This window comes from Bacillus sp. 7894-2 (assembly GCF_002272225.1).
Lineage (GTDB): Bacteria > Bacillota > Bacilli > Bacillales > Cytobacillaceae > Cytobacillus.
This window is the reverse complement of record NZ_NPDG01000033.1, coordinates 1-57671: the sequence shown is the minus strand read 5'-3', so window position 1 is coordinate 57671 and position 57671 is coordinate 1. Positions and strand designations below refer to the sequence as shown.

Genomic DNA, 57671 nt, shown 5'->3' with positions numbered 1-57671 from the left:
TTTGGACACACAAAGCAAAAAACATCTGATAACCAAGAAGTAAAGCTGAACTTTATTGCATTTGTGTTATCTAACTCAAGATACAAATATAAAGAATGGTTGGATCGCCCATTTACAACGCAAGATGTTATTCAGGCTCATGAAAATGCCTTTCAATGGTTCGGTGGGATTCCAGGAGAGCTTGTGTATGATCAGGATAGCTTGATTGTGGTGAGCGAGAATGGCGGAGATCTCATTTTGACGAAAGAGTTCCAACAATATAAAGAAACCAGGAAATTAACCCTTAGGGTTTGTCGAAAAGCCGACCCAGAAAGTAAAGGTAAGATTGAAAATGTAGTGGGATTTATTAAGTACAATTTCGCTAAGTATAGAGTCTTCCATAACATCGACTCATGGAATGAACAAGGTTGGGAATGGTTACATCGGACAGGTAATAATAAAGTCCATAACACAACAAAAAAAAGACCGGTCGAAGTGTTCTCCTTGGAAAAGCAACACTTAAGACCAGTCACAGGAAATATCAATTTCCTAAACAATCATGAAAACAGTATAACAAGAAGCGTTCATAAGGACAATACCATACGGTATTTATCCAATAGGTACTCCCTTCCACTTGGGACTTTTCATAAGCATGAAACTGTCTCGATTAAAGAAACAAAGGATAAACACCTATTAATCTATCATTCCGAGACAGGAGAACTTCTGGCCAAACATAAGATACCAAATGGTATAGGGCTATTAATTAAAGACAGAAAGCATACAAGAGATCGTACAAAAGGAATCGATGCATTTATTGATACAGTAGCGAATCGATTTGAAGAAACAGAAAAGGCGTATGACTACCTTGATAAACTTCGTGAGAAGTACCCAAGGTATATTCGCGACCAGCTACAAATGATACTACGGGAAACAAAACAAAATAATGAACAGATTCTAACAACAGCCCTTCAAGAATGTAAAGAGAGAAACTTATACAGAGTGCAACAGATTTTAGCGATATCATTCTATACCTCAAGCGACAACGACAGGTTCATGATACAGCGAACGACAGCGCTGAGATTGTTTCACCATTAAATAGCATATCCGGCTGGGTTATTGAAACAGAAGCACAAAAAAGAAATGTAGATACCTATACTGTCTTTTTGGAGGAAGGTGATCAAAGTTGAATCAGCTTCAGGAGGTTCAAGATATATTGAGGTCCCTTCGGTTAGCTGAGACAGCTGATCGATTGCCTGAATTAATAAGAGAAGCTGAGAAAAAGGACTTGTCCTTTACTCAGTTTCTACTGGATGTAGCAGCCTATGAACAAAAACGCAGAGATGAAAAGCAACTGGAAAAGCGATTTAAGTGGGCAACATTTCCCTTCCATAGTACCGTGGATGAATATGACGTGAACGAGCAAAAGTCCTTAAGCAGTAAAAAGTTAAACCAGTTAAAAGACTTAACATGGATTGAACAGCTATACAATATCATTTTTCTGGGACCGCCAGGTGTAGGTAAGACTCATCTTTCGATAGGTCTGGGTATCGAGGCTCTAAACCAGGGATATAAAGTGATTTTTACAGCTATGGGGGATCTAATTCAGGCATTAAAAACAGAAGAAATAACGAGGAAATCCAAAACAAGAATGAAGCGAATCAGAGAAGCAGACTTGGTTATCATAGATGATTTAATGTTTATGGCAATGGACAAACAGGAAGCCAATATGTTCTTCCATCTCATTAATAACCTGTATAATCAATCCTCGATTATACTTACGTCGAATAAAGGACCTAAAGAATGGGGTGAGTTATTGGGTGAACAAGCCATTACTACAGCGATATTGGATCGGATCTTACATCGAGTAGAGATAATTCATTTAAATGAAGACAGTTGGAGAATGAAACATCGAAAAACGATATTTGGTGAACAAAGTGTTTCAAATTAATCAGCAGAAATTGTGTCATTCTACTTGACGGTCACACCTGGGTTGCCTTAGCCATCTTTCAATAGGGGTTGGCTTTTCTTACTTTTGTTTTAAGGTTATATTTTGCCATCAAAAGCCTAATCTTTTTGTGGTTCATTACAGCTGAATAATCATTCTCCAGAATCATTTTAATTTGGAGGGCGCCTACTTTTTCTTTTTTGCTTAGGAATATTTCTTAAATTAGCTTTATATCCATTTCATCCTGCTCGTCACGCTGTTCCCGTATAAGATGTAGCCTTCACCCAGTCATAGTAGCCGCTTCTGCTAGCACCCGCCAATTCACATAAGCAGGAAACAGTTTTCTTTAACTGATAAATTCTTATCGTTTTTTCGATAAGGAAAACTTATCAGCTGCCGTTAAAAATGTTTCTTCGTCAATGTCTGTCTTTCTAGCTCTTCCAGCTTTTTTAGGAAGTCATTCTCCACCTCAAGGAATTTAATTCGTGCCTCAGCTTTTCTAAATTCTCTTCCACAGAAAGCTGTTTTGAAGAAGGTCGCCCTGTACTCCCTTTACCTCTTCTTCCGTAAGGAGACTTTCCTCTCCAAACCTTTCATACGAATCCCTCCAACGTTTAAGTCAACGCTTTGGTTGATTCTTACCGATCATATCCAGGTCAAAGCCCTGATCAATAAAGATTTGCGATGGTATTTTTCCACTTTTGAAATCCTTCATAGCTTTTAGCTTAAATTCCGGACTATAGGAGATTGATCTTTTAGAAGCGCTTAAGACATTGGGATTCTTCTCAAGTTCCTTAATTTGAAATTCATTATAAATATTCTTACTCATGATAACCCTCCGCCCATATTATTAGTTCTATTGAAACACAAAAAACCCCAGATAAGGGGCACTTTTTTATCAGTGTACGCTATCCGGGGTATAGGTATATTTCATTTATGGCTGGCAAGTCTTTTTTAATAAATAAAATGCAATACTCTTGCAGTTTTTCTTTGCAAAATTCTGCACTATTATTATGTTTAGTCTCTAGTAATAACCTTTTTAATTAAATACTTCATTGAAACTGGTGTCCGGTTTTCTATATCTATTAAAAGGTATCAACCACTTACATCTTACTTAAATTCTAACTTAGAAACTCCAGACTAGCAAATAATTTTATAACTTAAATGGAATTACGTTCACATATTTTTTAAGCTCTTAAACCATTGTCCAAAAGTTAGAATCTGAAATAGAATTCTTTCATTGTTTTTCTTTCCTTCTAAATGGTCATTAAAAAGGGTTAAGATATATTTTCTATCGAATATTTCATCACTAATTATTTCTTTATTTTTAATAACGCTAAGGATTTCAGACTGAATTTTTTTATTTTCAATAATTAATTTTGCATAATTAGGCCAAGAACTATTTTTAGCCTTATAACTATTAGTTTTTAGGATCTTATAGAATGAATTAGTTAGGTTTGTAAAGAACCAATGAACATATGAACTTCTTTTCATTTTCACTCTAGATCCTGATAATGGTATATCACCTAATTTTTTATCTAATTTTAAAATGGATTTTTTTAGTAAATATCCATTACTACGATACTTTATTGGTACTTTTAACAATAAATCAATTATTCTATTGTCAAAAATAGTCCTATAATTTATTTTATCATTAATACAAAGCTGATTTAAATGTGAACAGTATCTACCATATGAATCACAGGCTATATAATCTACAGCTTCTTGTGGATCTATAGATTCAGAACCAAAATTGCTGATTAACATTTCCTTTATGCTTTTGGATAACTCATTATTAATAGTTTCTCTATTTTGCTTATTAAATATTTTATCAACACCTTTTACTTTACGAGGAAAGTTATTTAATAATAAATTTGTAGTGTTAACATTATAAAAATTCTTAATAAGGATTGGTGAGGAAACCTTATATCTCCCTATTTTTATTTTATGTTTAAAAAATTTACTACCTTGCCAAAATTGTTCTATAAGAGAGCCATTAAATATAATATCTACTTTTTTAGAAATACTCTCTGTATACCCTATGAAATGGCCATTTAAAAAATTATACATACCATCACCAATTTCAACAGATTCACCAAGAATATTATAGTAATGATCAATCTCCCTTTGAATATAATTAAAATTAGCTTCCCGATGATTGGCAACTTTTTCTGAAATTCGGCATTCTATATTATATGAATCTCCAAGAGTAAAAACTTCAGTAATTCTTTTATTGGAATCAGCAGCTAGGATAGCTCTAGAATCAAGACCTCCACTTAAAAGTATTCCATACCTTTTTGAATCATTAGTTTTAAAATTTATAATCTCTCTCATTAATTTACTTAATTTAGATACATAATTTTTTTCTTCAAAACTCTTATCTATATTTTGTTTGAATTTCCAGTATTTAAATTTGCGAACTTCTCCGGTGAAAAATTCATTTAGTGTGGCACTTTCAAATGCATTTATATTTTGGATGAAAGTTTTATTACCAAAAACCATTTGAAGGGAAAAAAACTCCATAATTGCTTTTTTATTAAGACTTATTTCACCTGGTAAACACTTTGAAATTTCTGTCATTCTGTTTGAAAATACCACTCTATCCTTACTTAAATAATAAAATATAGGTCTTGTAAAAAACCTGTCAGTAAGAACATCTAATTTATTTTTATTGTGATCATAAATAATTAAATTAAATGAACCATTTAGCTCTTTTAATATTTCCCTATTCCCCTTTTTTATTTCACTAATTATCCCTTTTAAAAATTTAGAATCATTGATATGAGTATTAAAATCATTACTATATATCTCTCCATCTACTAGAAGAGTTACTTCCAAATCTCGAAATTCCATAATATCAAAGTCATTAGTCTCTACCCTGTAATCTAAATAAAAGCTATCACTGATACTTAATTTAGAATCGATATTTTTAATCTCAACATTATCATTGTTAAATATATATTCCCCTAAATATTTTCGCATAGAAACCCTCTTTTTATATTGTTAAATAATAAGATTATTATTAACTCAATACATCATATTGTATTAAATTTATCAACAGTTTTATCAAATTGGTTTGCTTTTTTAAGTGTTTTTATAATTAAGTAAATATTTAATATTGAGCCAACAATGCCGTAAATCGCTATTGCAACATAGTCACTCATAAATATAAAGTAACCAATAGAAAGAGCAATTAGTCTTATAATTAGTCCAAAGGTAGTAAATTTCAAATGAAAAGCTTGAGCAGATAAAACAGGCAATGCCTTTATACTAGGTCCATTCATAAAGACAAAGAGGACCCACAATGCTATCCATCTTGCATATCCACCAGCTTCTTTCCACTCAGGTCCAAAAATAAAACTGAAAAGTGCGGGTCCAAAGGCAATAATTAAGCCAAACGGAATTATACCAATTATTCCTAATATTAAAGTAGCCTTTTTTATTAATTTAAAAAGATTTTCTCCATTGTTTGCTGCTTCTGATATACGTGGGTAAAAAACATCGCCAACTGACTTTCCAATTAACTGTGAGGGTATTGCTAATACTGTTCTTCCCAGAGAATAAAACCCTGCCGAAGCAGGCCCAAAGAAACTAGTCAACATCAGTACAGGTAAACCCTGGGAAACAGCATTTATAAAAACTTCCGGCGCCCTAAATACAGGAAAGTCACTGTATTTTTTTGCAAGCTGAATTATTTGTGGGTAACTAATAGAATTCTTTATATCCCTAAAACTAGCTCTGGTAGCTCCTTTAAACATCATAAAGGCCTTTAGCCCATCACCAAGAGCGGTTGTTATAATTAGAACCGTCGCTATAGGATTAAATAAGCCAAATCCTACTTGACCACCTTGTATAAAAAGCACATGAATAATTGTAACCTTAGCGGTGATTCCAAACTTTTTGGCACGTATTAACCACTGTTCGGCAACCTGTCGAAAACCTGCAAATACTATGACTATTGGAATCAGAAAAAGGTAAGATGCTATTACTTCTATTTTAAAGAGCTGAACTAGAGATTCCTGAAAAAAAAGCAAACTTATCCCGACAACACCTGCAACAGTTAATGTAATTATCAATGAGAGAAACACTAAACCTTTTGCATCTTTTTTGTTTTTTGGGAGAACTATTGCAATTGGATATGTTAAAGCTGCTATTGGAGTTACAATTCCAATTATAGAGCGAAATACACCTAGCAGCCCATATGCTTCTGGTCCATATAACCGAGTTATAATTGGTGTTAATGCTAAGGCTATTAATTGTGCTAACGCAGTTCCACTAGCCACAATCATTACATTTCGTATAAAAGGCCTTTTTCTTAATTTATTATATAATTTATTCCTCATTGTTTACTCCTAACTACATTACAAAACAAACAGTATAGAGTTATAGTGTGATTAATGATAAATTACAATGTAACTAACTATTTTTATCGGTTTTCTTTTTAAAGTAAAAGTACTGATTCATACCTATCCCAATAATAAACCATTGGATAGATATTGAATTCCAAACAAATCATAGGTTAAACACCTGTACCAAATCTAAAGAAAGGATTTTTATTTACAAGTGAAATGATAGCACTCCAAATTTTTTCTACCAGACAATAACCTCTTCCCCGTATACTGTAGTGTCAGGAAATCCAATTCAGGATGATAACTCTATCTATCAAGCCTTGGATATATAAAAAGAAAAAAAAGGAGTAGAGAATAAAAGATAATAAAGAATGATAATAAAGAAAGATATAAATCGGTGTTTTTTTCCTGTAATATATCTCCTTACCATGACTGTTAATATCCTAAATATCCCTGCAACTATTACAGATCTTGCACCACTGCTGTATATTAAAAATATACCAATAATAATATAAATATTATAAATAAAAAGTAAAATTGAGGGATTTTCTCATCAAAAATTTATTTTCTAAACGTACTATAGACAAAAGTAAAGTATATCCTGTTATTAGAATAAATTGAGCAAGTGTAATTAATCCCCTATAAGTTTGATTATAAAAATACCCTATAATCAACATTATGATAAATGCAAGGTATAAAAATAAGTATATAAAATTCAGATTAGAAATAACTTTTTTAAGATATAGTCATAAATAAAATGTTTGATAGTCCTAAAATGGAAACAAGAGCTATTAAACCTACAAAACAGAAAGTAGAATCTACATAATTTGTGAGCCCAATAAGCGGAACAAAAACAAAGACACTATCATTACATCAGATAATTCCACTCTTAAACTTAGAGAACTTTTATAATTGATATTTTCAGTCAATGGTTTCACCTTCAATAAAATTTGTAATAAAAAACCTAAATAGTAGAGTAACACTCTCAAATAGAGAGTGTTACTTTGATCCTTTCATTAATCTCTCTTAATTGAAATTAAGATAAATGCTATTATAAATCTTTATGACTATATAATTCATAGTATTTATCTGCAGTTTTCACCCAAGAAAACGGCAGTGATTCTTTTATACAATTTTGAGAGAGTTCATCGTATCTTAAAATGATATTTTGAATAGACTCTACTATACTAAGTTTTTCGTAAGGATTTACAGGAAACCCTACCTCCATACCGCTATTAAAAAGTCCATCTATCCCCTGTCCCTTTGAATATATAACCGGTAACCCTCTTGTCATTGCTTCTATATAGACTAATCCAAAAGTCTCTCTAAAGGAAGGTAAAACCAATACATCACTTTTATCCATGATTGAGGAAATTAACTCTTTATCATTAACATATCCATAAAATGTAACATTGTTTGAAACGCCTAATGTATTACATAGTTCTTTGCATTTCTCTTCCATAGGCCCATCACCTAAAACATGTAAAGAGACCTGATACCCTTTATCAACCAACAGCTTACTTGCATGTATAACATTTATTAAATTTTTATTTTTATCAATTTTCCCCATAAAAAGCAGTTTGATCTTAGAGGGGTTCCTTTTTTTACTTTCTTTAATTCGGTTACTATACCAAAATTCATCTATACCATTCGGAACTACAATACATTTATTCTCAATTTTTTTCACAAGAGCACTTGGTAATAATGATAATAATCGCTCTTTATACGCAACAGAGATAAAAACTATTGATTGAGCATTTAACAATATTTTATACATAAAAGGCCTTAAATGAATTCCAAACTTGTAGAAAAAGTTAATGTCAGAATTTCTAACGTTTACAATATAGTTTATTCCATATCTCTTGTATAGTTTATATGCTGTTCCTCCGTCACTAAAAACGGTATGCGCATGTATGAAATCAATATTTCCTATAGGATTAATTTTTTTCTCAATATCCTTCATCTGTTTAGTTATTTTTCTAAAATATAAATACCGATCAAATTTATTTAAGATATTACTATAGAAATATTCTACTGAAAAAAACTTGTCTGGCAATTGATTTAATTTAAAATGTTTGTTATCTCGTATTGGTATATATATTTTTTGATTCAAACCATTTCTAAATGATAATTGTTTAACTAAATTGCTATATAACTTATTTCCAATGTAATAAGAACAAATGTGTAATACCTGCATTTATTTCATCCTTAATAAAGTTTTTCTATAAACTCCAATAGACATAACCTCTTGATTCTACTTCTTTTCTATTCATAACTCCCTTAATATCAACTAAAACATTCTTATTTTTTTTGAATACCTTTTCTAAGAAATTAAAATCATAATCTTCCTTAAACCTGTTGTGGCTAACAGCAAATACAACACAATCAATATTTTTTAATTCTTCTTTACTCACTAAATTAATTCTATATGTTTCCCAAACATCTTCTTTATCCGCAATCGGATCATGTACTAGGACATCTACTCCGAATTCCTCCAATTCTCTTATAATATCTATTACTTTAGTATTTCTTACATCAGAACAATTTTCCTTAAATGTAATTCCTAATATAGCTACTCTAGCTCCCTTTATTGGTTGTTCTGCTTTAATTAAGCTTTTTATTATATTTTGTGCTACGTAAACACCCATATCGTCATTAATTTTTCTACCAGAAAGAATAATCTGGGAATGATATCCTAATTGTTCTGCTTTATAAGTAAAATAATATGGATCAACACCAATACAATGTCCACCAACTAAACCTGGTGTAAACTTAAGAAAGTTCCACTTAGTCCCTGCTGCTTCTAAGACTGCTTTTGTGTCAATCCCCATCTTGTTAAAAACCATCGATAATTCATTCATAAATGCAATATTTATATCTCTTTGGGAATTTTCGATAACCTTGGATGCCTCAGCCACCTTTATAGATTCCGCCCTATGCACACCTGCTTCAATAATTGACTCATAAACTTTTGCAATAATTTCTAGGGATTCTTCATCAGACCCAGACACTACCTTAACTATTTTAGTTAAGGTGTTAACATTATCACCAGGATTTATTCGTTCTGGAGAATATCCGACTTTAAAATCAATTCCAAACTTTAACCCAGATTCTTCTTCAAGAATTGGTATGCATATCTCTTCAGTTGTTCCAGGATAGACTGTAGATTCATATACAATTATTGATCCCTTTGTGAGGTTTTTCCCTACTATTCTACTAGCCCCTATTACCGGGTTTAAATTTGGAGTCTTATCACTATTAATTGGCGTAGGTACTGCCACTACATGAAATTTACAATCTCTTAATTTACCTTCATCGTTTGTAAAAATCATATTAGTATTTTTTAATGCCTCGTCGCCAACTTCTTCAGTAACATCTATTCCTGATAAGTATTTATCTAGTTTTCTAGAATTTGTATCAAACCCTATTACATCTAGTTCTTTTGCAAACTCTATGGCTAGAGGAAGGCCAACATAACCCAATCCTACTACTGCAATTTTTTCTCTTTTTTCAAGTAAACCTTCATATAAATTATAGCTCATATTACTTAACCCCTTTTTTGTTTTCAAAAGACATTTTTATATTTCTTATGTGATCCGCTAACTCTAGATAAACTTTATCAGAATTGAATTTTTCATTAAATAACCTCTTCGCATTTGCAGACATAGAATGTAATAGCTTTCTATCTAAATATAATTTTTTAATATTTAATTCCAATTCATCCGAATTTTTATAAGTCATGCCACATTGGTTTTCATGTACTAAATCTGCCATAATTCCTTCTAACCCTAGGAATACCGGCAGAGAAGCTGATAGATATTCACCAAATTTATTCGGTGTATTTTTTGTGAAATTTATACTATTTCTATAAGGCGCTATTCCAATTGAGGAAGCAGCTAATAATGAAAGGATTTGTTCTTCTTCAATCCAGCCAGGTAATACTAAATTTTCCATGCCCTCTGACAAAATCTTTATTTTATCAAGTGATTCGCCAGTTCCACAAAGTACAAATTTTATATTTTTATTATCTTTAAGCTTATTAGCAGCTTCCACTATTGGCTCTAATATAAACTGCCGACCAAAATTGCCCAAAAATACAACAATAAAATCTTCCTTTTTTAATCCGTGTTCTGACCAATGTTTTTCAAAGTTATCTAACTCACTATAAAAATTACGAGGTTTATATGATGTATAAAAGACCTTATCAAATCTTCTTTGTTTTATCCCAGCAACTTCCAAACCATATTCTAAGAAGTTAGGAGTTACACCAATAATAGAAGTAGATTCTTTTAAAATGCATTCTAATTGCTTTTTACTAAACCAAATATATGGCCTAATAAGAGGATTTCCCCATTTTGGGACAACCTCTTTATATATTTCTGGCCACAAATCTCTAATATCAACTATAGTTGGAATGTTGTTCTTTTTCCCAAAATTCACCACTGCTTTAGATAGTTGTAAAGGAGCCATTGTTGCAATAATAATATCAGGTTTCTTATAATTTTTTGTGTTTTTTATGAATTTATTTGCTAAATTTCTTTGAAGTAAGATTCTCTGTAAAGATATGTTTTTCTTATACCCATTTGTTTTAATTAAATGAATAGTTAAATTTTCCTTATATGCTATATTAGTATCACAATCATATCTATGTTTCTTCTTATAATGGTGAAAGGTAGAACTAAACCAATGAACTTCATGTCCTTGCTCTGATAAGATTGTGGAAAGCATCCCCATCCTTCTAAGTCTGGGATTCCCTTCATCTACTGGCAAAGGTTCTCCTGTTGAAACAATCCATATATTCATATTTTTAATTCCTCTTCTCAATCACAGACCTATGTCAATGTTTTAGTAAATCTAACTAATTAATTAAGTTGACTTTTATTTAGGGTTATTCTAAAAATTCTTACAAAGGTATTCTCTCTAAGAAACTGAAATCCTATTTTATTTATTCCATTAATTGAAGGATAATTAGTATTCTCTACTGCAATAAAGAATCTGGTTATTCCATATTCATAATTAATGGAATAGATTAATTGTTTTATTATACAAGGATAGATTCCTTGCCCTCTATATTGAGGTGAAACGTAAAAACGGCATAGATAGCAATCTTGTATTTTATAAAAATAATCTTTAGAATTCCCCATCTTTGCCCAACCGTATCCAACTAGATTTTCACCCACAAATGCGAATACACCAGAGTCATTCATATCTAACATCTTTTTGAAGTCCTTAACGTAACTTGATTCTCTTAGTTTTTTGACAAGAATGTAATTCTCATAGGTTATTTGTTTAAATGTTATACCTACTTTTGGTGTTACATTTTTTTCATTCCCTAATGTTAAGGTATATAATTTTTCTCTGTAAATTTTAAAAAGATTTCTAAACCGCTCAAGAAACAATGGCTTCATCCTTATTCACCCTAACTTAATTGGGAATTGTAAACCTTGTTAGTATCATATCTTTCCCATTTTTGGAAATAACACGTATAGATTGATTAATTTTTCTAATAACATTTGATAAGTCTTCAAAGCTGCTTGAAACGATATTAATTCGAATAAACATTTGAAAATATGACCCAGTTATTTCAACTTCATCTCCTATCTCATGTGTTCTTACATATGAAACAACTTGAGGCATATCTTCAATTACATCCAAACCAGTAATTTTATCTATAGTACCTTCTTTTAATAAGAATGATAAATTGCAAGAAGGGAAAGGTGTATAGGCATGATCGTAGTTTGTAATATCATAGCCGAAAGTACTTCCATTAATCGCTAAAGATATCATCATCTCCAATAAATTTACACCTGTTTGTTTTTCAACAATTTGATAATGCTTCTCTCCACTTAACCTGTAAGCCATCTCATATATATAGAAAGAATCCTTATTTATAAGAGATTGAATTAGGACAACACCATTTTCTATTCCAAGACCTTTGATCATTTCCCTAACTCGATTGTCTAAATTGTCGCAGAAATAATTCAAATGCTTTGAAGGAAAAATTGTTGCAATCGGTAATGGAGGAGATTCTTTAGTTTGACTATAAACATATCTATCAGTCATAGCAGAAAGAGTGATTTGGCCATTTTGTATTGTGTAATACATTTCTACACCATAATCATTGTCAATGAAGCGTTCAATAATTACCTTTTTCTGTTTTGAAAAACTAATTGCTTTTTCATAGCCCTTTAAAAGTTCATCTATGCTGTAACATACAGTAATGCCTTTGCTTCCATAACTATCAATAGGCTTTATAATTACAGGAAACTTTATTTCTTCTATATCCCACTCTTTAAAATCATTCTCAAAAAAATATTCTTCCACTACTGGTATTTCATATTGTTTACAATACTCTTTGAAACGTTTTTTATTTGTTGTGATTTCTAACTGTTCCTTCGTGGCATAAAATGAAAGATTTAGTTTCTCACATAGTTCCTGAGCACTCCATAGATTTAAATCTTCAAAACCAGTAAACACGCCATCTATTTCTTCTTCTATAGCTATTTTAAGTAGAGAATCTATATCAGTTGTACTTACATCATATGATTTGTCAGCAATTTCTTTTGCAGGAGATGTGGGAGAAAAATCTGTTACAATAGTATATAATCCCATATTTTTAGCTGTTTCTACAACATCTATCATGTGCGTAATTCCACCAAGGATAAGTAACTTCTTTCCTTTAAAATCCATCAACCTAACACCTACCTAACCTTATCAACCTTTATATTAATTCTATTAATTGCTTCCTTACATATATTGATTGCTTTCTCTGCATTATCACTCTGCGCAATAACAAACCCAACTCTGTCACTACTACTTTTTATACCTTCTACTGTATCGCCTATAGTTTTCAATATAGTTACTTGTCTAATACCGTTAATCTCTCTTGCAGCTTCAATACCGTCAATTGATTTTATGGTTCCATTCGGTATATCTAAGTAAAGAATTGCACTTCCATTATTAAATTTTGGTTTAATTTTGGGGTTCTCGCCTATACATGTTCTTATAGTAGCTTCTACCATATCGATTCCTGTTGATAGAGGTACAAGGTGGGTTGTTATAAAGTCTCCACCCATTCGAGCACCCAATTCAACCATCTTAGGCCCTTCGGGTGTTAATATAATTTCAACATGTGCTGGACCATTTTTTATCCCTACCGCTCCAACAGCTTTAATTGATAGATTTTTAATTTGTTCTATTTGCTCTCGATTTAACTGAGACTGTTGAGAATGTCCCATCTCTACAAAATATGGTGCACCAGTTGTCAATTTATCTGTAACAGCCAAGATATTAGGCTGACCGTCTATAATCATAATTTCAACACTAACTTCTTTACCAATCATAAATTCTTCAATTATAACGGCGCCGTTTCTTGAGTGTTTTTTACTATATAGATATGATTCAATTAGTTCTTCTTTTTTATTTACTAAAATAACTCCCCTGCTGCCTGAATTATCAGTCGGCTTAATAATACAAGGATATTTCAGCTTTTTGGAAATATCATCCAATTCTTTTTTTTCATTAATTATATGAAACCAAGGTGTTTCAACATTATGCTTTTCAAAGGTTTTAATCATCTCACCTTTATCAGTAGATTTTATTGCTGCATCAAGAGATATACCGGGCAACCCTAATTCAGAGGTAGCGACGGCTAATGAGCGTACTGGCATATCAGTACCAAGTGTCATTATTCCGTCAGGCTTTATCTGTTTTGCTACTTTTAAAACACCTTCGATATCAATAGTGCTTACATTAAAATAGCTGTCTGCATATTTAATTCCAATTGCATTTGGATTGTAGTCAATTGTTGTTACACTATAGCCCAATTCTTTGGCTCGTATAATTGCTGGAAGCTGTAACGTTGATGAACCTATAATTAATATTTTTTTCATTTTAAGCTGCTGCCCTTCGACCTATAGATTTTCATTTTTTTTTAAGGAACTAATATCCATGTCTCCGCTAGGTACTTTTTCTGTATAAATATGTTTTCTTTTCAAGACAGACATTAGTGTTTCAAATAAAATTTTAATATCTAATTTAAACGATATATTTTCAACATAGTAGACATCATTTTTAAATTTCTGCTCTTGAGGAATGGAGTTACGATAAAAAGCTTGACTATATCCTGTTATACCAGGTCTAACGGAAAGTTTTTTCTTATCATTTTCATCATAATCTAGTAATGCACCTGGCAAATCTGGCCTTGGTCCTATTAAACTCATATCACCTTTTAAAACATTTAAAATTTGAGGAGTCTCATCAAGACTAGTCCTTCGAAGAAAACTTCCCACTCTGGTTAATCTTGGATCATCTTTTGAGTTAAACGTAGACCCATCATTATTTCTAAGATCAGGTGCATTTATTTTCATTGACCGAAACTTGTACATTGTATATATTTTCCCATTCTTACCTAGTCGTTTGGCATTATAAAAAATTGAACCTCTGTCCTCTAGATAAATGATTGGACCAATTAAAAAAATAAGAATTACCATAAACGGCATAGCCATCAAAGTAAAGATCAAATCAATTAACCGTTTAACTAACTTCCTATACATCTTTTCACCCCATAGAACTGGTTATAAAACTATTGTTAATCCCATACAAAGCACTTTTAAACTTTTCACATACATATCTTACATCCTCATCACATAATAAAGTATGAAGAGGAAGAGTAATCTCATTTGCATATTGGAAATAGGCATTTGGGTAGTCCTTAATATCAAATCCTAAATTTTTATAAGCAGTAAACATTGGTAGTGGCTTGTAATGAACATTACATGCCACCCCCATTTCTGCCATATTAACAATTATCTTATTTCTTTGAACTTCATCAATACCAGGTATTCTCATTAAATAAAGGTGACCGGAAGAGGCAAAATGTTCCCCAAAATGTTGCATGGTATCGATACCTAGCGGTAATAACTCTTTATCATATTGCTCAATTATTTCCTTACGTCTCTTAATTAATGCTTGATATCTGTTTAACTGTACCAAACCAATACTAGCCATAATATCTGTCATGTTGTACTTATAGGCTGGGTAAACTATATCATATTCCCATGCCCCAACTTGTGTTTTTGCTAAGGCATCTTTTGATTGACCGTGCAAACTATACAGCATATATTGCTTATAAAGCCATTCATCGTCTAACCCAATCCCATTACGCCAAACAACAGCGCCACCCTCTGCTGTTGTCAAGTTCTTTACTGCGTGAAAAGAAAAACAACTAAAGTCTGCAACTTCCCCACATTTCATTCCATTTTTCTCAGCTCCAAAGGCATGTGCTGCATCAGTCATTACAATTATTCTATTAAATAATGATTGAATTTGATTGTCTGCTTTAAAGATCTCTTTTTTATTTTCTACGATTTCGTAAATGCTTTCATAATCACACATTTTCCCTGCGATATCTACTGGAATTATTGCTTTCGTTTTTTCTGTAATTGCATTAGCGAGTTTAGAATAATCCATCTCATAAGAATTCGGAGCTGTATCTACTAACACAATCTTTGCACCTGTGTGATTTATAACAGAAGCAGAAGCTGTATAAGTATAAGCAGATGTGATAACTTCATCTCCGGGTCCAATACCTAAAATTCGAAGGGTAAGTTCCATTGCTGCTGTTGCAGAATTTAAACAAACTGCTTTCTTAACACCAACAAAATCTGCTATTTTCTTTTCCAGCTCCTTTGTTCTGGGACCAGTAGTTATCCATCCAGACTTCATTGTACTAATAACTTCATCTATCTCCGCACTTGTAATATCTGGAGGTGAAAAGGGTATATTTCTAGATTTTATATTTGTCATTTAAAATTTTCCTCGCTTGATAATTTATGTTTATTTTTTTAACTTCTTATTTCTTCTAACAAATTGCCCATTCTAAAGTTTTGTAATTGTTTTAGAAAAAAGATTTAATTAATTTGTTCATAAAAACTTGGTTCCACTAAGATCATCCTTAGATTATTTTTTATTTCATAACATATTGAATTTTATTGTTTCTCCGATTAGCCAAATTCAAAACAAACTGACTAATTTCATTTGAAGACATCCCATCAAATTCATCAATCAAATAATGAACCTCATCTTCTTGATCTAAAACTGCCTTCCCAATAAAAATCTTCGGGAACACCGCTTCCTTATGAACTTCATTCTCTCCAAGCAATTCCTCATACATCTTCTCTCCAGGCCTTATTCCTGAAAATTGGATTCCGATTTCTTCCTCTTTATATCCTGATAGAGTGATTAGATTTCTAGCCAAATCAACAATCTTAACCGGCTCTCCCATATCTAAAACAAAAATTTCGCCACCGCGAGCTAACGCACCCGCTTGCATAACTAATCTTGAAGCTTCCGGAATCGTCATAAAATACCTGGTCATATCAGGATGTGTAACCGTAACAGGCCCGCCAGCCTGAATCTGCTTTTTAAATAATGGAATAACACTTCCCCGGCTGCCTAGCACATTCCCAAACCTTACAGCCACAAACTTTGTTGTACTATGCTTATCAAGCTCTTGAATCACCATTTCTGCAATCCTCTTTGTTGAACCCATCACATTTGTTGGATTAACAGCCTTATCAGAAGAGACTAAAACAAATGTCCCTACACCAAAAGTGTCAGCAGCCTCTGCAACATTCTTCGTCCCAAGCACATTATTCTTTACAGCCTCTTTCGGATTATATTCCATTAAAGGCACATGCTTATGTGCAGCCGCATGATATACAACATCCGGTCTATGTGCTTCCATTACTTCAAAAATCCGATCTCTGTCCTGAATATCTGCAATAACAGGCACGATTTCCAATTCACCTTTATGCTTATTCCTTAATTCCATATCTATCAGGTAAATGGAGTTCTCTCCATGCCCCAGCAGAACAAGCTTCTCTGGCTGGAACTTGCATACCTGGCGGCAGATTTCCGATCCAATTGAACCGCCTGCACCTGTTACTAAAACGGTCTTTCCAGTAAGCTTTTCTGAAATGGTGTCAATATCTAGTTTGACTGGTTCACGACCTAATAAATCCTCTACTTGAACATCGCGAAATTGGTTAACAGACACTTTGCCAATCATCACATCCTCAATCATTGGCATGATGACTGTTTTGGCTTTAGTACCCGAACACTCTTCAAAAATCCGCTGCATTTCTTTCTTATTGAGAGAAGGAATAGCTATGATAATTTTATCAATATTCAACGTTTCAACAGTCTTTGAAATATGTTTAGACCCCCCTACAACGGGTAAACCAAGTATATGTAATTTATACTTTTTCGGGTCATCATCGATAAATGCAACAGGTTTAATTTCTGTGTCTTGATTTTTGAAGAGCTGTCTTGCTAGCATTGTACCCGCAGCACCGGCCCCTACTATTAAGGCTCGCTTTTGTTCTTTCTTTGATTTAATATATCGATCCCGGTATACACGCCATGAAAATCGCGAACCTCCGATTAATAGTACATGCATCATCCACGCCAGCATTAATGCCCTGAAGTATACATCCCCTATTAAAAGCTGCTGCATGATACCTGTTGTCATAATCGAAAGACTTACAGCCTTTACAATAGCAACAAGCTCACTTACACTTGCATACTCCCAAGCTTTATTATATAAGTGATACATAGAAGCAAATAAATGATGGCTAAGCAGAAGTGTGATCGCACTAACTAACAGGAATTTTGATCCAAGCCATGTCAATGTCGGATGGAGGGTCATTACACTTACATAAATAGCCGATAAAACAATTAGCGAATCTAGGATCACTAACAAAGTCATCCTTTTTTGGTACGTCAAATTAATAGCCTCCTTTTCATTCTATAGGTCTTTTAAACTATTGAATTTCCGCAAATGTCCATAACTGAGCAAAAATAAATATCTAATGGTAAAACAGGACAAATCCTGTACTAGCATTAGATATCTATTGTTTTTGAAAATACTCCAATAAAAAAACCGATGTAAGCGAATACTTTACCGAAGAATATCTCCATACATAAATTTAATTTTGTGGGCATTTAACCCATCCTCACACCATGCTATTGACGACATTGCGTCTAAGGTGAATGATTCACCCACAGCACAGTCGAGTGCCCCCATCGATAATGGCCAGGAGGCATCGCCGGTATACTTACTTTTGTTACCCTTTAAAAAATACCCAAAAACTTTCTCTTCTTTATTCTTTCCGGTATTTCCCTCATAATATTACTATTTTCAACTAGCAGTTCAGCATTCTCCGAAAAGAGATACACCATATCTGGTCCGTATTTTGAATCAATTAAATTGAATGCTTCCGTTATTTTGAATGTTCGATTATTTACATTATGAGCATCAGAGGCAATAAAATGAGTTAAGTTTGCTTCAATTAATTGCAGAGAAAACTTTTTAATATTATTACCAAAGTATCCGCAAAGACTCGATGCTGTCACCTGTGTTAACGCACCTTTTTCTACAAATTGATATAAAAGGTCTGGCTGCTCCATTATTTGTTTGTTTCTCTCTGGGTGAACAATAATCGGAACTAACCCTTGTAGCTGAATATCGAATAAAAGTCTTTCTGCATACCTTGGAACATGGTTGGATGGAAATTCTATGAAAAGATATTGAGTTTCAGAGAGTGAAAGGATTTCTCCAGATTTTATTCCTTCAATAATCTCCCCGTAAATCCGCACTTCTTGTCCTGGCAGAACCTTCAGTGGTACTGCTTCCTCATTCAATCGATTATTCAGTTCCTGAACAGCCGTAATAATTTCTGATTTTATATTTTGATAGGAGTGGTTATGGTGAGGCGTAGCAATGATGGAAGAGATTCCTTCCTTAACTGCCTCCTTCGCCATATCCAAGCTGTCTTCGATGGTCTGTGCACCATCATCTACTCCCGGCAAGATATGACAATGTATATCGATCATCCATACCACCCCTTTCCATATTTGTCAGGTTTACACTTCTTTTGTCATGTTATCACTTCGCTTCAATACGGTAAAGGGTGTATTTTGTCGAAGTTTGTCAGTTTGCACCATAATAATAATAATGCTGTGATTCCTTCATCTTTTTATTATTTAGAACAACACCTAGTAATTTTCCTTTGGCAGCTTCTAATAGCTCTTTTGTTTTCAGGAGCTGATCTTTTTCTGCTTTTCCGCTTCCAGCTACCAATATAGTTCCCTGGCATTTATTTGATAAAATCTGCGCATCTGTAACGGCTAATACCGGCGGGGTATCAAACAGGATAATATCAAATTCATCCATGACTGTTTTGATAAAGTAATCCATCGCCTTTGAGCCAAGGAGTTCAGATGGATTCGGCGGAATTGGGCCGCTTGGCAGGATAAATAAATTTTTCATATCAATCGCTTTAACAGCTTCCTTAAGAGGCATCTGGTTTGTTAAAACACTCGTTAAACCGCTTGTATTCATCACGTTAAATGTGTAATGAACGGTCGGCTTACGCAGATCAGCATCTACCAGCAAGACCTTTTTTCCTTGCTGCGCAAAAACAACGGCAAGGTTTGCTGTTGTGGTTGACTTTCCTTCTCCAGGACCCGATGATGTGATCATAATCGTACGGATTTCCTCATCCACAGATGAAAACTGGATATTTGTTCTAATTGTTCTGTACTGTTCTGAGATAGGAGACTTCGGATCGTTTTTCGAAATGAGCTTTCGTTTATGCTCCATCAATTTCTTTTTTTCATTCTTCTTAAGAACCAATCGTCTCACCTCTTAACCTTGTTTTACGGTCGGAACGGCTTGCATTTTCAACAGTATCTTCCATTGTAGCGATGACTCCAAGTACTGGAAGGCCAAGTGTTTTTTCGATGTCTTGCTCGTCTTTAATCGTGTTATCAAGATACTCCAGTAAAAATGCAATTCCCACACCTGCCATAAGACCAACCACTAAAGCAATGGCAATATTTAATAGAGGCTGCGGCTTGATCGGAGCCTGATTTTCTCCTACTTCAGCCTTTGCCAGAATGGTTACGTTATTGATATTCATGATATCTACGATTTCTTTTTGGAACACTTCTGCTGTTGTATTGGCTATGTCAGCTGCTCTTTTTGGATTTTCATCTTGTACAGAAATATTAACTACCTGGGAATTCTGTTCACTTTGCACAGTAATCTTCTGATTAAGTGCACCTGTTGTCATATCCAATTTAAGCTCTTCTTTTACTAATTCCAGAATGGCAGCACTTTTAATAATTACGTTATACGTGTTAATCAGCTGTAGATTAGTCTGAACCTCTCCTGCACTATATGTGCTCTGTTCATCTTTAGCCTGATTCACTAGAATTTGAGTAGACGATTGATATATCGGTGTTAAGAAGAAATAACTGACAATTCCGCTGATCATAACGGCAGCAATTGTTACGGCAAAAATAAGCGTCATTCTTTTCTTCAATGTCTGTAATAGTTCTTTTAGACTAATTGTTTCTTCCATTGATATCCTCCTAGTAAAATGTAAAAACAAAAAGTATTATAACATAGTGAGTTGCTAAATTTGTGATTATTTGTCATAATTTTAATGAAAATGTAAAGTATTTGTTATCACTCTTCCTATTTAACTATATACTGTAAGATTTTGATAGATAGATGCGTTAATTGGAAATTATTACATAGAGGACTTTAGATCCTTATACTGGAGGTTATTATGAATAAATTATTGATTATACTTCTTGCCATTTCCTGCGGGGTTGTCCTTTATATAGGAAATGCTCATTGGAAGGAAAAAACAGTTCATTCGACAGAGACAGAAAAGCAGACTAAAACAGCTGCTAAAGCCGAGAGTTCATCTGAAAAGGATAAGTCCGCTGAAAAGATCAGTATTGATGAATTTACCAAACTATCTCAGAATTGGCCTGAGGAAGCGAAGAGAAGATTTCAACAAACATTTTTAGAAGAAATCCCTTATAAGATTGTGATTGTAGGTTCGTCTGCTATAGGAACAGAAACTGAAGGATGGGCTTACTTAACAAAACAAAAGCTGGAAGAGACGTACGGCGATTTTATAGAAGTAGACATCCAAACCTTTGACGGCACTTCCATGCAATTCAGCAGTGAGAATGACGTTTCCAAAATCATTGAGGAGAAAGCTGATCTTATCCTTTTAGAGCCATTTACATTAAAGGATAATGGAGAGGTAATAATCGAAGACTCCCATGCCAATATTTCCAACTGGATGGAATCCGTTCAAGCTGACAACCCAGATACTGTGTTTATTCTGCAACCGCCAAATCCAATCCATGATGCCAGTTATTATCCGCTCCAGGTTGAGGAATTAAAGAAATATGCGGAAGCAAACAATATCCCTTACCTGGATCATTGGACAGCCTGGCCAGATCCACAATCTGGTGAGATTATTCCTTATTTGTCTGAGGATAATGAAATTCCCAGCGAACAGGGACATCAGCTGTGGAGTGATTTCATTACAGATTACTTCATTAATAAATAGAAAAAATGCAAACCAGCCCGGTTTGCATTTTTTCTTTTATATTATTTCTCAGCCTTGTAGCTTACCTTGACACGACTGCTTTCCTTCATGCCATCGCTCTGTGCTGTAATATACACACTTCCAGCCTTTTTCCCAAGCTGTGAAATATTGACGGTTGCCGAAGTTTTGCTCACCTTGCTTGATTTAGCCAGCAGCTTTCCGCCTTTGGATGCAGTATAAACTTTGACCACATCCCCTTTCTTCAGCTTGCTTACGGTAATGACATCTTTTTTATTCTTATTGTTTGTGATTTTTACTTGGCTCGTTTTAACAGCATTCGTCTGCTCTCCAGTGAATGACACCCCTGTTCTTTTGCTCTCGGACATACTTGGCGAGGTGCGGGTGACATAGATTTCCCCTGCCTTTTCACCAATTTGGTTCACCGTAAGGGTATCAGCAGTACCTGTGCTTGTTTTCTGCGCAATTAGCTTTCCTTTTGATGAAGCATTGTAAATCTTAACTACATCCCCTTTTTGAATGCCGGAGACGCGGATGGAATCATTCTTTCCTTTATTATTGGTTACCTTCACTTTACTTGAAGCCAATGCTGGTGTTTGCATGTATAGCTTGAAGGAATAAGGAATATCAATGTAGCCATAATTATTCTTGATCTGCAGATAGTACGTTCCTTTTTTTAGCGAAACCTGCAGTGCGGCATTCCCCTTTACAGCTTCACTTCCATTTGTAACTATGTCTTTATATACTGTACCTGAGCTGCTTTGGATTCTAGCATATAGCTCCAATCCTGTTTTCTGAGGGATTTGCAGGTTTACCAGTCCATCCTTTGGAACGGAGAACTTATAGAAATCAAGATCGTCATAAGATTGGAGATTGCCATTGTATGATTGGTTTAGCTTAATCGAGTTCGCTGTTGTTAAGTTATTATTAAATTCCTGCTCATAATAATTGCTTGCTTTGTATTTAACCTGAAACTCGTAAGGCTTATCTATTCCTGACGAATAATTATTTATTAATACATAGTAGGTTCCCTTAGGCAGTCCCACTTCTTTTACGGCATAACCTTCGATCATTTCACTGTCATCTGTATAGAGATGTGCATACGTGTTGCCTTTCGTGTCCTGAATATGAGCATACCATTCGGTCCCCGGCTTTTGCTTGATTGATAGAGTTACATTTCCAGGTTTTGATAAGGTAACTTTATAGAAGTCTTTATCATCAGAATGTTGGATGCTACCCTTATAAGTTTTATTAACTGTTAATCCATTTGCAGCTGTAATTGAGTTATTAAACTCTTTCTCATAATAATCTGTAGCTGTATATTGAACCTTCATTTGATAAGGTGTTTCATACCCATTGGAATAATTCTCAATTTTAAGGTAGTAGGTGCCTGCCGGGAGGCCTGCTTCTGCCGATGCATACCCTGTAACCATTTCACTATCATCCGTGTACATATAATCATAGACATTTCCTTTTGTATCTTGTAAATGGGCGTACCATTCGACGCCTGGCTGATTCTCAATCATAAGCTTAATATTCCCTGGCTTGGTTAGAGTAAATTTGTAAAAATCCTTATCATCATACCTTTTAAGCATTCCAGTATAAAACTTATTGAGCTCTATGGCATTGGCAGTAGTCAAAGAATCATTTAACTCTTTTTCATAGTAATTGGATTGTGTATACTGTACCTTAAATTCATAATTCACTCCTATTGTTCCGGAGTAGTTCTCTATTTTTATGTAATAAGTGCCTGCTGGCAGGCCTACTGGTCTGGCTGCATCTCCGCTCACCATTTCACTGTCATCCGTAAGGAAAGATTCAAAAACCTGTCCTGAACTGTTTAAAACCTCTCCCTGCCAAGTAGAATTATGCTTTTGTTTTATTGCTAGTGTAATATTGCCTGGTGCCGAAATGGTAAACTTATAGAAATCCTCCTGATCATAATCCTTAAGGACTCCTTTGTATGTCTGATTCACATTGATCGCTTTCGCATCCGAAATAGACGCAGCTGCCTTCTCCGTTCCCCACATTAAAAATGCACAGCATGCCAGAAGTGCAATGAGAAAGCTTTTTGTTTGTTTGGTCACCTTCAAGTGTATCTCCCCTTTTATAAAAGTAAGAATATTTTATCTTAAATTACTTATTTTGGATATATATTATTTCTATTTACCTGATACTTTTTAACCATATTTACACCACCCAAAAAGAAGAAGAGGCTTTCACCTCTCCAACTCCTTATTATTAGCGTTTCTTTACAGTTATTTTTGCTGATTTCCCTGTATTGCCGGCCTTATCTTTTGCATAGACATAAAGGGTTTTTCCAGCTTTCTGTTTGCTTATTTTCACCGAAAAGCTGCCCGATTTTGATGCTTTTGCGGAACCGATCACCTTGGATTCGGCTTTTACATAGACGGTGGAGTATGCCTCGGCCTTTCCGGTTACCATGGTTGAGGAAGCTGTTACTTTGTTTACAGATGGTGTTTTAGGCGCTGTTTTGTCCTTTATCGTGACTTTAGTGGTTTTGCTTGTGTTTCCTGCTTTATCCTTTGCTGTTATGGATAGAACAGTGCCTGCCTTCTGGGCTGATTTCATTGTTACTGTGAATTTTCCATCCTTGGCTGCCGTAGCCGTGCCAAGTGTAGTGCTGCCTTTTTTCACGGTAACCTTTGAGCCTGCTTCTGCTTTTCCGGTTACCTTTTTATCCGAGTCTTTTACAGCACTAACGGCAGGAGCTGCCGGCGGTGTTTTGTCCACTACTGTAACCTTAGCTGTTTTGCTCACATTTCCCGCTTTATCTGCTGCTGTTAGACTCAGTACTGTGCCTGCTTTTTGTGCAGATTTTATGCTTACTGAGAACTTCCCATATTTATCTGCTGTTGCTGCTCCGAGTGTACTGCTGCCTTTCTTGACAGTCACTTTGGAGCCCGCTTCCGCCTTACCTGTTACTTTTTTGTCATAGTCTTTAACAGCGTCCACCTTAGGGGCTGATGGAGCGGTTTTATCCACTACTTTCACTTGAGTTGCTTTACTCACATTGCCCGCTTTATCCGTGGCCGTAACCGTTAAGTTCGTACCTGCTTTCTCAGCTGCTTTTAAAGAAACTGTGAACTTTCCGTCAGATGCAGCTGAAGCAGTGCCAAGAACGGTTGATCCTTTTTTGACAGTTACTTTTGAACCTGCTTCTGCCTTGCCGGTTACTTTTTTGTCATAGTCCCTTACAGGATCTACAGCAGGTGCAGCTGGAGCTGTTTTGTCTTTTACAGTAACCTTCGTCTCCGGACTTTTATTTCCGGCGCTGTCTTCTGCAAATACAGTCAAAACCGTTCCTGCTTTTTGCTTTGCCATCCCGGCACTGAAATTTCCACTGCTGTTGGAAGTTGCTGTACCCATTACTGTATTCCCAGCTTTTACTGTTATCTTGCTTCCTGCTTCAGCCTTACCGTTTACAGCGCTATCCTGGTCGCTGACCGGATTGACCGTTGGAGCAGCTGGCGGTGTCGTGTCTTTTTCGTCTTCGCCCACAAAGGTATAGGTGATGTCATCCCCTTTGTTCGCAGGAATGGACATATCAGCTGAAGCCTGAGTGACAATGGCGCCGCCGCCCCTCAAATAAGTGGAAGCGCCTGTATATAATCGGGGCTGCAGAGAATCGAAAGCCTGCTCACCTTTAAACCCATGCAAGCCGCCACTTTCCTTTAACAAGAGTGCTGCACGGAAATTTGTCATCGTTTGTCCAAACGTCAGAGAAGGATCCACATACTTTTTCATGACATTTTCTATTGCTCTATAGTCATTATTGGAATCCTTCAATATCTCTTTGAAAATAGCATTTCCTTTATTCGCCTGAAGCTTTACATATTGTCCGAATAAATAAGATAACGAATAGTTGGCCAATGTATCCCCATAATAGTCCCAATAAAGGAGTGAGTGCCCACTGATAATTGAATTGGAGTAATTGTAATAATCAATCCGATCAGTCAGAGCCTGGCCTGTGTATACTTGTTCCGCTGCCATGGCCAATGCTTCATCAAGCCAGATATCCATGCCATCCTCATCGCCTTCAATGAAAACATTCTGATTGAAGTTGACCATATGCTGAAATTCGTGGGCAAGTGTTTCATAGGATGCTGCAGGATCCTTTTCCGTGCCTGTTCCCATTAACGGATAGGTGTCCACATAAAAAATTTCCGACTTGTTGGAGTAAGAGACATTATACAAGTCACCCGGATAGAAATACCCGGCTATATAGCCTCCGCTTCCATAGAATCCATCCTGGATATCATAAGCAAGAATATTGATCTTGCCGTCCCCATCGACATCCGACTCTCCTGCGAAGTGGTTTGTAATGACAGGATGGATGCCTGTATCAAACTCACTGCCAAGCGTTTCTGCCTGCTTCGTTGTCAGCTGGTTATTATGTACCCACACATTTGCTTTTGATCCAGTGTAGAGCAATGTTGCATTAATTTGATAATCCTGATCGGAGTTAAAGTTATATACCGAGAAATATCTCGTTTGCCCCGTTTGATAGGCTGCTCTTTTGCTTTTATAGCTGTTTAGCTGTTTCCCTTTATTTTTCTTTACATCAAAAGGTTTTTTCACATCAAGTCTGTACGCATTCTGCTTCAGCCTTTTGTTGGAGGCATATTTATCATTGTTCAGGGAGAACTGGCCCGTGCTTTGGAAGTCATCTCCTAACACTGACTCATTGCTGATAATGGCATATTTATCAGCAGGCCCTGCAGGTTGATCTTGATAGAATGGGTTTTCCACTTTAAAAAGGAAAACATCTGAATAAGATTCATCATAAACACTGGCTGATACACCCAAGCGCATATAAATATATGGCTGATTCATAAAAGGTGCTTTATCAATGTAGGAATCTAAATAAGAGTATTGTGTCCCATATAAATTAAATTCTGTGTATCCAACAAAATCAAAGCTATCATTTTCCTCACTATAAAACTCAAGGGAAATAATGGAGTCTTTATAATAAGCCGATGATGATCGATAATACAATTCAACGATCATACTTGAATCAGAATAATCGAAGACATCTTCAAACCAAATATGATGATAGGTGTTCTGGCTATCCAGTAAAGAGCCTGCAAGGTCACCTGGTTCCATTAAGGGAATATCATCTTTTGCTGCAAACTTATAATCTTTTGATTCATCCTTAGACTTTTTTGGAGCTCTCTCAGTTTGGATGCTTTCCTTCATACGGCTTGCCTTTGCCGTTTCCGCTTTTTCTGCTCCAAAAACGGTGATCGGCTGTACTATGAGAATTAACACCAGAAACAAGCATAAAAATCTTTTAAACTGACTCATCCCTTTTCCTCCGTTAATCAAATTCAATCGTTCTACTTATTGGTTTTTTTAGTAGAATATGTATATTATATAGGGAATTTATTCTAACAGATGTCGAAAAATAGGAAGTTGATAAATATTTTTTCATAGAAAAAAGCCCCCTTTGAAAGGAGACTCCTGGAATAGGTTATTTTTTTGATAAGAGATTCGCAACGAGAATGTATCTTTGCGGGGCATCTCCTATAAAATCAAAAGGATAGCAAGTCGTTACGGTCAGCATGGCACGCGGCTTTGGTACGATTACTGTCCGATCGTCAGCATCCACAATCCGCACTTTGTTTACACGATATACAAAGGTGCCCGCCTTTGTGGTTACCTCCAGAATATCGCCCTTTCCCACCTCACCAAGCTTTCTAAAGACTGTATCTCTGTGCCCGGAAAGAACAGAATTATCCTTTTCTCCCGGCATCACACTTCCTGCATAATGTCCTACACCTTTTTCAAGTTCATCTTCATCTGTGCCGTGAATAATAGGCAAAACGGACTTGATTTTCGGAATATAAAGCTCACCGATATTTTCACCAATCTCCGGCTCTTCTGAATATAAAACTTTCTTCTCAGCTTTCGCCTCCTCGGTGCCAGCAGCAGAAACCTCTTTCTTCAGCTCCATTTCCCGTACAGGCGCATTCATCTTATACGAGATATAGCCTTTGCCTACTTTATAGACACTTGTCGTTGTAACCAATAGCCCAAGCAGAATCAAACTCATACTAATGAAAAGAAGAAACAGCCACTTCTTGCGGCGGCCCGCTCCGCTTGTCTTTTTGCTTTTACCCTGAGTCATCTTACCTTTCCCTTACCCTGCGGAATAATGTAACCCCTATCATTAAACTGAAGACACCCATAACTCCATATAACATATTGTTTGAAGCCGTATTCGGCAGCTTGCCGCCTTTTTCTGTTTTATTTTCAGATGGTTTTTTCACTTTTTCAGTTGCCTTTGTAAGATCCTTGCCTGTTTCTTTAATAAGGTCTGAGTCAAACATTTCACCTGTTATGATGATATCTGCAAGAAATTCCCCCGCCAGATTATAGATGCTGATCTTCAGTTTCGCATTAATTAATTCCGTCATATTAAAAAGTTCAAGTAATGTAAGTTCTTTTTCAGAATTATTTGTAATCAGTGTATATTCCACTTTAACCTGATAGATGGAAAGCAGCTCATCAAAAATAGCTAGCATTTCTTCCACCTGTTCTGATGTTAATTCTCCAGCCACATCGAAATCCCCAATCTCCATCATCCGATAAGCAAGTTCCTCAAGCCGCTGAATAGTCTCTGGGCTTGAAAGGTCATCCTCAATGGAAAGGAGGTGATTTTTCAATCTCTCAATCTCCTCATCTGTCAGATCAAATTCAGTCTTGAAGACTTCCAAAAGCTCCTTAATCATATCCTCATCAACAAATTCATCTGCCGTATAGAAAAATACTGCCTCTTCCAAATCCCCAACGAAAATATAATCGTCCAGTTCTTCTCCATACTCTTCAAGTAAACTAATTAATGAGTCTTCATCCAGGTCATATTCTTCATAGATAAACAGAAGATTGCTTAGATCGCCCTTAATTACTTCTCCCAAGAAATCGCTCAACTCTTCAATAGATGAAAAATTTTCTATGGATTCATCATACCAGGAGAGGGAAGCCTCTATATCTTCTCTAGTAACTTCCAAACCCCTAGTCGCGCTAATGTCACTTAGATACTGCTGAAATTCTTCATCAAATTCCGGAGTCTGAGCTGAAGCAGCAGGGCTGAACAAACTGAAAATTAAGACTACAACTGATAGAACAACGCCTAATTTCCTCATAATCTTCCTCATTTCACCATTTTTTCAATACTTCTATATTATATTTCCTGTTCCTATTTTTTACAATAAACAATTTAAGAGAGTTAAATTATCATTGAACTTCTGATGAAAACAAATTATATTTATTACATAATCAGGAAAATCGGAGGGGTAATTTTGAAAAAATTGTTATCAGCCATCATTACACTATGTCTTTTAGCCTCACTGTCTTTTAGCCCGGCAGCTTCCGCGAAAACTGCCAAAATCAAGACATATAAAAATTGCACAGAGCTAAATAAGGACTATAAAGGCGGAGTAGCCCGGACTGCTGGCATTAAGAATAAAGGCGGAAAAACCAAATATAAACCGTATGTATCAGCAAAACTCTACGATGCCAACAAGTCAAAAGACAGGGACAAGGACAAGATTGCCTGTGAAAGATAACAAAAAGGGAAGCAGCCAGCTGCCTCCCTTTTCTATTTAAAACCGATCTTTATTTTTTTCAAAGACCTTCTTAACCTTTTCCACGACAACCTTTGAACCGCCTTTATCTTCAACGCCTTCCATCATCATCGCAATCAGCAGGTTAGGATCCCCTGGATTATAGGCAACAAACAAGCCATTTTCCTGTCCTTTTTCCTCTGCACTTCTTTTCAGCTCGGCAGTTCCTGTTTTACCGGCAAGCGGATAATCCTTCATATTCGCTGAGTGAGCTGTTCCGGAAGGTTCCTGAACCACTTTGGTGATAGCTGCTTCAACAGTATTGGCTGTTTCCTCACTGATAATATTTTCTTTCCACACCTGATTCTTTTCTTCTTCTCCCATTAATACTGGCTTTATAAGAGAGCCTTTATTTACAATCGGCGTATAGGCTGCTGCCAGATGAAGAATGCTCATCTCTACTTCTCCCTGTCCATATCCTGAATCTGCCAGTTTGATTTCACTGTCCAGACCGCCAATCTGCGATGTCTCAATTGGGAAAGGGAATGGAATCTCCTCATCAAAGCCAAACTTCTTTAAGCCCGCAGAGAATTTCTCTTTCCCTAGATCAAGTGCCTCTTTAGCAAAATAGATATTATCTGAATACATCATTGCTTTTTCAAAATCAACAGGTCCGTTCGGATCCTTAACACGAGTTACCTGATAGCTTCCCCAGGATTTGCTCTTCTGCCATTTTAGGCCTTTCACCTGAATAGTTTCATCAAGTGTCAGTGTCCCTTCGGATAGACCAACCGCTCCTGTGATTGGCTTCAGCACTGATCCGGGAGCATAGGTTTGCTTGAATCGGTTCATGAGCGGCATATCTTTGTTCTCTTCAAGCTGCTTCCACTCATTTGCGGTAAAGCCCAGCGAAGCCTCATTTGGATCGAAGCTTGGACTGCTGACTAAAGCAAGCGTATCCCCTGTAACCGGATCAATTGCTGCAGAAGTCCCCGGACTTCCCTTCAGTTCTTCATATAGATCCTTCTGAAGAGTGATGTCGATTGTCAGCTCAATCGTTTCGCCATTTTTCACAGGTTTTTCTGCCAGTACAACTTCAGATCCATCTTTCTTTGTGATGCCAATTTTGACACCGTTTGTTCCCTTCAGCCGTTCTTCAAGGACTTGTTCCAGTCCTCTTTTTCCAATGATATCAGTGGAGGAATATCCTTTTCCTTCGTTCTTCTTTAGTTCATCAGCTGTAATGGGGCCTACATAGCCGACCAAATGAGCTGATGCCTCGCCGAACGGATAAATTCTTCCTTTAACATCCTGTTTCAAAACGCCTTTAAGGGCAAACACTTTGTCCAATGTCGCCCTGTCATCCGGAGAAACTTTTTTGATTGGCACAAAGTACCCGGGCTGTACCCAGTCTGCATTCAGGCTTTTGCTGATTTGCTCTTCTGAGATGCCCAAGGCGGATGAGAGACCTTTAACTGTCTGCTCTTTTTGGCCTTCCATCTGCTCAGGAACAACACCAATTTCATATAACGTTCCGTTTAAAGCCAGCGGGTCACCTGTACGGTCCACTATATCCCCCCGCTGCGCCGGTACGGTGCTGTAGCTGATTTTATCCTCAGGTCCAAGCTCCGGGAAAATATACGTTGTATCCCATGCAACAAACCAGCTTTCCTCATCCTCTTTTTCTTCTTTTACCAGGCTGGCTTCATGAGAGAATTCAATTTTCCCTGCCGCGCTCTCCATCGATGCTGAAAATGGAAGTGCAGCCTTTTCTTCCTTCTTATACTCTTTTTCCATATCCGGTTTATATGTAACTTTTAACTTGCTAATCTCTAAATCTTTATATACCTTCTCATAGCGCTCTACAAAGTCCTTCTTGCTGATAGACTTCTTGGCGCTTTCTGATAAAAACCCATACATTTTATCGAACTCTTGCTTATTCCAATGCTCAACGTACTGGGCAAAACGGTCTTGAGGCTTAACTTCTTTATTGCATCCGCTCAGCACGGCCAAGAATAGAATAGAAATAAGTAAAATCAACCATCTCTTCATGGATATCCCTCCTTCCTACATTTTACCATTTGTGAGGGGAGGGTTTCCAATACAATCCTTCAAAATTTGCTATTTCATAACATGATATTGGATGGAGATTTGAGGGTAGCCACGGAAGGGTTCTAATTGGTTCCAGAACCGCCGCTGCAGCAACATTTCTTTATCAGATCCTATGAAGCCTATTGGGCGGCGGAACAGAACAGGGAGTTTGGCTATGTGGTTTTAAGGAAGTTCCCATAATTACAAGCTTTAAACAGAATATATTCAATGGATAGCTGAAGCTTTTTTGCAAACTTTAAAGAGGTTATCGAGGCATTCTTTCTTGACCCTTTCGTGGCACGTGAAATCGTAACGGATTTCATTTTCCAACTCTGAAGCGATTTCTGATATGCGCTCTTTCTTATTTTTTCTTAATTGTTTATTCGAAAGGCAGTTTGCAATTTTTTGTTCAAAGTATTCGACTGTACCGAATAACGGTCTCAATTTGAACACCTCCTTTTTCAATATTTCCCGCTTATTCAACAATTTCCCCACTATATCGCTATTAAACTTGAAAATTCCGAAAATTAGAATCTCTTTATTGCTTAAGGTCGACGATAATTTATTATATTTATGAAATTATTTCTCTATACCGATTCTTTCAGACTATAGAGTTCAACAATTAACTTGAAGACAAAATAAAAAGGAGCCTTATATGCTCCATAGTTTAAAAGATATTAGAGGTATTGAATCAATTTTGTATGGTGATACTTTGATTTCTTATAGATGTTAATAAAAAGGGTTGTAGATGAAGTCGCGCCCAAGATTGTGTTATAAGTAAGGAACCAGAACTTATGCCATCTAATCCTTAAATTCTTGACCATTTCATCACTCCTTATTATCTTTTTTCCAGCTTACCATATGTTTATTAACCCTTTATTAAGGTAGTGTAAATAACATGTAATAAATATTTATTTAGTTTTTTGGCAATAATAAGAATGGCGCATAGAGATCTTTAACCTTTTTATCCAACGATTCCACATCTCTATGTGCCACATAAAAATAAAAAGAGCCCCTTTTTTGGACTCTTAATAAAAGTAATGCCTATCCTCAATTTCATCTTCATAATCATATTCTTCCTGTTCATCAGCCTGGTCCTCGGTCATATTTGGTGATTCCGACATTTCATCAAGAAATTCAAGAATTTTTCTTATCATTTATCTCACCTCATCCATATGATTACCCATGGAACCACTTTACAAAACTCTTGTTAAGCAAATATAAAAAGTGTGTTAAAGTTCTATGAAGACAAAAGGGAGACGGACTGCAGCAGCCCATCTCCTTCTTAAATAAGAATTATCTTTTCGCCAAAACTTCTTCCTCATATTTCTTTATTTCACCCAGCCATGTTTCTTTAACAGGCACGCCCATAGTTTGACAGTAGTAATCCCATACAGCCCCAAACGGGTAGGTTTTAAACTCCTCCATGAGTGCAAGGCGGTCAGTAAATTGACCCCTTTCTTGAAGCTCTATCAGGTAATCATTTGGTGTCAGCAGCGCATAGAGCAGTGCTTTAATCATATTGCGAGTCCCAATTACCCAAGCCGCTACCCGGTTAATGCTTGCATCAAAGAAATCCATGCCAAGCTTTACTTTATCCAAAGCTCCGCAGCGCACAAGCTCCAGTGCAATTTCCCGCAGCTCATCATCCAATGTTACGACATGATCACTATCCCAGCGTACTGGCCGCGAAACATGTAATGCAAGCTGATCCGCATACAGGAGCATGGAGGAAATCTTATTGGATACTGTTTCCGTTGGATGAAAATGCCCTGTGTCCAGCAGGCAGAGTTTATCGTTCTTTAATGCATATCCCATATAAAACTCATGGGAGCCAACAACATACGACTCTGAACCAATGCCAAACAGTTTGCTTTCAATGGCATCGATATTATATGTACTATCAATTCCTTCTGCAAAAATTCTATCCAATGACTCTTTCAATCTCACTCTAGGTGTCAGCCGGTCGCTCGGAATATCCTTATATCCGTCCGGTATCCAAATATTTGTCAGGCACGGTGTACCAAGTTCTCTGCCAAAGTACTCCCCTATCTTCCGGCTGGCAATGCAGTGATTAATCCAGAACCCTCTGATTTTCTCGTTTGGATGAGATAAAGTTAGCCCATCTGCAGCTTTCTCATGGGAAAATAAAGTAGGGTTAAAATCCAGGCCTAAACCAAGTTCTTTTGCCCAATCCACCCAGTTCTGAAAATACTTCGGCTCCAATTGGTCACGTTCAACTGCTTTCCCATCTGTTTCTGCATAGATCGCATGCAGGTTGACACGATGTTTTCCTGGAATAAGGGAAAGTGCTTTCTCCAGGTCACTTCTTAATTCCTCTGGTGTTTCAGCCTTTCCAGGATAATTCCCTGTAACATCAATGCCTCCGGAAAGCTCATTTTGTTTCGCTTCAAACCCCTGGACATCATCTCCCTGCCAGCAGTGGATGGAAATCGGAATGGCTTTTAACACCTCCAGGACTTCATCCGTGTTGATTCCCCACTTTTCATAAGCACGTTTGGCATTTTCATAATTTTCCTGTATTCTCATAAGGTACACTCCTCATTGACTCCTGACTTGCTGGGGGGAATTTCTTCAGCTCAAATGACCTTTTAATAATGGTTCTTGCCTCTTTTAGTTCCCCAATGTCCCCCAGCGACATTAGCTGTGCTGCAAGATTTCCGATGGCTGTTGCTTCAGATGGACCAGCCACCACCTCTTTACCGGTCCTGTCCGCTATCAGCTGGTTCAGGTACTCATTTTGACAGCCGCCGCCAATTACGTTAATGGTCTTAAACTTTTGTTCAAAAATCTCTTCTATTTCAAGAACTGCATTTTGATAGCTTTCTGCTAAACTAATAAAAATGCACTTGGCAATCTCACCCGGTGTTTCAGGCAGAGGCAGATTTTTTTCCGTACAATATTCCTGAATCTCAGTTATCATATTTTCCGGCTTTAAAAACCTTCCGTCATCAACATTGATTATAGTATTGAAAGCTGTTGCTTCACGGGCTAATTCAACCAGTTCACTGAAGGAATATTGACCACTGTAATTTCTTTTTACTTCCTGGATCATCCAAAGACCCATAATATTCTTTAGAAAGCGATAGCGGTAATCCACTCCGCCCTCATTTGTATAATTATATTGGCGCGCTTTTGGCACACATATCGGAAAGCGGTTTTCAACACCAATTAATGACCAGGTTCCCGAGCTGATATAAATGGTATTTTCCACTTCAGGTACAGCCATTACAGCTGATCCCGTATCATGGGTGGCAGGCAAAATAACGTCAAGATCAAATCCGAATTCAGAAACAAGCTCATCCTTCAAATTCCCAAGTACTGTTCGGGGTGGCATTATTTCCTGAAACATCTCCTTATTGATTCCAAGTTTCCCGAGAATTTCACCATCCCACTTTTTTGTAAACGCATTGACCAGCTGCGTAGTGGTGGCATTGGTATATTCATTTGATTTATTTCCAGTTAATAAATAATTGAAATAATCAGGAATCATCAGGAAGGTTTTTGCTCGATCCAAGACTTCTGGCTGGTTTCTTTTTAAGGCTTCCAGCTGAAAAATGGTATTGAAGGTAAGAAATTGAATACCCGTTTCCAAATACAGCTCTTCTTTCCCGATCTTTTTAAAAACTTCCTCCATCATGCCTGCCGTTCGGGGATCACGGTAGGAAACAGCATCGGTCAGAGTCTGGTCCTTTTCATCCAGCAGCACAAAATCAATGGCCCATGTATCAATGCCTATGCTGTCTGGCTTTAATCCTAACTTTCCGCAGTGATGAATCCCCTTTTTAATTTCCGTAAATAAGGTGTCAACATCCCAGCAATAGTGGTTATTTCTTTGGATAATCTTGTTTTCAAATCGATATACTTCCTGTAATTTCAGTACACCTTCCTCAAGATATCCTGCAATTAATCTTCCGCTGGATGCACCAATATCGACAGCTAAGCTAAGCTTGCCCAATTATAACAACCCCCATTTGGAAACGCTTACTTCAAAGCGAAAATAAAGAGCTTTTTTAAATGCTGGCCGAACGTTTGTCCAGCCAGCATGAATTTATTTTATTTTGTTATTTGAAGGATTCCCGGCTTTGGTGATACCCCGAAGGCTTCAGCTAATACGGCAAGCTGGTCATCTGTAATGACCTGTTTTACTCCGCCACGGTGGGAATTAATCAGCATATAAATCTGTGCAGCTTTCTCAGCTGTCTCAATTAAGCCAAAAGCATCATCAATAGAGCTGCCCGTACCGAAAATACCATGATGCGGCCATACAACTAACCGATACTCATTCATCTTCTTTGCTGTTTCCTTCCCAATCTCTTTCGTGCCTGGTATCATCCAAGGCAGAAGCCCCACACCATCCGGAAATACAATGATGCATTCAGATTCCATCTGCCATAGTGATTTTGTAAATGCCACTTCATCCAGTTCGTGAGTATACGTCATGGCAACAACATTCGTAGCGTGGTTATGCATAATCACTCTATGATTTTCATCATGCTTCAGCCTGACAATATGGCTCATGAAGTGAGATGGGAGTTCGCTCGTTGGCTTTCCGCCATTTGCAAAGCCCCATAATATATCCAGTTCTCTTCCTTCATCGGTCACCTGAATAATGCCCAGCAGTTCCTCAGGATTATCAATTATGTTTTTAAAATAGCTGCCTGATGCTGTTACCATAAAGTATTTGCCAGAAAGCTCCGGAACCGGGAAATCAAGGCCGATGGTACGGATCGCCTTACCTTTTTCGATATAAGGTTCAAGTTCTTCTTCATCCAGGATTATGCTGACGTTCCCTCCATTGCGCTCATCCCAGCCTAATTTCCACATATTATGGGTTGCCTGCATCATCTGCTGTAAAAATGGCGATTCCAGTATATTTCTTTTGGCATTTACAGTATTCATATATCCATGCTCCTTCTGTTTAAATTCCAATAATTAAAGACCTGCGTTTCCAGCATCAAGCCTTCCCAAAAGAAAACGCTGTCAAAACGAAGATCTATTAAACTCTTACTTTCATTATAAGGAGTTTCCTAAGATAAAACAACATAAACAAATATTAAATTGTTGTTTTATTTTTGTTTATGTTTAGATTTTTGCGATGTGGATCTTTAGCTGAAGCCCTTCAAGTTTTTCCTTTATTCCGGAGTCTATTTTTGAATCTGTCATGATGTGATGTGCATTGTTGATAGGCATAATTTGAGAGAATCCTTTTACTCCAAATTTGCTGGAATCAGCCATTACAATGACTTTATCCGATCGCTCAGCCATCCGCTTCTTCAGGATAGCCTGTTCTTCATTTGAATCACTTAGTCCATTTTCAAGATGCAGTCCTTTGCAGGATATAAATGTCTTGTTAACATGGTACATATCCAGTGAACGTTCTGCTAACGGTCCCACGTGAGACATGGATTTTGGATTCAATTTTCCACCTGTTGAAATCACTTCTATCTTGTCTTTTTTGCTAAGTTCCATGGAAACTTTAATGGAATTCGTTATAACGGTAAGAGGGATATTTGGCAGGGCTTTCGCCATGTACCACGCTGTAGAGCTGGCATCCAAAATAATGCGGTCCCCACTCTCCACAAGCTTTGCTGCCTCATTTGCAATGGCTTTTTTCTCCGTAACATTTGTTATTTCACGTTCTGCCACATCGGGGTCTTCCTCTTGAATCCTGACCGCTCCGCCATGGCTCCTTTTCAGCTTATTTTCTCTTTCGAGTTTTTCCAGGTCCCGGCGAATCGTTTCTTCTGTTACAGAAAAATACTCGCTTAATTCACTTACGCGAATACTGGATTTAATATTTACAAGTTCAACAATTTTCTGTTGCCTTTCTGCTACTAGCATTCTATACCCTTCCTCTTATGTAAATAATTTTTGTTTATTTTTGTTTGTTTTTGTTTCATTCTCACTATATCATATTTCCACTACATTATATATCCTTCGCTGATTGGGCGAAGGACATGTATTTTCAGGAAAGGAAGGGTCAAATATAAAGTGTTTAAAAAAGGGGCATCCCCAAAAGCTAGGACACCCCTTGTTTTTATCCGTTATTAGAAATCAAAATCTCCTGCATTTTCAGCTGTAAAGTCTGTTGGAGGTCCCATGATAATTGTTTTGTTATCATCCCAAACTTCAATTTTTCCAACACCAGGTACATCTTGGCCATTTTCAGGATTCTTGCCTTCTGCCAGATCTTTAGCAAGAGCAACTGTTAAGTAACCTAATTTGTCTGGCTCCCAAAGAATCGCTACATCTAATGATCCATCTTCAAGGAATGGCTTAGAATCATTTGGAAGAGCCGTTCCAACTACTGAAATCTTATCTTGAAGCCCTTTTTCCTGAACAGCTTGCGCTGCACCAATTGGAGCAATAGTAGAGAAAGCCATAATACCCTTTAAATCAGGATATGCTTTAATTAAATCAAGCGTCTTTTGGTATGCAACAGGCTGTTTTTCATCAGTAGGAATAATATCTGTAACTAGTTTGATATTTGGATAGTTCTCTTCAAGCTCTTTCTTGGCACCATCGATCCAAGAGTTTAGGTTAGCTGCAGAAAGACCGCCGGTCAAGATGGCAATTTCGCCTTCCTCTGTTCCCATTTGCTCAACTAGAGACTTCGCGATATGACGTCCGTAACCCTCATCGTCGATTTGGTGGACTGATAATTCTACTACTGATTGATCCGCTGGAGTATCCCAGTCCATTACCGTGATACCTTGTTCTTTTGCTTTCTTTAAGACAGGTGTTAAAGATGCCGGGTCATTTGGAGCTACTGCGATAACATCAACATTTTGGCTGATTAAGTCTTCAATGACTTTAACCTGCTGCGCAGCATCTGCTTCAGTCGGCCCAGTATAAATGACTTTAACGCCTAACTCTTCGCCTGCTTTAATTACTCCCTTTTCAGATGCATTGAAATAAGGGATCCCTACAAGTTTAGGAACCACTGCAATGGTAAGCTCATCGTCACCGCCGCTTTTTTTGCCTGATCCTTCACTTTTGGATCCCGCACTCTCTTGTGACACACAGCCAGCCAGAAGGCCGATTGCTAAAATCATCGTTAGCATCGATACAAAAAACTTTTTCATCGTTTCTTCCCCCTTTTGATCTTTTCCATATATGGTTATCTGACTATGTCAGATGGCACCCAATTCCTTTATGCTGCTGCAGCCTCTTGCTGCTTCTTTTGTTTCTTTTCATCTGCTTTTGCTTTAATAAAGTTAACCACAAGCACGAGAATGAGAATCGCACCCGTAATCACTCCAACAATGGCCCTTGGAACACCCATTAAATTCAAGCCATTGGATAGTACTTGAAATATGATCACTGCATAAACGGTTCCAATAACTTTTCCATAGCCGCCCTGGATGTCTGTTCCTCCAAGAACCGCAGCAGCCACACTTTGCAGAAGATAGGAAGATCCCAAGTCAACTTTTGCTGTATTATATCTGGAAGTCATGATGATGGAAGAGAGCGTTGCCAGTAATGCTGCAAAAAGATAGACTTTCATCAGCACTCTGCTGTTATTGATTCCTGAGAATAAAGTGGCAACCGGGTTGCTTCCAACCATATATACACTTCTTCCCCATCCTGTCTTAGTCAAGAGAACACCAGTTAAAATAGCTACAATAATAAAGATCAGCATCGACAAAGGAATGATCCCCATATAATAACCATTTCCAATCAGACTGTAAGACTCACTGAAGCCTGAGATAGACCTGCCTTTTGTCACGCTTAATATAATCCCTTCGAACAAAACCATCGTTCCTAATGTTACTAGAATAGGTGAAACTCCGATTTTTGAAACGATGAAGCCATTTAATGATCCGCATGCCAGTCCGACCGCAATCCCAGCAATGATCGCTACAAGCATGGAATAACCGTTCATTTGCATCATGGCAATTGTTACACCTGATAATGCTGCTACATAGGTAATGGAAAGATCTATTCCTCCCGTAATAATAACAACCATCATCCCTAGTGCAATTAGCCCAAATTCAGGCAGCTGGAACATCATATTACTAATGTTGTTGGATGATAGAAATCCCGGTGCCAATAAACTCATCAAGACTATAAGTCCCACTGCAATAATTCCCAGTACTTGTTCCTTTGATAGCGATTTCATTTCATTCCCTCCTCTCTATGCTTCCACTTCGATCCGGGCCATCTTATTTTTAGCCCTCTTATATTGGATATGATCAAATGAAACTGCCAATAGGATAACTATGCCAATTACCACCTGTTGCCAAAACGTGTCGATTCTTGCCAGAATTAAACCGTTTTCCATGATTGCCAGCAATAACACTCCGAGGAAAGTGCCAACAATAGAACCTCTTCCCCCCATAATATTGGCTCCGCCGAGTACAACGGCTGCGATTACAGTCAATTCAAATCCGAGCATTCCATTCGGGTCTACTGCTTTTGTATAAGATAGCTGGGCAATGGCAGCAATACCTGCCAAAAAGCCCATATAAGAGAAAACAAAAATTTGCACTTTATCAAAATTGATTCCAACCCGGATAGCTGATTCTTTATTTCCGCCAATCGCCAGAACTTCACGCCCGATGACGGTATATTTGAGAACAAACCAGGTGAAAACTGCAATAACAATAAATAGAATAGTTAAAATCGATACCCCAAATATATTGAAGTTAGCAAACTTCAAAAATATGCTTGGGAAACTTGTGCTATTCAGATACTGTCCATTCGTGATATACAAGACGATCCCGTTAATCATACTCATCGTTCCAAGTGTCACGACAATTGCCGGTATCTGAATCCGGGAAACTAGAAAGCCATTAATAGCTCCAAAGAAAACACCGATTAATGGTGCAATAATAAATAATAGTAAAATAGCAACCGGACTATCTGGCATTAATACCAGCAGTTTTCCAATTATGACCCAAACTGCACTTGTCACAGCTGCAACAGAAACATCAATACCACCTGTAATAATAATGAGCGTCATACCTACAGCCAAGATTCCCAATACAGCATTTCCTTTTAAAATATCCAGTAGATTCCCTGGGCTTAAAAATGCCGGGCTCATGATCGTTAAGATAATGCAAAGTAAAAGCACGATCCCTGCAATGCTCATTTCCTTTGATTTCAGTATCGAGTTAATCACATTTGCACCTCCTGGTTTGGAACAAATGATGCTTGCTCTTTATTCCTGTTCGTATTTCCTGACCCAAGAAGTGCCAGGTTCATGATAGATTCCTGTGTAGCCTCTTCAATGCTAAGTTCTCCCGCAACCCGGCCGTGTCTCATGACTAACACACGGTCACTGACTGCCAATACCTCAGGAAGCTCTGAAGATATGACAATAACACCCATTCCTTCTGCAGCCAGTTTGCGAAGAAGCTTGTGAATTTCTGTTTTTGCACCAATATCAATACCATTTGTCGGCTCATCAATGATTAAAATGTCAGGATTCGTTGAAAGCCACTTTGAGATAACGACTTTTTGCTGGTTACCTCCGGATAGATCACCTGCAGCCCTTTCAGGAAGAGCCGGGCGTACATCAAGGGTCTTTACATAATCATTGGCAAGTTCAATTTCCTTCTTGCGATTAATTAGTCCCAATTTATTTCTAAGTGTTTTTAAGATTGGTAAAGTAATATTTTTAATGATGGACTGCCCCAGAATTAACCCCTGAGTTTTTCGGCTTTCCGGAATATAAGCAATGCCTTTCTTCATAGCATCTTCACTGGATTTAATGGAAACTGGTTTCCCATTAATTTTGATGGTCCCTTGATAAGGTTTATTCACTCCAAAAATAGCCTGTGCCAATTCGGTTCTTCCTGAACCGACCAACCCTGTAATCCCTAATACTTCCCCTTTTTTCAATTCGAAAGAAATGTCTTTGAAATTTCCGTCTTTTGAAAGACCTTCAACTTCAAATATCGTTTCACCCGCGATTTGTCTGGATTGATTCTTTTCATACAAAACGGTTCTTCCAACCATTAAGTTGATCAAACGGTCTTCATCCAAATCACTGCTTTCATAAGTGCCCACATACTTTCCGTCCCTTAGAACTGTGAACCGGTCAGAGACTGTGAATAGTTCTTTCAGCTTGTGGCTGACAAATATGATTGAAATTCCCCTGCTTTTCAAATCATTAATTACTTTATATAGCTTCTCTACTTCTCCGCTTGATAGGGATGAAGTAGGTTCATCCATTACGATGAGCTTCGACTCGAACGCTAAGGCTCTGGCAATCTCAATCAATTGCTGCTGTGCAATACTGAGCTTTTCTACAGGAAGATGAATATCAATTTCTACATCAAGCTCTTTCAAAGCCTTTCTTGCAATTTCTTCAGCTGATTTCCAATTTATTTTTTTCCACGGTCTGCTTGTGCTATCTCTTCCAATATAGATGTTTTCTGCCACCGATAGATTTGGAAATAGGCTTAAATCCTGATAGATGATTGAAATACCCTTTAGCGTGGCATCTATTGGCTTATTTATTTCGGCTTTCTTGCCTTCGAAATAGAACTCCGCTCCAGTGTCAGGCTGATAGATACCTGATAAAATCTTAATCAAGGTAGACTTTCCAGCTCCATTTTCCCCAATTAATGCATGCACTTCACCTGGCTTGACTTCCAAGGTTACGTCATCCAGGGCTTTAACACCAGGGAAGGTCTTGCTAATGCGGGTCATTTTTAATAGATAGTCAGACATGTATATCCTCCTTTCATCTGGCAGCTCAAGCAGAAGATGTTTTCCGGCTCTCCGACATATAGTGGCTGATTTTTCTTTCCTTGCAGAATTGGTTCACTTCATCGAGTGTTGGTATTCCTGTCTGCGCGCCAAGCCTTGTTACTTTCATTGCGCCTACGATAGTTGCGAATTCTGCTGCTGATACTAGATCCTGTCCGTCCGCTATCGCGCAGGCCAGCGCACCGGCAAATGAATCACCTGCACCAACCGTATCTACAGCCTTGACAGGAATCGATTCAATATAAGTAGATTTTCCACTCTCATAAACCAATGAGCCTTTATCGGCCATTTTAATAATTGATTTCTTTACACCCATATGTTCAAAGTACTTTGCCGCTTTATTTGCCGTCTCAATATCCGTTACATCGATTCCGGTTAATTGTTTGGTTTCCTGGCGATTAGGAATGATGAGATCTGCGTATTCAAGTGCACGAACAGTGATCCCCTCTGCTGGCGCTGGATCCAATATGACGAACATGCCTTTTTTCCTGGCTTCAATCATGGACTGGATCACCACTTTTTCAGGTATCTCCATTTGGACCAACAATACTTTGCTCTTGTTGATTTTATCGAAGGCGTTTTCAATGTCCGGGACAGATAAGGCGTCATTGGCGCCTTTCAATACAAGCATCGTGTTCTCCGCTGTCTTATCTATAGTAATAATGGCACAGCCTGTAGACTCATCCTTTACTCGCTTAATATAAGAAACATCCACTTTGCTTGTCTTTAAGGAATCCAATAAGATATCTCCATAGGTATCCTGGCCAATGGAACCAATCATATTTACCGTTTTTCCTAGTCTTGCACAGGCTGTCGCCTGATTAGCGCCCTTCCCTCCAGGAAGCAGCTCCATTTTCTTGCCAAATATCGTTTCACCACGATTTGGGTAATGGTCGGTTAATGCCACAATATCAATATTGATGCTTCCGACAACCGTTATTTCAGCCAATTAAGCCACCTCGCCATCATGTATTTATTCCAGCTTCTTGTTCACTCAAAAAAGTCCTCAGCTTCTTTACCGCACCCTCAAGTGGAATATCATTCCTGAATAAGCAGGAAGTTCCAAGAACAAGCATGTTTGCCCCATTTCCTATCACATCAGGAATGGTATGGTACCCAATATTTCCATCAGCCTGTATATCCACCTGATAGCCTTCTTCAGCAATTAACTGCCTAATTCTATTAATCTTTTTATTCATAAGCGGAACGAATTTCTGGCCGGCAAATCCAGGATTTACGGTCATGATTGTAATATAATCGATTACATCAAGCACATATTCAATTTCAGAAACTGGGGTAGATGGATTCAAAGCTACACCTGCTTTTAAACCCTTATCTCTGATTTTCTGCAGTGTTCTCTGGAGGTGATCTGTTGCCTCTGTATGTACTGAAATCATATCCGCTCCAGCGTCAATAAATAGATCTAAGTAATCTTCCGGCTTTTCAATCATTAAATGGACATCAAAGGGTTTTCTCGTATACTCTCTGATTTTTCTTATTAAGTCCGGCCCCATTGTAAAATTAGGCACAAACTTTCCATCCATTACATCCAAATGAAAGAAGTCGACTCCGGCCCTATCCAGCCTGGTTACTGAATCCTGGAGATTTCCCATATCGGCACACATAAGTGAAGGTCCAATTAATGTCATTTCTTTACCGCCTCCTTTTTTGCATCAAGATTCTTCTGGATATCGATAAGAGTCTTTACTGGTGAGTTTTCTTGTGAGAACGCTTGATGAAGCTGTTCATAAACTTCAAATAGCTGGTTATAGATGTTTCTATATTCAGCGTTTGGCTTATATAATTCACTATCATAATGAAGCATTTCATTGATGGCCTCGTTGATTGAATCCCATCCGCCCCGCTCTTTGCCAGCAGCTACAGCTCCGAGCACGGCCGCTCCCATTGCACATGTATTAGGCACTGTAACAACATGTACATTTCTGCCGGTAATATCTGCGAACAATTGCATCAGTAATTTATTCTTCTCTGCTAAACCACCGCACGCGTATAAATCTTTAATACTGATACCGCTTTCATCGAACGTGTGAAGAATTTTTCTGGCACCGAAAGCCAGAGATTCCAGCAGAGCCCTATATATATGTTCGGGTTTAGTCCCGAGTGTCAATCCTACAATGGTTCCCGTAAGGTTTGGATCTTTTAAGAGACGATTCCCATTCCACCAATCAAGAGCCACAAGTCCGTGCTCTCCCGGCATTAGCAGGGATGCTTTTTCTTCCATTAACTGATACAGAGAGATGCCAGCGGATTCAGCCTCTTTTGCAAGGGAATCCGGGACACAATTATCGATGAACCAGGCTAATGAATCCCCACCGGCACTTTGCCCTGCCTCGTATGCATAATAGCCTGGCAAAATCCCATCCTCTACTACGCCGCTAATTCCGGGAACAAAGCGTTCTTCTTTATCTATGCACATGTGGCAAATCGAGGTTCCCATGGCCATAACCATTTTTCGAGGTGAGTCAACACCTGCTCCTATAACGGCTGCATGCGCATCAATGATTCCAACGGCTACTGCTGTCTTCTCAGTCAGGCCAAGTTCTGCTGCGAACTTGTCTGTTAAAAATCCGGCCCTTGATCCAACAGGATAGATATCAGAAGTTAGCTTCTCTTGTACGACCTGTTCAAAACCCGGGTGAAGCGTTTTCAAAAATTCGTTTGAGGGGTAGCCTTCCTTTTTACTCCAGCTGCCTTTATACCCGGCCATGCAAGAGCTGCGCTTATCTGAGCCAATCAGCTGCATGGTGATCCAGTCCCCAGCTTCGATAAACCGATCAGCAGCTTCATACACCTCGGGTGCTTCGTTTAAAACTTGAAGCATTTTAGGGAACATCCATTCTTCCGATACTTCTCCGCCATATCTATTAAGGAAGGATTCGTTTCTCTCTGTCCCCCGGCCATTTATAAGTGCTGCTTCTTTGTCTGCCGCGTGGTGCTTCCACAGCTTTACCCAGCTATGTGGATTATCCTTGTATTCCGGGCATAAACAAAGGGGAATCCCACTTTCATTTATAGGCATAATCGTACTTGCTGTAAAATCTACTCCTATGCCAATGACATCTTCTCTTTTTATTTCTGACACTTTCAAACATTCAATCACTGTTTCTCTTAAAGTATGTAAATAGTCATTGGGGTTCTGCAATGCCCATTGTGCTTTCAGCTTTATCTCAGTTCCCGGCAATCGCTCCGTGATTACGCCATGTGGATATCGTGAAACTGAAGATGAGACAATTGTACCATTATGGACATTTACTAAAATGGCTCTTGCAGACTCTGTACCGAAGTCAATCCCAAAAACATATTTGTTATCCAAAATTGCCCACCACCTTATTTGATTTTTATTATAATTTAGACATATTTGTTTTTCAACATTTTTTTGTTTTATTTTTTTATAATCAAACATTTAAGAGTTGAATTATTTTGTTTTTTTATAATTGTAACCGCTTTTGTAAAGAATGGACCATTTGGACATTATTTTTTATGTATATCCTTCTTCAAACCGCCGTATAACTATAGAATTTTGTTGTTTTTCCCACAAAAAAACACAGACCCATACTTTGGATCTGTGTTCACTCAATCAGCTACAATTGTATTGATTCCTATATTCCTAATACTTCTTACATCATTAACAGCCATCTTATCATCTGTAATTAGGTAATCAAGATTTCTTAAATTTTCAATGCTAACCAGTGACTTTGTTCCATATTTACTGTAATCGGCTAATAAAAACAGCTGATCAGAAATCGAAATGAACTGTTTCTTGATTTGCGCCTGCATCTCATGGACCTCACTGATCCCTCTCTTTACATCAAATCCGGTACAAGAGAAGAAAAACTTATCTAAATGATAATCTTCTATAACCTTTTGTGATGAAACGCCAACGAAAGACAGCGAATCCTCTAATAAATACCCCCCGACAGTTATCACCGTAATCCCTGGCTGGCTTGCCAGCTCTAATGTGACAGCAATCGAGTTTGTAATGACCGTTATTTCTTTATCCTTTATAAACTTGGCCATTTGTAAAGCCGTTGTACTGGAATCGATGCCGATAATATCTCCATCCTCAACAAAGGATGCTGCTTTCATGGCAATGGAACGTTTTTCCTCTATATTTGTCTGTTCCCTTTTTAAAACAGGTATTTCAGAACCTGATTTTTTTATTGAAACAGCCCCGCCATGTACTCTTGAAAGAAAGCCTTCTTTCTCAAGTCTCTCTAAATCTCTGCGGATTGTTTCTTCCGTAACGCCAAATCGCTTGCTCATATCTGCAACGCGGATCATTCCAAGATCATCAACGAGTGCAATTAACTGTGCCTGTCTTTCATTACCTATCCAAGGTGTTTCTGATTGGAATGAAGAGACCATATATCATCACCTATTTCTTTTATTCATATTGTAATAGTAACATACCCACACCAAACAGACAATAATTCTTTGTTTTATGTTTGGATATGAAGATATATTTATTGTTTTCGCAACTTATTAACCTTGTGAAATTTAGGGTGTTGAGTTCCTTGCACATACTCATTTTTCACCGGGAACCAAAACTTATATTCAATTCAGCTTTTTAACAATATAAACTGAGGCAGATTTACTGTATATTTACATGATCCCGTATAAACCTTTACCCATTTATTTTACTTGTTTTTTTCGCGTTTTACTATGATTATGTAGAAGTTATGGAAGGGTTTTCTTTTTCCGTTAACTAGCAGTAAAGATGTGAATGGAATTTTTAGCGTGGAGACATTTTTTATATTATGGTAGGCATAATGACAAAACCCCAAAAAAAAAACGGGGATATCCCCCGCTTCATGTGTAAATTAATTTTAATGCTCTGATGGAATACCCATTGTAGAAAATGCAGGACTATGTTCTGAAGGGATACCGGCTAACTCAATCGTTTTGCCAACACTGTGTTCTGATGGAATGCCGGCCAACTCTACAGGTTTGACAACACTATGCTCTGACGGAATTCCTGCCTCCTGGTTCCCCGCAAAGGATGCTCCAGCTCCAATTACCCCTAACGCCAATGCTCCGGCTAAAATTAATTTTTTCAAGACATTGACTCCTTTCTCTTCATAATTTATTGAATTATTTATATATTAACATTTATTGAGCAATTTTTCCATTTCCGATTCGACAATTTGGATGAATTTATCATTTTTTTGCAGTCTCAGGATATAAATGGCTTTTTGAAGAAACTCTACTCCGTTTTCTTTATTGCCTAGTTTTATATAATTCTCTCCAGTTTGATAATGTAAATTGGCAAACAAATATTGGATTTCTTCATGGATGCAGATATCAATTCCCTTTTGGCAATATACGAGGGATTCCTGGTATGCCCCTACCTCTGTCAAAGCTTGAGATAAACCAAACAAAATCCTGACTTTCCCTCTGCTCTCAAGAATATGCGGCAGCTTTTCCAAATCATTAAGTGCCTTTTTGAACATCGCGATGGCTTCCTGGTAATAATTTTTATCTTTATATAAAATAGCGATACTTGCTAATATTTCGACTTCTCTTTCCGATAAGTTTACCCTTTTTTCATTGGTAAGATCTAAGGCAGCATGCAATATTTGGATCGCTTTATCGAAATCCTTCTCAAGATAAAAAACACAGATTCCCTGATGCCAGATTAAGAATTGCTTCAGCATGACAGGCTGAAAAATGGGATTATCCAGTTCCTTTTGCACAATCTCGTATATGGCCTGATAATTCCAATTCCGCTTGTGCTTATTAATAATTTGCATAACAGCTGTAGAATAATTTATGGTGGATTTCGAGGCAATATTAAAGAAGTACGTAAGATCAATATTCATTTTATTTGCTAATTGGTTCAGTGTTTCCAGACTTGGATACGCTTTCTCTCTTTCAAAAGAAATAAGATCATCCTCAGAACATATGCCCTCTGCCAGCTCCTTAACACTTAACCCTTTATACTGACGAAAAGATTGTAAGCTGTCGCCAATTAAATACTCACTTAAATTCATCAGCTTTCCCTCACTTAGTATGATTAATAGTATTATTTTACCACAAAAAGTATAATAACGTTTAATAAAGATTAAGGCGTGTACAGGAACACAATCAGTTTTAGGCGATGCATTGGATGTTCCAATATATATATTCGATAGTTCCAGCAAATATCCTTTTATTAATAAAAAATTTGTAATCTCTTTTTTCCTAAAATCAGATTCTTCACTGTCATCCGTTCAGCAATAATTTTATGCAAAATAAAAACCCTGCTAATAGAGGGTTAATCTAACATTATTAGTCTATTTAATGGTTTCTGCGTTTAATTACCCACTATTTTTCTCAAGTCATTTTCAATCTCTGATAGAAGCTTATTAACGCTCATTTCTTTTTCCCCAACACCAATTTCATATACCTTAGTAAGCATCTCCAAAAAAAGTGCATTTATTGTCTTATGACCTTCATTATCCAACAACTTTTTTACCCCTCCTATTTTCCTATCAATACTATGACATTATTCTATTTCTTTTTTGGTTATTTGACAATATTTTTCCAATTAAAAAATAAAAAGAACCGCTTCCTGCTATGGGAAACGGCTAAAATTGGAGATTTAAAAGGATGTTCCATTAGTTGCAAATAGGGTTATTGCCTAAATGCACTTCACATTTTTATTAAAACATTATTATGAAATCTATGTATCTTTGATTATTTACCATTTTTCATTAGTTTCAGAGTGAAACCTCTTGTTTATAAAGGTTTTTAATAGTAAATATAACTATAAGAATATTTTTCAGGAGGATATCGCTTGGACTTTTCTGCTATAGGAAAAAAAATAAGAGAGTTAAGAAAATCAGCAGGCTTTTCTCAAAAGGATCTTGCTAAGGATATATGTACTCAGGCGCAAATAAGCAAAATTGAAAAAGGGGATGTCCTTCCTTTGGCGTCTACTTTATATTTCATCTCTCAGAAGCTAGGGGTTGATATTAATTATTTTTTCGAGCATGGAACAACGCCGAGGCTTGATTATATACAGGAGGTTAATAACCAGCTTAGAATAGCGAGGCGCAGGCTTGATTACCCCCTCATAAAAGAGATTGTGAAAACGGAAGAAAGGAATCCGCTTTTTACATCCAATAAGAGAAATTACCAGATCCTTCTCTGGCATAAAGGGATTTACAAATATCATGTCGATCAACTGCTTGAAGAAGCTCTCCTATATATGGATAGAGCCATCGATTTGACACTCGGGAAAGTGTGGAGTGAAAAGGAAATCGAGATTTTGAACAGTAAAGGAATTTTACTATATGAAGTTGGGAGATACAAGGAGGCTATTGATGTATTCCTTCGTGCCATAAATCATTTAGGAGGGATCATTTATTTAAATGATGAAACAGTCCGCAGCAGGCTCCTTTATAACACGGCCAAAGCCTATACAGGTATTGAGGACTATGAACACTCTACAAAGCTCTGTCATGAGGCAATTGAAAGCTGTTTAGAAAAGGATCAGTTATTTCTATTGGGGCATCTCCATTATCATATTGGCTATAATTATGAGCTCAAAGAACAGTTTATTTTAGCGAAAAAGTATATGGAGCAAGCTCTTGATATTTTTCGGCTGCAGCGGGATGAACGATATAATGACTTTATTCGCGGAAAAATTACAATATTCGACACTATTCTTTAATAGTCACTGCGACACAAGTCGACAGTCCTTTATTATTGTAAAATAATAGTTAGTTTTTTGTATAATCATGTAAAAAAATGATCTTTTTGGACGATATATGTGATAAAATGGTACAAAAATACGTCCAAGGAGTGATTCGGAAAAGTGAAAAAACAGATGGTTACAATTGCTGCTGCTGCAATGCTTTCTTCTGCCTTTGCCTCTCAGGCTTCCGCTGATACATATACAGTAAAAAAAGGGGATACCCTGTTTCATCTGTCTATTAAATACAAAACGACTGTTACTGATATTAAAAAAGCCAATAATTTAAGTTCCGATTTACTATCAATCAATCAAAAACTTGAAATACCAGGGGCAGCAGAGAAGCCTGAATCCAATCAGCCATCCGGCGGTACCACAGCACCTGCACCAGCTAATACAGCCAAAACCTATACCGTTAAAAGCGGGGATACTCTATCTAAAATTGCCTTGAGTCATAATATTAGTTTAAAAGATTTAATGAGCTGGAATGGCCTTAGCACACACTTGATCTATCCTGGACAAGTCTTTAAGGTTTCAAAGCCTGCTGGTAATACCTCAGGAGATACCGGAGAGCAGGCAGGTTCAGCACCTGCACCTTCAAGCCCTGCAAATGGCGGCAGCTCAGAGGTATATGTAGTTAAAAAAGGGGATACTCTTGGCGGCATTGCTTCTAAGTATAAGACTACTGTTCAACAGATTAAAGAGTGGAATAAATTAAGTTCTGATTTAATCCTGATTGGACAAAAGCTTAACTTAAGTGCAACCAAGGATTCAAATGAATCGGTTTCCAGCGGGAAGCCCGGCAATAACGAGCAAACAGATAATGGGACAGGATCCTCGGTTTTAGCGGAAGCCCAAAAGCATGTTGGTGTCCCTTATCAATGGGGTGGCCAAACTCCTTCAGGCTTTGACTGCAGTGGATTCATCTATTACGTTCTTAAGCAGACAGGCTCCAAAATGGCACGCTACTCTTCTGAAGGATACTACAGCCGTTCCTTTTACGTGAATACGCCACAGCCTGGCGATTTAGTATTTTTTGAGAATACATATAAGAAAGGCATTTCTCACTTAGGCTTCTATGTAGGAAACAATAAATTTATCCATGCCGGCTCATCAGGCGTTGAAATCTCCAGTCTGGATAATTCGTATTGGAAGAAACATTTTGATGGATTCAAGAGATTTTACTAGGACACCTATTTACAGGTGTCTTTTTTCATATTTTGGAAGGAATATACATATATTTCGAAGAATACTATAAGTAGCGGGGTCAAAAGGAGGAGATCCAATGAATATCGTAGGCATTATTACATTTTTGTCCTTATCTTTATTATTAATGAGTCTTCTTTTAATTTATTCCAAATTCCATCATCAGACGCCGGGCAAGTTGGCTGCGATTATCGTTTTTTTCCTTTTGAATGCCGTACCTCTTGTGTATATTGTCTATACCGAAAAAAGCATAGGCTATGCCAGCAACTTTTTTGCAATTGGCTCAATTTTTATGTTTGTGTGGGTGATTACCACTGTTCTTCTGCTTTTTGGCATTCTCTTCAGGGCTGGATCTGGTCAGGAAGATTCATATTATTAATAAAAATACCAGCAGCAATATGGCTGCTGGTTTTCTATCTGGAAAGAAAGCCTCTTGCTGCGTATTTCAGCATGTCTTTCTTTCTTAAATCCTTTACGTCTTTCTTTTTAAGCTTTGCGGGTTCCATTGGTGTGGCGAATGGAAATCCGCTTTTGAGAAATGGCGGTCTGTCGAGAAGAACAAGTTCCCCCTTCTCCACCCCTTCCTTCACTTCCTGGGTCTGTCCAATTTTCAGCCCTGTTTCTATTACCTTCCTTTCAAGGCGGCCGTTTTGCTGAATTGCATATGTATACGCGCCTTTTTTCTCCCTTTTCACCGCTTGGGCCGGGATCGTCAGGGTATTCTCCACTTCATTCGTTACAATCCGCAAATCGACGTGCTCTCCATGGAAGCTTTCGAACTCAGGTGTTTCGTTCATAGCAATCGTAAACTCATAGCGGCTTTCAGTTTCCGCATGTGGTTCTGATGTTGGATAGTTTAAGATTTTTTCAAGGGTTCCGTCTATTTTTTTGTTGCTGCCTTTTGGGATGATATATACTTTCATTCCCTCTGTTGCCTTATGAATTTCCTGCTCTGTAAAAACCCCTTCGACCTTTTGCTCGTTTGAGATTATGGTTACAACCGGATTTGTGAGGTCATTCTTAATGCTTTTGACCGTTCCCGCTATTTCACTTTCAACCGTCAGATTAGACAGACTCTCATCCGCGGCATAAATCATATCATCATACTTTTGGATTTCACTTTCAAGCCTGCTGATTTGCAGTTCCTTTTCTTCGATATCCCGTTCAATTGTTTGAATCATATATGCGTTTGGATTGGGTTCATCTTCTTCTGCAGGTGTTAGAGCAAGCGTTCTCTGCGTGCTTTCCAAATCTCTGATATGACTTTCTATGCTAATTTGTTCACGTTCCAGTTTTTCTTTTTCGATCTGAAAATTTTCCTTCGTCAAGGCTATGTCATCCGGTGAGTATTCGAATAAGCCTGTCCCCGGCTGGACCTCGTCCCCTTTTTCTACAAGAAAGGACTTAAATGTGCCTGTTGTATTTTCATAGTATAAGTGCTGCTCTTCCTTTGGAGTCAATACCCCCTTTGCCGGCATAGTCTCAAGAAGATCCTGTTTTTTCACGGCCGTCCATTCATCGATATAGTAGGTTCTGCTGATCTTATCGCTTTTCCAAAAAATCAGCGCAATATTGCAAGCCAGGAACAGTGTCCCACCGATAACCAGCAATCTCACTTTCCACGTCATAGAAGATCCCTCACTTAAATTAACTTTTCCAATTGAATGGATGAGAGTAAAGCTGAGACAATCACGAAAAACAGATGCGTTCCGATCAGCATGAATATCAGGAAGCGCGGGCTTCTTTCGGAAACGGCTTTTAAGTACTTATATTGCAGGACAACTGTCCAAATTTTGAAAAGTGTAATGGCAGAAAACGTGTAGATCAACAGATCCGGAAATGAAGCTGCCTGAACAATGACGCCGAATGAAAATATGGATGATTCACTGTTTAATCCAAGAAATAAAAAGAGTGGAATGTTTATTGCCTTTTCCATTAAGAGAATCAGCATAACCATCAGCTGAATGCTGATCAATTTTTGATATTCAACGTCTACCAGTGTCCAAAATAACAGGGATGGCAGAAAAATTATCATGGCCGCATAGATGATGCTATAAACGATTTGTCCGCCGCCAAAGAACAGCTTGTACAGCTCATACTCGCTTCTGGACATATCAGTCAGACTTTTTGATGTCTGCTCACTCCCAATGCCAAAGTAAGCACTGAGTCCAAATATCAGTGCACTCAGCAGCATGACCAGCAGAATCTGCTTCCATAAACCTGATAGTCTCTCCTCTTTTCTCAGCTGATGTGAAATCATATAAGGTTCCTTTAACCCTCTAAGCAGCGGTACCCGATAGCCCATAAAGTATCCCCCAAAAAAATTATCTATTATTCTTTTATTTTAACTTAAAATCAAAATATTGGGAAATAGGTAGAATTGTGGAGAAATGGGTCCAAGTACGGCTCAAATTATAGCAAAAGACCTTCGAGAGCCCATTTTTCCTGATGGTTAGTCTTTATTTTACAAAAATAAGTGTCGGAATTTGCAAAAACTTTTGTTGTTTCAAGTGGCCAGAAAGGCGGTATAGTTAAGTAAGAATTTTACAACTATGTCCTTGTCACGAGAGAATAAAAATCGAGGAGGGCTTACTAATGAAAATAAAAGCTGGAAACTGGACAATGCTGAGTGAGCAGGAGAAATTATTTATTTTGGAAGCTGTTAGCTTTTTTCAATCTAGAACGAAGAAGAAGTTATAAGCTTTATGGGAATCTGTTATTCAGCGATCAATAGCAGTTAAAATGGCACCTTTGTATTGAATACAGAAGGTGCCTATTATTTATGATTGGGATGAATTCATTTTAAAAAAATTAGTTAAAACCTAAAATTAATCAAATTCTCCCGCTTCTCCTTAAGCCCTCTCACAGTCCCCTCATAGCTGAGCAGGTCCCCTGTGAGGGTTTCATTCCGGTGCTTGATCATTCTCGAGACCTCATCCGGATTCGGTCCTCCCTGGAGGCTGCGGATCTGCACAAAGTATTCAGGAGAAATGATTTTCCTCCACTCTTCCTCTGACAGGGAAACGGGAACATATCCCTGAATGACTTCATTTACATCCTCTACTTTCCAGTCGCACAGCTCTTTCTGATCCTTCACCGTTTGTTTTGAAATATAGCTGGCAATGGAGTGGGCTTTCCGGAATGGGATGCTGTAGTCTCTTGCCAGGGTGTCGGCTAATTCTGTGATCGTGATGCACGATTTTTTGGCCATTTCTTTCGCATGGTCTTTATTGACCTTTAATGTAGCAATTACGGCGTACATCAGCTTTAATACCCGATTCGCATTCGTAAAAGCACGATACAGATGGGGTTGCAAATCATCTTCTGTATCGACGATATCGCCGAATGGTGTGTTATGGACCATGTTCATGGCTGCATATGCCTCGCCATAGGCACTGCTGGCAATGGATCTGGAATGCTCAATGGAAACCGGGTTCCTCTTCTGCGGCATAATGCTGCTCACCTGTACGTAAGGATCTGCCACTTGGAAGGTGCCAAACTCCCTTGTTACATGCTGAAGGAAATCCTGGATCCACCGGCCGGTGTTCACCATGCAGGTCATCAGGGCGGATGAGGTCTCCAGCAGATAATCGGCTCCTGCAATCGAGTCGTACGAGTTTTCAATAATTCCTTCAAAACCCAGCAGCTCGCGCGTCCGGTCCCTGCAAATCGGGAAGCCGGTCGTTGTAAGGGCCGCTGCGCCAAGAGAGGATTTGTTTACGGTTTTATAGGCTGCCCACAGCCGGTTGATATCCCTTTGAAGGACATCATAAACAGCCAGCAGGTAATGCCCCAACGTGGTCGGCTGGGCCGGCTGTGTATGGGTATACCCGGTCATATAGGTCTCTTTATGCTCATCCGCCTGCTCAAGCAATGCCTCACTAAGCTGATAGGCACTGCCCAAAAGCTGAAGCAGGTGTTCTCTCAGGACCAGCCTGTACATAGCGATCCCCATATCATTCCGGCTCCGGGCAATATGGATTTTTCCGGCCAGTTCATCACCGATCTCTTCTCCTATTTTCGCTTCCATCATAAAGAAGAGATCTTCAAATTGTGGCTGATAGGATAATGAGCCGGTGTCTGACATTGCCACTTTATTAATACCTTCGAGCATGGTTCTTGCTTCATCTTCCGGAATGATTCCCTGTTCTGCCAGCATGATCACATGTGCCCGGTGGATATCGAACATGACATGGAACAGATAGTCACGCTGATCATTAAAAACGGGCATTAGCAGTTCTTCTGCATATGTTTTGCCTGGAAAGACATGGCCTTCATTTTTAATAAATTCTTCTATTCTGCTCATTTTTTCAACTCCGTTTTATGACAATGATTCCGACCTTATATGGAATCATTTGATTGCTATTAGTATATGCATGGACAATGAAAATGCTGATATTGCACCTATTGTAAAAGGCACTTCATCCAGCCGGAATAAATCTTTAACGGGATTGGGATCAATCCGGGTTTCCATTGAATAACTTTTGTCCCCTCGCCCCTTGGTGATAGGCACTACCCGAAATTTGTCGATTGTGAACTTTGCAAATTGAGTGGGGAAGGTTGCAAATAGATGAGTGATTTTGCAAATAGAAGGGGATTTTGCGCAAATAGAACTGGAAAATTGCAAATAGCTACCTGCTTCCTGCAAATAGAGAAACCGTGGAAGTGCCCGCGGCTAATAAAGGTGGAGAATCTGCAAATAGAGCACGAAAACTTGCAAATAGACTCCCATCTAAAAAGAGGTATATAGACATTTATATCGAAAATAACTATGTAAACACAGAAAGGAGAGCTATACTTGATTAGTAAAAGTCTGAAAGTCCCCGAAATAAACCTCCAGCTTGAAGCGTTGGTAAGAAGAATCCCCGAACAGCACCCCTCACGTGAGAAAGTGATCTCAGAATATAAAAAGAGAAGCGCGGGATTTAAGGGAGAAGAAAGATTATTTTATTACTTAAGCTTTCTGGAACCTAAAAAGTATTGGTTATTTCATGATTTGCGGTTATCAAACGGATCGCAATTTTTTCAAATCGATGCATTGCTGCTCACAGCAAATTTCGGACTCATATTGGAAGTTAAAAATTGGACAGGCACCTTGATTTTCAACCCTCATTTCCAGCAGGTCATCCGCATCCAAAACGACAAAGAAGAAGGATTTCCAGACCCCATTTCACAAGCCTGGCATCAGACGAACCAGTTTAGAAACTGGCTTGATCTTAATGGATTTCCTCGCATTCCTCTTGATTTTTTAGTTGTAATCAGCCATCCTTCCACCATAATTAAGGCAGAGACAGATCCGCTGCAAATATCTAAGAAAGTATTACACTCTCATCACCTTTTATCCAAAATGAATGGCATTGAAAATAAGTACCCTCAGGAAAAAACTGATTCTAAGGAGATTCGGAAGCTATGCCGGACTTTGTTAAAAAAACATACCCCTGTACAATCCGAGATTCTCGAGCACTTCAATGTCTCAGCTGAAGAAATTCTGACTGGTGTCAGCTGTCCTAAATGCACTTCCCTTCCGATGATATTCCATTGGGGGAAATGGCACTGCCCAATGTGTTTATTCTCCTCTTCGTCAGCACATGAAGCTGCGGTCCAAGACTACTTCCGGCTTATTAAGCCGGCAATTACCAACTCGGAATTCCGCTCATTCACACATATCCCATCCCCCTATACTGCTTCAAGAATTCTCACCAGGATGAACCTTTCTTTTAAAAGAAATAAAAGACACCGTATCCACGAAAAAACACTTGAACAGTGATACACCTCACAATTTTTTCCAATAAGTTAATTTATAATTAAGCTGAATTGAGGTGCTAATATGGAAAAGAACTGGTCTATTTCACTTGAGCATGGTAATTACACTAGTGATTTGGAGCTTCTGATCAACGATGCGATGGCGGCAGTAAGCCAGACAGCTAAAGGGTATTATGTCAATATAGTCACACCAGCTGAGTTAGGAAATCCCGATAACTACCTAACTGAAGCACTGCTCCTATACTTCGGAAATAAAGTGGACTCTCAATTTATCGACCAATGCGGATGCGGGGGGTATGTTTTGAGGGTATGGAAAAACAAGTGAGGGACCTGACCATTTTGTGTGATTATAAGAACCGGCATGTTATTTTAAATTACTATTATGAAGATGAACTTATCGATCGGGATGGGATTAGTTTTAATGAGATTTATGTTCATCACGGAACGATTTACTTTATCAAAAATAAAAAACGGATCGTAACCATCAATTCTAAGAAGTATCGTAATATATTGATAGGCGAGGACTTTCAAAATTATTATATTATGCGGAGAGATAAGAATCGGATTGATATCTATTTTCCTTAAACGGGAGCTGCGAAAGCACTGGATGCGCTTTTGCAGCTTTTTTTATTTGGGAGGAGTGATCTCTCTATTTGCAGGAAGCTTGCGTCTATTTGCAGGAATCAGCTTGCTATTTGCAATTTTCCAGTTCTATTTGTACAAGGCAGCCTGCTATTTGCAGCTTACTTCGTTCTATTTGCAGAATCCACGGTTCTATTTGCAAATCTACTATGTGTGCCGTTTCCGATCAGTATGCAGTTCTTCTTTTTGCAGAATCCAGTCTGCTATTTGCAGCTTACTTCGTTTTATTTA

52 protein-coding genes (1 of these 52 running past the window's edge) are annotated in these 57671 nt (G+C 37.6%); 11 read left to right on the top strand and 41 right to left on the bottom strand.

What is annotated here, in order from left to right; all coding sequences use genetic code 11:
- On the top strand, positions 1-1074 hold the 3' portion of the coding sequence (gene istA / locus CHI10_RS05810; RefSeq protein ID WP_286137195.1) for an IS21 family transposase. The gene continues 408 nt to the left of window position 1, outside the view; 1074 of the gene's 1482 nt are visible here — the last part of the coding sequence; the start codon falls outside the window, past its left edge; its stop codon occupies positions 1072-1074.
- Between the two features lie 88 nt (positions 1075-1162).
- Entirely contained in the window at positions 1163-1927 is a 765-nt protein-coding gene (gene istB / locus CHI10_RS05805; RefSeq protein ID WP_095243371.1) for an IS21-like element helper ATPase IstB, read from the top strand.
- A gap of 58 nt (positions 1928-1985) precedes the next feature.
- Here the strand turns inward: istB and CHI10_RS22860 are convergent, their stop codons facing one another.
- From CHI10_RS22860 to CHI10_RS05725, 16 genes are all read right to left on the bottom strand, one after another.
- Positions 1986-2138 (bottom strand): IS3 family transposase, encoded by a 153-nt coding sequence (locus CHI10_RS22860; protein ID WP_353615964.1) that lies wholly within the window; start codon positions 2136-2138, stop codon positions 1986-1988.
- 405 nt (positions 2139-2543) lie between these two features.
- Complete coding sequence (locus tag CHI10_RS05795) at positions 2544-2753, bottom strand: HTH domain-containing protein (protein ID WP_095243369.1); 210 nt, start codon at positions 2751-2753, stop codon at positions 2544-2546.
- 347 nt (positions 2754-3100) lie between these two features.
- The gene (locus tag CHI10_RS05790) at positions 3101-4906 is read right to left on the bottom strand and encodes an asparagine synthase-related protein (RefSeq protein WP_095243368.1); all 1806 of its coding nucleotides are present in this window, start codon (positions 4904-4906) and stop codon (positions 3101-3103) included.
- A 53-nt stretch (positions 4907-4959) separates the two neighbouring features.
- A complete protein-coding gene (locus CHI10_RS05785) occupies positions 4960-6267 on the bottom strand; it encodes a lipopolysaccharide biosynthesis protein (protein WP_095243367.1) in 1308 nt (435 codons plus the stop codon).
- Positions 6268-7324: 1057 nt separating this feature from the next.
- A complete protein-coding gene (locus tag CHI10_RS05780) occupies positions 7325-8470 on the bottom strand; it encodes a glycosyltransferase family 4 protein (protein ID WP_095243366.1) in 1146 nt (381 codons plus the stop codon).
- A 25-nt stretch (positions 8471-8495) separates the two neighbouring features.
- Positions 8496-9815 (bottom strand): nucleotide sugar dehydrogenase, encoded by a 1320-nt coding sequence (locus CHI10_RS05775; protein ID WP_095243365.1) that lies wholly within the window; start codon positions 9813-9815, stop codon positions 8496-8498.
- Position 9816: 1 nt separating this feature from the next.
- A complete protein-coding gene (locus CHI10_RS05770) occupies positions 9817-11076 on the bottom strand; it encodes a glycosyltransferase family 4 protein (RefSeq protein WP_095243364.1) in 1260 nt (419 codons plus the stop codon).
- 59 nt (positions 11077-11135) lie between these two features.
- Entirely contained in the window at positions 11136-11681 is a 546-nt protein-coding gene (locus CHI10_RS05765) for a GNAT family N-acetyltransferase (protein ID WP_095243363.1), read from the bottom strand.
- A gap of 16 nt (positions 11682-11697) precedes the next feature.
- Positions 11698-12963: an ATP-binding protein gene (locus tag CHI10_RS05760; protein ID WP_095243362.1), complete on the bottom strand. Its 1266-nt coding sequence runs from the start codon at positions 12961-12963 to the stop codon at positions 11698-11700.
- A gap of 11 nt (positions 12964-12974) precedes the next feature.
- Positions 12975-14165 carry an ATP-grasp domain-containing protein gene (locus tag CHI10_RS05755; protein WP_095243361.1) on the bottom strand — a complete coding sequence of 397 codons (1191 nt, stop codon included), beginning with the start codon at positions 14163-14165 and terminating at the stop codon, positions 12975-12977.
- A gap of 21 nt (positions 14166-14186) precedes the next feature.
- Complete coding sequence (locus tag CHI10_RS05750) at positions 14187-14828, bottom strand: sugar transferase (protein WP_095243360.1); 642 nt, start codon at positions 14826-14828, stop codon at positions 14187-14189.
- Between the two features lie 4 nt (positions 14829-14832).
- Positions 14833-16080, bottom strand: a complete 1248-nt coding sequence (locus tag CHI10_RS05745; RefSeq protein ID WP_095243359.1) for a DegT/DnrJ/EryC1/StrS family aminotransferase — start codon at positions 16078-16080, stop codon at positions 14833-14835.
- 160 nt (positions 16081-16240) lie between these two features.
- Positions 16241-18061, bottom strand: a complete 1821-nt coding sequence (locus tag CHI10_RS05740; protein ID WP_095243358.1) for a polysaccharide biosynthesis protein — start codon at positions 18059-18061, stop codon at positions 16241-16243.
- A 347-nt stretch (positions 18062-18408) separates the two neighbouring features.
- Entirely contained in the window at positions 18409-19170 is a 762-nt protein-coding gene (locus CHI10_RS05735) for a tyrosine-protein phosphatase (protein ID WP_095243357.1), read from the bottom strand.
- Positions 19171-19267: 97 nt separating this feature from the next.
- On the bottom strand, positions 19268-19939 hold the full coding sequence (locus tag CHI10_RS05730; protein WP_095243435.1) for a CpsD/CapB family tyrosine-protein kinase: 672 nt from the start codon (positions 19937-19939) through the stop codon (positions 19268-19270).
- Positions 19940-19961: 22 nt separating this feature from the next.
- On the bottom strand, positions 19962-20702 hold the full coding sequence (locus CHI10_RS05725; RefSeq protein ID WP_095243356.1) for a YveK family protein: 741 nt from the start codon (positions 20700-20702) through the stop codon (positions 19962-19964).
- 210 nt (positions 20703-20912) lie between these two features.
- Here CHI10_RS05725 and CHI10_RS05720 point away from each other — a divergent pair, with 210 nt between their 5' ends.
- A complete protein-coding gene (locus CHI10_RS05720; protein ID WP_095243355.1) occupies positions 20913-21713 on the top strand; it encodes an SGNH/GDSL hydrolase family protein in 801 nt (266 codons plus the stop codon).
- A gap of 41 nt (positions 21714-21754) precedes the next feature.
- Here CHI10_RS05720 and CHI10_RS05715 read toward each other — a convergent pair whose 3' ends face one another.
- The 4 genes from CHI10_RS05715 to CHI10_RS05700 form a co-directional block, all read right to left on the bottom strand.
- Positions 21755-23803 (bottom strand): pre-peptidase C-terminal domain-containing protein, encoded by a 2049-nt coding sequence (locus CHI10_RS05715; RefSeq protein ID WP_095243354.1) that lies wholly within the window; start codon positions 23801-23803, stop codon positions 21755-21757.
- Between the two features lie 148 nt (positions 23804-23951).
- Positions 23952-27038 (bottom strand): Ig-like domain-containing protein, encoded by a 3087-nt coding sequence (locus CHI10_RS05710; protein ID WP_095243353.1) that lies wholly within the window; start codon positions 27036-27038, stop codon positions 23952-23954.
- 166 nt (positions 27039-27204) lie between these two features.
- A complete protein-coding gene (locus CHI10_RS05705) occupies positions 27205-27861 on the bottom strand; it encodes a class D sortase (protein ID WP_095243352.1) in 657 nt (218 codons plus the stop codon).
- A 1-nt stretch (position 27862) separates the two neighbouring features.
- Positions 27863-28879, bottom strand: coding sequence for a processed acidic surface protein (locus CHI10_RS05700; protein ID WP_179288964.1), 1017 nt, complete (start codon positions 28877-28879; stop codon positions 27863-27865).
- Positions 28880-29044: 165 nt separating this feature from the next.
- Between CHI10_RS05700 and CHI10_RS05695 the strand changes: the two genes are divergently transcribed.
- Entirely contained in the window at positions 29045-29302 is a 258-nt protein-coding gene (locus CHI10_RS05695) for an excalibur calcium-binding domain-containing protein (RefSeq protein WP_457990198.1), read from the top strand.
- 36 nt (positions 29303-29338) lie between these two features.
- On the opposite strand, the gene CHI10_RS05690 is transcribed toward CHI10_RS05695, so the two are convergent.
- The 18 genes from CHI10_RS05690 to CHI10_RS22240 form a co-directional block, all read right to left on the bottom strand.
- The gene (locus tag CHI10_RS05690; protein WP_095243349.1) at positions 29339-31351 is read right to left on the bottom strand and encodes a penicillin-binding transpeptidase domain-containing protein; all 2013 of its coding nucleotides are present in this window, start codon (positions 31349-31351) and stop codon (positions 29339-29341) included.
- Between the two features lie 264 nt (positions 31352-31615).
- The gene (locus tag CHI10_RS05685; RefSeq protein WP_095243348.1) at positions 31616-31834 is read right to left on the bottom strand and encodes a hypothetical protein; all 219 of its coding nucleotides are present in this window, start codon (positions 31832-31834) and stop codon (positions 31616-31618) included.
- A gap of 584 nt (positions 31835-32418) precedes the next feature.
- Positions 32419-32547: a hypothetical protein gene (locus CHI10_RS22610; protein ID WP_286137193.1), complete on the bottom strand. Its 129-nt coding sequence runs from the start codon at positions 32545-32547 to the stop codon at positions 32419-32421.
- Positions 32548-32686: 139 nt separating this feature from the next.
- Complete coding sequence (rhaA, locus tag CHI10_RS05680) at positions 32687-33940, bottom strand: L-rhamnose isomerase (protein ID WP_095243347.1); 1254 nt, start codon at positions 33938-33940, stop codon at positions 32687-32689.
- Positions 33918-35369 carry a rhamnulokinase gene (gene rhaB / locus CHI10_RS05675; protein ID WP_095243346.1) on the bottom strand — a complete coding sequence of 484 codons (1452 nt, stop codon included), beginning with the start codon at positions 35367-35369 and terminating at the stop codon, positions 33918-33920. The genes rhaA and rhaB overlap by 23 nt, the downstream gene beginning before the upstream one ends.
- Before the next feature lie 98 nt (positions 35370-35467).
- Positions 35468-36313: a rhamnulose-1-phosphate aldolase gene (gene rhaD, locus CHI10_RS05670; protein WP_095243345.1), complete on the bottom strand. Its 846-nt coding sequence runs from the start codon at positions 36311-36313 to the stop codon at positions 35468-35470.
- A gap of 183 nt (positions 36314-36496) precedes the next feature.
- Positions 36497-37255 carry a DeoR/GlpR family DNA-binding transcription regulator gene (locus tag CHI10_RS05665; RefSeq protein ID WP_095243344.1) on the bottom strand — a complete coding sequence of 253 codons (759 nt, stop codon included), beginning with the start codon at positions 37253-37255 and terminating at the stop codon, positions 36497-36499.
- A gap of 206 nt (positions 37256-37461) precedes the next feature.
- A complete protein-coding gene (locus CHI10_RS05660; protein ID WP_095243343.1) occupies positions 37462-38499 on the bottom strand; it encodes an autoinducer 2 ABC transporter substrate-binding protein in 1038 nt (345 codons plus the stop codon).
- A gap of 68 nt (positions 38500-38567) precedes the next feature.
- A complete protein-coding gene (locus CHI10_RS05655) occupies positions 38568-39536 on the bottom strand; it encodes an ABC transporter permease (RefSeq protein ID WP_095243342.1) in 969 nt (322 codons plus the stop codon).
- Positions 39537-39551: 15 nt separating this feature from the next.
- Positions 39552-40538, bottom strand: a complete 987-nt coding sequence (locus tag CHI10_RS05650; protein WP_095243341.1) for an ABC transporter permease — start codon at positions 40536-40538, stop codon at positions 39552-39554.
- On the bottom strand, positions 40535-42094 hold the full coding sequence (locus CHI10_RS05645; protein ID WP_095243340.1) for a sugar ABC transporter ATP-binding protein: 1560 nt from the start codon (positions 42092-42094) through the stop codon (positions 40535-40537). The genes CHI10_RS05650 and CHI10_RS05645 overlap by 4 nt, the downstream gene beginning before the upstream one ends.
- A 25-nt stretch (positions 42095-42119) precedes the next feature.
- Complete coding sequence (gene rbsK / locus CHI10_RS05640; protein WP_095243339.1) at positions 42120-43082, bottom strand: ribokinase; 963 nt, start codon at positions 43080-43082, stop codon at positions 42120-42122.
- Between the two features lie 16 nt (positions 43083-43098).
- Positions 43099-43782, bottom strand: a complete 684-nt coding sequence (gene rpe / locus CHI10_RS05635; protein WP_095243338.1) for a ribulose-phosphate 3-epimerase — start codon at positions 43780-43782, stop codon at positions 43099-43101.
- On the bottom strand, positions 43779-45467 hold the full coding sequence (locus CHI10_RS05630) for a ribulokinase (protein ID WP_218831296.1): 1689 nt from the start codon (positions 45465-45467) through the stop codon (positions 43779-43781). Before CHI10_RS05630 ends, rpe begins: the two co-directional genes overlap by 4 nt.
- Positions 45468-45727: 260 nt before the next feature.
- Complete coding sequence (locus tag CHI10_RS05625) at positions 45728-46519, bottom strand: DeoR/GlpR family DNA-binding transcription regulator (protein ID WP_095243336.1); 792 nt, start codon at positions 46517-46519, stop codon at positions 45728-45730.
- A gap of 461 nt (positions 46520-46980) precedes the next feature.
- Complete coding sequence (locus tag CHI10_RS05620; RefSeq protein WP_095243335.1) at positions 46981-47211, bottom strand: hypothetical protein; 231 nt, start codon at positions 47209-47211, stop codon at positions 46981-46983.
- Positions 47212-47256: 45 nt separating this feature from the next.
- On the bottom strand, positions 47257-48144 hold the full coding sequence (locus tag CHI10_RS05615) for a helix-turn-helix domain-containing protein (RefSeq protein WP_095243334.1): 888 nt from the start codon (positions 48142-48144) through the stop codon (positions 47257-47259).
- 302 nt (positions 48145-48446) lie between these two features.
- Positions 48447-48599, bottom strand: a complete 153-nt coding sequence (locus tag CHI10_RS22240; RefSeq protein WP_179288962.1) for a YwzD family small protein — start codon at positions 48597-48599, stop codon at positions 48447-48449.
- Positions 48600-48929: 330 nt separating this feature from the next.
- Here CHI10_RS22240 and CHI10_RS05610 point away from each other — a divergent pair, with 330 nt between their 5' ends.
- The 3 genes from CHI10_RS05610 to CHI10_RS05600 all read left to right on the top strand — a co-directional run bounded on the left by CHI10_RS05610 (position 48930) and on the right by CHI10_RS05600 (position 51414).
- Positions 48930-49808, top strand: a complete 879-nt coding sequence (locus CHI10_RS05610; protein WP_095243333.1) for a helix-turn-helix domain-containing protein — start codon at positions 48930-48932, stop codon at positions 49806-49808.
- Positions 49809-49952: 144 nt separating this feature from the next.
- A complete protein-coding gene (locus CHI10_RS05605; RefSeq protein WP_095243332.1) occupies positions 49953-51017 on the top strand; it encodes a C40 family peptidase in 1065 nt (354 codons plus the stop codon).
- Between the two features lie 97 nt (positions 51018-51114).
- Positions 51115-51414 carry a hypothetical protein gene (locus CHI10_RS05600; RefSeq protein ID WP_095243331.1) on the top strand — a complete coding sequence of 100 codons (300 nt, stop codon included), beginning with the start codon at positions 51115-51117 and terminating at the stop codon, positions 51412-51414.
- A gap of 34 nt (positions 51415-51448) precedes the next feature.
- Here the strand turns inward: CHI10_RS05600 and CHI10_RS05595 are convergent, their stop codons facing one another.
- The 3 genes from CHI10_RS05595 to argH form a co-directional block, all read right to left on the bottom strand.
- The gene (locus tag CHI10_RS05595; protein ID WP_095243330.1) at positions 51449-52663 is read right to left on the bottom strand and encodes an efflux RND transporter periplasmic adaptor subunit; all 1215 of its coding nucleotides are present in this window, start codon (positions 52661-52663) and stop codon (positions 51449-51451) included.
- Positions 52664-52677: 14 nt separating this feature from the next.
- Positions 52678-53340: a hypothetical protein gene (locus tag CHI10_RS05590; protein ID WP_095243329.1), complete on the bottom strand. Its 663-nt coding sequence runs from the start codon at positions 53338-53340 to the stop codon at positions 52678-52680.
- A gap of 510 nt (positions 53341-53850) precedes the next feature.
- Positions 53851-55341, bottom strand: coding sequence for an argininosuccinate lyase (gene argH, locus CHI10_RS05585; protein ID WP_095243328.1), 1491 nt, complete (start codon positions 55339-55341; stop codon positions 53851-53853).
- Positions 55342-55833: 492 nt separating this feature from the next.
- On the opposite strand from argH, the gene CHI10_RS05575 reads away from it, so the two are divergent.
- The 4 genes from CHI10_RS05575 to CHI10_RS22540 form a co-directional block, all read left to right on the top strand.
- Positions 55834-56802, top strand: coding sequence for a nuclease-related domain-containing protein (locus CHI10_RS05575; protein WP_095243326.1), 969 nt, complete (start codon positions 55834-55836; stop codon positions 56800-56802).
- A 60-nt stretch (positions 56803-56862) separates the two neighbouring features.
- On the top strand, positions 56863-57123 hold the full coding sequence (locus CHI10_RS05570; RefSeq protein ID WP_048009161.1) for a CGCGG family putative rSAM-modified RiPP protein: 261 nt from the start codon (positions 56863-56865) through the stop codon (positions 57121-57123).
- A complete protein-coding gene (locus CHI10_RS05565; protein WP_048009162.1) occupies positions 57108-57383 on the top strand; it encodes a hypothetical protein in 276 nt (91 codons plus the stop codon). Before CHI10_RS05570 ends, CHI10_RS05565 begins: the two co-directional genes overlap by 16 nt.
- A 30-nt stretch (positions 57384-57413) precedes the next feature.
- Positions 57414-57671, top strand: a 258-nt coding sequence (locus CHI10_RS22540; RefSeq protein WP_218831295.1) for a hypothetical protein, incomplete at its 3' end; no start/stop codon positions are given.

Coding starts and splice junctions, on each gene's coding strand:
- CHI10_RS05705 (WP_095243352.1), bottom strand. CDS start 27,861: ATGACTCAGGGTAAAAGCAAAAAGACAAGCGGAGCGGGCCGCCGCAAG.
- rhaD (WP_095243345.1), bottom strand. CDS start 36,313: ATGAATACTGTAAATGCCAAAAGAAATATACTGGAATCGCCATTTTTA.
- CHI10_RS05590 (WP_095243329.1), bottom strand. CDS start 53,340: ATGGGCTATCGGGTACCGCTGCTTAGAGGGTTAAAGGAACCTTATATG.
- CHI10_RS05730 (WP_095243435.1), bottom strand. CDS start 19,939: ATGGAGCATAAACGAAAGCTCATTTCGAAAAACGATCCGAAGTCTCCT.
- CHI10_RS05645 (WP_095243340.1), bottom strand. CDS start 42,094: ATGTCTGACTATCTATTAAAAATGACCCGCATTAGCAAGACCTTCCCT.
- CHI10_RS05600 (WP_095243331.1), top strand. CDS start 51,115: ATGAATATCGTAGGCATTATTACATTTTTGTCCTTATCTTTATTATTA.
- CHI10_RS05735 (WP_095243357.1), bottom strand. CDS start 19,170: ATGATCGATATACATTGTCATATCTTGCCGGGAGTAGATGATGGTGCA.
- CHI10_RS05780 (WP_095243366.1), bottom strand. CDS start 8,470: ATGCAGGTATTACACATTTGTTCTTATTACATTGGAAATAAGTTATAT.
- CHI10_RS05665 (WP_095243344.1), bottom strand. CDS start 37,255: ATGCTAGTAGCAGAAAGGCAACAGAAAATTGTTGAACTTGTAAATATT.
- CHI10_RS05785 (WP_095243367.1), bottom strand. CDS start 6,267: ATGAGGAATAAATTATATAATAAATTAAGAAAAAGGCCTTTTATACGA.
- CHI10_RS05660 (WP_095243343.1), bottom strand. CDS start 38,499: ATGAAAAAGTTTTTTGTATCGATGCTAACGATGATTTTAGCAATCGGC.
- CHI10_RS05775 (WP_095243365.1), bottom strand. CDS start 9,815: ATGAGCTATAATTTATATGAAGGTTTACTTGAAAAAAGAGAAAAAATT.
- argH (WP_095243328.1), bottom strand. CDS start 55,341: ATGAGCAGAATAGAAGAATTTATTAAAAATGAAGGCCATGTCTTTCCA.
- CHI10_RS05710 (WP_095243353.1), bottom strand. CDS start 27,038: ATGAGTCAGTTTAAAAGATTTTTATGCTTGTTTCTGGTGTTAATTCTC.
- CHI10_RS05750 (WP_095243360.1), bottom strand. CDS start 14,828: ATGTATAGGAAGTTAGTTAAACGGTTAATTGATTTGATCTTTACTTTG.
- CHI10_RS05755 (WP_095243361.1), bottom strand. CDS start 14,165: ATGAAAAAAATATTAATTATAGGTTCATCAACGTTACAGCTTCCAGCA.
- CHI10_RS05760 (WP_095243362.1), bottom strand. CDS start 12,963: ATGGATTTTAAAGGAAAGAAGTTACTTATCCTTGGTGGAATTACGCAC.
- CHI10_RS05765 (WP_095243363.1), bottom strand. CDS start 11,681: ATGAAGCCATTGTTTCTTGAGCGGTTTAGAAATCTTTTTAAAATTTAC.
- CHI10_RS05700 (WP_179288964.1), bottom strand. CDS start 28,879: ATGAGGAAATTAGGCGTTGTTCTATCAGTTGTAGTCTTAATTTTCAGT.
- CHI10_RS05595 (WP_095243330.1), bottom strand. CDS start 52,663: ATGACGTGGAAAGTGAGATTGCTGGTTATCGGTGGGACACTGTTCCTG.
- CHI10_RS05790 (WP_095243368.1), bottom strand. CDS start 4,906: ATGCGAAAATATTTAGGGGAATATATATTTAACAATGATAATGTTGAG.
- CHI10_RS05565 (WP_048009162.1), top strand. CDS start 57,108: ATGGAAAAACAAGTGAGGGACCTGACCATTTTGTGTGATTATAAGAAC.
- CHI10_RS05795 (WP_095243369.1), bottom strand. CDS start 2,753: ATGAGTAAGAATATTTATAATGAATTTCAAATTAAGGAACTTGAGAAG.
- rhaA (WP_095243347.1), bottom strand. CDS start 33,940: ATGAGAATACAGGAAAATTATGAAAATGCCAAACGTGCTTATGAAAAG.
- CHI10_RS05625 (WP_095243336.1), bottom strand. CDS start 46,519: ATGGTCTCTTCATTCCAATCAGAAACACCTTGGATAGGTAATGAAAGA.
- CHI10_RS05570 (WP_048009161.1), top strand. CDS start 56,863: ATGGAAAAGAACTGGTCTATTTCACTTGAGCATGGTAATTACACTAGT.
- CHI10_RS05725 (WP_095243356.1), bottom strand. CDS start 20,702: ATGGAAGAAACAATTAGTCTAAAAGAACTATTACAGACATTGAAGAAA.
- rpe (WP_095243338.1), bottom strand. CDS start 43,782: ATGACATTAATTGGACCTTCACTTATGTGTGCCGATATGGGAAATCTC.
- CHI10_RS05690 (WP_095243349.1), bottom strand. CDS start 31,351: ATGAAGAGATGGTTGATTTTACTTATTTCTATTCTATTCTTGGCCGTG.
- CHI10_RS05655 (WP_095243342.1), bottom strand. CDS start 39,536: ATGAAATCGCTATCAAAGGAACAAGTACTGGGAATTATTGCAGTGGGA.
- CHI10_RS05720 (WP_095243355.1), top strand. CDS start 20,913: ATGAATAAATTATTGATTATACTTCTTGCCATTTCCTGCGGGGTTGTC.
- CHI10_RS05615 (WP_095243334.1), bottom strand. CDS start 48,144: ATGAATTTAAGTGAGTATTTAATTGGCGACAGCTTACAATCTTTTCGT.
- CHI10_RS05770 (WP_095243364.1), bottom strand. CDS start 11,076: ATGAATATATGGATTGTTTCAACAGGAGAACCTTTGCCAGTAGATGAA.
- CHI10_RS22610 (WP_286137193.1), bottom strand. CDS start 32,547: ATGATAAGAAAAATTCTTGAATTTCTTGATGAAATGTCGGAATCACCA.
- CHI10_RS05745 (WP_095243359.1), bottom strand. CDS start 16,080: ATGACAAATATAAAATCTAGAAATATACCCTTTTCACCTCCAGATATT.